Genomic DNA, 56,471 nt, shown 5'->3' with positions numbered 1-56,471 from the left:
GCAGCGGTTGAACACCGACATGTCGCCATCAGGCAGCAATGTGTAGCGGGCTTCGGACTGCGCGCAGTTGCGCTGGAAGTACATCGGCAATCGGGCCAACTCATACCAAGTGCCCTGATAACGCTTGAGGTTGACGTTGTTCGCAGTCTTGGGTTGCAGATCATCGCCAGAATGGCTGGCGCAGCCCGCCAAAAACAGGCTGGCGCAAAGGAACAAAACAAAACGGATCATTCTTCTTCTCCCGCAGGCTTTCGCCCCGGTTTACTTCAGGCCTTGCCCGGAAAACATCAGAACCTTGTCACCGGCATATTGCACGCTGATAAAGCTGTTTTTATCGCCCCAGGTGCAGCTGGACATGCCCAGTGCGCCGGAACAGTCAGTCGGCTGACCCAGCAGTGATTCCACTTCAGCCTTAGGCATGCCAGCGGAAAGCTTCGCGTAATTTTCTTGGTTGACCTTGCTGCAAGCGGCCAACAGCACGCAAAAGGTCAGCAAGGCGAGACGACGTAACGACATGGAAAAACTCCTGGAGGGACTAAGCAGAATGGGGGTCTGCCACAAGCTTAGAAGGGAAAAGGGGTTTCTGGTTCCCGACGAACGAAAACAAAAAAGCCCCGAAAACGCTGAAACGTTTCGGGGCTTCTTTAAGGGTGAACCGGCGCCCAAAAACGCCGATCACTTATCGCCGCAACTTACTGCTTGTGGTAAGCCGTCACACGCTCAACTTCTTCTTTCGAACCCAGGAATACCGCCACACGCTGGTGCAGGCCTTCAGGCTGAATGTCGAGGATACGCTGGTGGCCGTCGGTGGACGCGCCGCCTGCCTGCTCAACCAGGAAGGACATCGGGTTGGCTTCGTACATCAGGCGCAGTTTGCCTGGCTTGGACGGCTCGCGGCTGTCGCGTGGGTACATGAACAAGCCACCACGGGTCAGGATGCGGTGCACGTCGGCCACCATCGCGGCGACCCAACGCATGTTAAAGTTTTTCTTCAACGGGCCTTCTTCGCCGGCCATCAACTCGCCCACGTAGCGGGTCACAGGTTCTTCCCAGTGGCGCTGGTTGGACATGTTGATCGCGAATTCCTGGGTGGACGCAGGAATGGTGATGTCTTCGTGGGTCAGTACGAAACTGCCCATTTCTCGGTCCAGGGTGAAGCCTTTGACGCCGTCGCCCAGGGTCAGTACCAGCATGGTCTGCGGGCCGTAGATCGCGTAACCCGCCGCGACCTGTTCGGTGCCTGGCTGCAGGAAGGCCTTTTCGTTCAGGGCCTCGTTCTGGCTCAAGTACTCGTTAGGGCAACGCAGTACCGAGAAGATGGTGCCGACGGGAGCGTTGATGTCGATGTTGGACGAGCCGTCCAGTGGGTCGAACACCAGCAGGTACGCGCCTTTCGGGTACTTGCCCGGGATCTGGTAGGCATTGTCCATTTCTTCGGACGCCATGCCGGCCAGGTGACCGCCCCATTCATTGGCTTCGAGCAGGATCTCGTTGGAGATGACGTCGAGCTTCTTCTGCACTTCGCCCTGCACGTTTTCAGTGCCCATGCTGCCCAGGACACCACCCAGTGCGCCTTTGGACACGGCGTGGCTGATTTCCTTGCAAGCACGCGCCACCACTTCGATAAGGAAGCGCAGATCGGCAGGCGTGTTGTTGCTGCGGGTCTGCTCGATCAAATAGCGACTCAAGGTAACGCGGGACATGTAAGGCTCCGGAGAATGGGGGGCTTGAAAACCCGCGCAGTTTAGCGCGAGTCGGGGCGTATTTCCTCCTATCAGAGGATTTAAACCCAATAGAGTTCATGGACTTTATTTAACGTGCCACCGGCGGCTTGCGCAGCAAACTGTAGGCCATGGCGCCCAGTGCCGCCACGCCGAGCAGTAACACGGCCCAAAGCCCGAGTTTTCTCCAGTTCGTGCCGGCATCGGCAGCCGCTACGATCGGCGGCGACGTCACGGCGACTTCCCCGGCGACTTTCGCTTGTCCCAATGTCTTGAGACGCTCGGCGCTGTAGTCAGGGATCAGGGTCGAAAGCGCAAGGTTCGCCCCCTTGACCGAGGCATTCCCCAGCGCCAGTGTAAACGGCGGCTCACCCCGGGCCAGGAACACCAACTGCGTGGCGCGCACCGCAAAACGCAGCGCAGGCGCTTCAATGCCCAGGCCGCCGCCGCGTTCATCCACTGCCAACTTGAGTTCGGCGACCGTTTGCCCCGGCAGCTGCAATTCATCCTGCACCACGTCCCGGCCATTCTGGGTCAGGCGATACAGCACGCCATTGCTCAGGGGCTGCCACGCCTGTTTGCTGTCCCTACGCCCCGCCAGCGTAACGGGCGCCAGCGTGTTGGCTTGCTTCAATTCGATGCGCAGCCGCTCGATGCTCAGCCCCGCGGGCAACTGCCAGCTGTATTCCCCAGCCTTTAACCGTGTACCCGCCAAGGGTTGCGACCACACCAACGGCATCGGCAGGCTGCTACTGGTCGCGCTCACCAGCTTTGCCGAGGTCAGCAGCGGCGCCGCCTGGCCTTGCCAGACAAGACGCAGGTAACGCGCCGATTGCCCAGGCAAGTTCACGTCATGCTGCTCGACCCGTTCGTCGGCGAATGACAAGCGCGCCACCTGCCCATCGCCCCAGGCTTGCCAGTGCTGCAAGTCATCACTGGCCTCAATGCTGAAACGCTGGAAGCCCTCTTGCTCGCGGCTCCAGTCCAGGCTCAATCGCTGCAACGGTGCCTTGATCGCACTGGCGTCCAATACCCAGCCGCGCAGCACTTGCTTGCCGGGTTTTGGCGCGGTAGACGGTTTTATTTCCACCAAGGTGCCTGTGGTGGTGGCTTTCATCACCACGTCGGGCAGGGCTTGCTGGGTGTCGGCGGCGTACAGCGGGAACCACTTAACGTCGGTGACGTTGCGGCTTTCGGTGCGCTGCGAAGATTGGCGCGACAACGCATAGGCCTGCGGCTCGCCGGCGGCGTTGAACACCCGCACATCGCTGAGATCAGCCTGGCGCGCGCTCAATTGCACGGCCAGTGGCAGTTCCAGGCGATACCAGGGCCCGCTGCCGCTCACGGCCAGCGGCACCTGGGTGGTGAAGTCGGACGGACCTTCCTGTGCAAAGGCTGCCGAACACGCCATCCATACCGCCAACCCACTCAGTTTCAGCTTGCCCATCAAGAAGACGCTCCCTCGGTTTCAGTCACAGGTTCAACGCGTTTTGGCGGCAGCGGCGCAAAGTAGCCCACCACCAGCAACAACCCGCCCACACCGATAAACGACACAATCCGCGCCAGGCCGCCACGGTTGCTCAGTTCGACAAAGAACAGTTTGGCCACCACCACCGCAATCAGCGCCGCGCCGATCAGCCACACTTCGCGACGATGGCGCAGGTGACCGCCGATCATCAGGCCAAGGGCGATCAAGGTCCAGACGATCGATAGGCCGGCCTGCACCAGCATCGACGCCAGCAACGCATCCAATTGAAACGGCACGCCGCCCCAATGATGAGCGGTGCGCATCACCAACGCCGTAAAGAAGGCGAACAGCGAGACACCCGCCACGCCCTGGGCGATCAATTCAATACGCGGCCCACGCTCAGGCGCCGCACTGCGCGACCACAGGTAAATGCCCAGCAGCGCGAACAACAAGCCCAGATCCAACGGGTTGAGCAGCGGAACATAAGGCAACGGCTCGGCCGTGCCGTCGCTGAAGCTGTTCGCCAGCCAGAACCACCCCAACATCAGCACTGCCAGCGGTAGCGCGGCCAGCACACGGTATTCCCTTGGGTACGCCGACACCGGCCATGGCCAACGGCGTGGCGCGGCGGCCAGCACCAGGTACAGGCTTGGCAGAATCGCCCAGCCCAGCCAGCGCCAGGCGTTGTACTCGCTCGACAGCACCAGCAGGCCGTAACGCACCTCCAGCGCCAGCACGCCGATCAGCATCCAGCAGCCCACTACGTGCGCCGCGCTCAGTACCTTGGAAGGAACCACCGCCGCCAAACGCCGCAGCGAGATGAAATGCACCACGAACACCGCTAACCAAGCCAGCCAACCGTACTGCGCCGCCGGGTGGTAATAGTTATGCGCAGACACCAGCAACACCGCACCGGCCGCCGGCATCAACAAAGTGCAGAGCATGCCCAACGACGCCCAGCGCAGTCGCTCGGACAGAAACGCCCAGATCGCCACGCTTACCGCTGCGATGCCCAGCAAAAACGAGCCCTGCAGTGCTTGCGGGATAAACCGCAACACTTCACCGACCAATGCCAGCGTCCACCAGGCCGCGCCCCACACCAGCAGCACGTCGGACAGGCGCTGCAGTTTCAACACGGCAAACACCGGCGCGTGGGGTTTGCGCTGCAAGCGCCAGGCACCGACCAGTGCCGCCAGGCCCAGCACCATCGGCGTCCAGAAACCGCTGTGGGCCAACGGACGCAGACCCTCACGGGTCAACGGGCCAAGCAACTCCGGCACCGCCAATAGGAACGAGCCGCCGCCGATCACTTGCAGCAGCAAGCCGAACACAAAGCTGACGCGTTGTTGCAGGTACAGGCTCAGCCAGATGATCAACAAACCGCTGGCCGCCCACACGCCGCTCGCGCGTTCCCAAGGCAAGACGAACAGCACCGCGAGATTGATCAGTACAAGACCCGCCAGCAGAACCACCGACAAGCCACGCAGCAGCCGCACGTCGCTGCGAACCATGTCATCGCGCGCAGCCAGGAGCATGCCGCCAATCAACGCCAGGCCGATCAGCGAGGCCGTGAGCAAGCCACTCCAACCCGCATTAAATACCGCCGCCCCGTCACCGCCCTGCAAGCGCAGCAGGAACAACGCGCCGCCCAGCAACTGCACGGCGAATGCGCTGAACAGGAAGGTCCGCGAACCAATGCGCAGGCCGACAAACAGCGTCGCCAGGCCGGCGATTGCCCAACTGACGGCCGTGCTTTGAGTATTCAGCAGCAAGGGTGCGAGCAGGTACAAAAAGCTCAAGCCAAGGCCCGCCAGCACGGCCAGGCCTTTGCGCTCCCAATCTGTCGCCTGTTCGGAGGATGCCTTGCGCAACTGATCAAAGCTGAACAGCAACGCCGCGCCCAGCAGCACCGCGCCTAATGGCGCGCCGGCGAGCAAGCTATGTTCGCCGAGGTGCAGTTCACGGAGAAAAGCCAGCGCCGAACCCAATTGCAGTAACACGCCAAATGCTCGCGCCAGTGGCCGCTGTTGACGCAAGCCGAGCCAGAAAATCCCAGCGCCCTCCACCGCCCAGGCCGCAGCCGTCCAGCGCGCATCCAGCCCGAGGGGAATCGCCAGGCTGGCGAAGATCACACCCAGGGCCAGGCAGGTCTCCGCCAAGAGCAAGGCGCGCCCGCCGCTCAGCAGCCGAGCCAACCCCATGTAGATGACGCCCAAGCCCAGCGCGCTGAAGGCGGCGGCGAATTCCACGTGCTGCACCAGCGCGAACTGCAAGCCAAAACCTACCAGCGGCGGACCGAACAACATGCTGCCGTCGACATAATCACCCTTGGCCGCCGACCAGCGCAGCAGCGCGCCACGGCTGTCATCCTCGGGCGCGTCGCTCATCTCCAGCAATTTTCGCCGGGCGAACAATAGGCCGATGGTCAGGTACATCAGGAAAAACAGAATCAGGAACGGTTCGGTGCTCCACAGCAATTGCGGCGTGTAGGAGCGCAGCCCCCAGGCGAAGCCGATACCAAAGGTGCCGACAAAGCCGATCAGGTTGAGCAAACGCCAGGCCTTGAACCAGGCGATGGCGAGGATGCCGGCATTCAGCAGGGCGAAGTAACTGAATAGCGCGACATGGTTACCGGCACCGGTAGACGTGAGGATGGGCGCCGCAAAGCCGCCGAGCGCCGCCGCAGAGGCCAGCCCCAAGGCATCCTGGGTGATTGCCAGGATCGCCGAAAACACCGTGACGGCCACCAGCAAACCCAGCGCCGCACTCGGGTCTATCAACGGATGCAAACGCATCGCAGCAAACACCGTCAGGTACAACACTGCGATCCCGGTGCCTTGCAACATCAAGCCGTAGCTGCTGTTACGCCGCCGCAGCCACCAGCCCAGGCCGAGTAGGCCTAACGCCGCAGCGGCAACCCCGGCGTAACGCACCTCAATCGGCACCACCATGCCTTCGGTGGCGTAACGCAGCAGGAAGGCCAGGCCGAGAAACAGCAGCACCACGCCAACCCGCAGCACGGTATTGCCGCCAAACAGCCAATTGCGTGCGCCACTGATGGCGCGTTCGATCAAGTTGGGGCCACGAGGAATGGCAGGTGCTTGAGGGCGCGGAGTCGGGGCAGGCGTCCAGGCGTCGGCCGGCAGCGGCTGGCTCGGTTTGGCGACCGTGGCGACAGGTGTGATGTCGGCAGGCAGCTCCCAAACAAGCTCTGGGGCTTGGGTAATAGGTGTCGGCTCGGGGATGGGTGTTTCGGCGATGACACTGCTCGTCGGCGCGGGCACTTCCAGTTGCCGCAAGCGTTCGCCCAGCGCTATCAGCGACTTTTGCGTGGTTTCCAACTGACGCGCCTGCTGGTCCGCTTGGGCCGACAGCTTAGCCAGGCGAATTGCCTGGCCGATGCCGAGCCCCAACAGCGCACCGATGCCCGCGTCACTGAACGACTCATCGAGCGTCCAGCCGAGCGCAAGGCCAATCAGCATGAAAATCCATTGCATGGTCGATATCCCTAAGCAAACCGTGGCCTAGTATATCGACGCGGACTCAATGTGGGAGCGGCGGTGCGAAGATTCGACTTGCTCGCGCAAGCGGTGTATCAGCCGACATACTCGTTAACTGATACAGCGTATTCGCGAGCAAGCCCGCACACATTTTGTATTGCAGCGTTTAGTCGAGCGCTTTCCAGATCTCTGTGGCGTACTCGCGGATCGTCCGGTCCGAAGAGAACCAACCCATCCGCGCGGTATTGAGCACCGCCGAACGCCACCACGCCTTGGAATCATGCCAATGCGCTTCGACCCGCGCCTGGGCGTCCCAGTACGAGTCGAAGTCGGCACACACCAGGAAGCGGTCGTAGTCGATCAACCCGTCGATCAGCCCGACATACCGGCCCGGATCATCCGGCGAGAACACCCCGCCGCGAATCGCTTGCAGCACATCGCTGAGGCGATTGGACGCTGCAATGTCCTGCCCGGCGTTGAATTCACCGGCGTGTTTACGCGCTTCCACCTCCTGCGCGCTGAGGCCGAAGATAAACATATGCTCGGCGCCGACGCGCTCGTGCATTTCCACGTTCGCGCCGTCCATGGTGCCGATGGTCAACGCACCGTTGAGACCGAACTTCATGTTGCTGGTGCCCGAGGCTTCAAAGCCGGCGGTGGAAATCTGCTCCGACAAATCCGCTGCCGGGATGATGCTTTCCGCCAGGCTGACGTTGTAGTTGGGCAGGAACACCACCTTGAGCAAACCGCGCACGGTCGGGTCGTTGTTAACGGTTCGCGCGATGTCGTTGGTCAACTTGATGATCAACTTGGCCTGGTGATAACTCGCCGCCGCTTTACCCGCGAAGATCTTCACACGCGGCACCCAGTCGGTGCCCGGTTCGGCACGGATAGCCTGGTAGAGCGCCACCGTGTGCAGCAGGTTCAGCAGTTGGCGCTTGTATTCGTGAATCCGCTTGACCTGCACGTCGAACATCGCCGCCGGGTTGATCGCGATCCCCAGCCGTTCGTGAATGAGGTCCGCCAGTGCGCGCTTACTGTGCAGGCGCTGATCGGCGAAGGCTTTGCGGAAGGTCTGCTTCTCGGCGAAGGTTTCCAGCTCGCCCAGGCGCGTTTCCATGTTGTCGAGAATGTCCGGGCCCAATGCGCCCACGAGCATCGACGTGAGTTTCGGGTTGGCCTGGTACAGCCAGCGGCGGAAGGTGATGCCGTTGGTTTTATTGTTGATGCGCTCCGGGTACAGCTTGTGCAGCTCGGAGAACACCGTGTTGCGCATCAACTGGGTGTGCAAACCCGACACACCGTTGACGCTATGGGAGCCGAGGAATGCCAAGTTGCCCATGCGCACGCGGCGGCCGTTGTCTTCTTCAATCAGCGATACGGCGCGCAATACGTCGAAATCGTGGACGCCCTTGGCGCGCAGCGAGTCGATGTGCTGGGCGTTGATCAGGTAGATGATCTGCATGTGCCGGGGCAGCATGCGTTCCATCAAGCCGACAGGCCAGGTTTCCAATGCCTCGGGCAACAGGGTGTGGTTGGTGTAGGAAAGGGTTTCGACGGTGACGTCCCACGCCGCTTCCCACGGAATGTCGTGCAAGTCGACCAATTGGCGCATCAACTCGGCCACGGCGATGGACGGGTGGGTATCGTTGAGCTGGATCGCGGCGTGTTCGCCCAGGCTCAGCACCGAGCCGTGCATGTTCTTGTGACGACGCAGCAGATCCTGCAGCGAGGCCGAGACGAAGAAGTATTCCTGGCGCAGGCGCAGTTCCTGCCCCGCTTCGGTGCTGTCCGCAGGGTAAAGCACCCGGGAGATGCTTTCAGCGCGGGCCACTTCGGCGACGGCGCCCAGGTGGTCACCGGCGTTGAAACGTTCCAGGTGCAGGTCTTCCACTGCGCGAGCACGCCACAGGCGCAAGGTATTGACACTCGCGCCGCGCCAGCCGACCACCGGGGTGTCGTAGGCAACCGCGCGTACGGTTTCGCTCGGCGTCCACACTTGGATCAGCTTGCCGGAAGCATCCGGCAGGGTTTCGACGCTGCCGCCAAAACCGATCGGGTAAATCACTTCGGCCCGTTCGAATTCCCATGGGTTGCCGAAATCCAGCCAGCGTTCGGTTTGCTCCTGTTGCCAGCCATCGACAATCGCCTGGCGGAACAGGCCGTGCTCATAACGAATGCCATAACCGTGACCCGCAATGCCCAACGTCGACATGCTTTCCATAAAGCACGCGGCCAGGCGGCCTAGACCACCGTTGCCAAGCGCCGCATCGGGCTCCAGCAGGCGGATGCGCTCAAGATCGACGCCCAACTCCGAGAGTGCGTCGCGCGCGATCTCCAGCACGCCAAGGTTGCTCAGGCTGTCGTAGAGCAAGCGACCGATGAGAAATTCCAGGGAAAGGTAATAAACGCGCTTTTGACCTTTGCGGTAAATGCGCCGCGTATGGTCCATCCAGTGGTCGACCATCTGGTCGCGTGCGGCCAGGGCAATGGCTTCGAACCAGTCGTGGTCGAAGGCGTGATCCGGGTCCTTGCCCACCGCGTAGGTGAGTTTGGTCAAGACGGCATCGCGAAATGCGGCTACCTCTGCTTCTCGTGCAAGTGGTTCCTGAGACATCAATTGCGACCTCGGGCGAGATAGAAGGAGTTGCTAGAGCCTAGACGGTCTGACAGAAGGTAGACGCTCTGGTTCGTCAGTTTTTTAACGCATTCACCTATACAGGATTTTAATGCAGGGGCCGTGCCTGCTTTTACCCCTACCCACCTTCGAGCAGAAACCCGGAAAATATTGTTCAAAAAATCACCAATCCCGGTATCATCGCGCGCCCGGACACAGCCCCACCTTTTTGGAACCCTGATGAAGCCTCAACTGATCGCCGCCGCGGAACTCGACCGCCTTGAAACGTGGCAGAAATATTCCGCGCACATGTGCGGTGGTTGCGTGTCCAGCTGCTGCACGCTGCCGGTCGAAGTGAAGATCAAAGACCTGATCCGCATCGGCATCGTCGATGAGTTCGAACTGGGCGACCCGGCGAAGAACATCGCCAAGCGCTTGCAGAAGGAGGGCATCGTCGAGCGTTTCAATTCCAAGTCAGAAATTTTCACCCTGCAGCGCATGAGCAACAACGATTGCCTGTACCTGGATCGTAAGACGCGCTTCTGCACTATTTATGACAAACGCCCGGATACTTGCCGCAATCACCCGAAGATCGGGCCGCGGCCAGGGTATTGCGCGTATAAGCCGAAAGAAGTAGTGCGCGAGACTAAGTTCAAGACCCTCGACAAATTCTGATCTGGATTTTGTGGTGTTCTGACGGGCCTCTTCGCGAGCAAGCCCGCACACACTTGAGCGCGCTCATCCTGAAACAACGCGGTCGAATGTGTGGGGGCTTGCTCGCGAAAGGGTCGGCACAAACACCACACAAACTGCAGACATAAAAAAACGCCCCCGGCCTTTCGACCGGGGGCGTTTTTCATTCAGCCTGAGTTGACTCAGTTCTTGGCTTTCTTGGCAGCGCGGGTACGCTCGCCTTCGTCCAGGATCTTCTTACGCAGGCGGATCGACTTAGGCGTAACTTCGCACAGCTCGTCGTCCTGGATGAATTCCAGGGCCTGTTCCAGGGTGAAGCGAACAGGTGGAACCAGAGCGATGGTTTCGTCTTTACCCGAAGCACGCATGTTGTCGAGCTTCTTGCCTTTGGTTGGGTTGACGCCCATGTCGTTGTCACGGCTGTTCAGACCAACGATCTGGCCGTTGTAGATCTCTTGACCGTGTTCAACGAACAGCTTGCCACGCGCCTGGAGGGTTTCCAGGGAGTAGGTCAGTGCCTTGCCGGTTTCAACCGAGACCAGAACACCGTTCTGACGGCCAGACATATCGCCGGACTTCATGGTGTCGTAGCGATCGAAGATCGAGGTCAGGATGCCAGCACCGTTGGTCAGGGTCAGGAACTGGTTACGGAAACCGATCAGACCACGCGCAGGGATGTTGTATTCCAGACGTACACGGCCTTTGCCATCCGGCACCATGTTGGTCAGGTCGCCCTTACGCAGACCCATCTCTTCCATCACCTTGCCCTGGGATTCTTCCGGGGTGTCGATGGTGACGTTTTCGAACGGTTCCTGCTTCACGCCGTCAACCTGACGGATGATCACTTCAGGACGACCAACGCCCATTTCGAAGCCTTCGCGACGCATGGTTTCGATCAGTACCGAGAGGTGCAGCTCACCACGGCCGGAAACCTTGAACTTGTCAGCCGAGTCGCCTTCTTCAACGCGCAGAGCAACGTTGTACAGCAGCTCTTTGTCCAGACGTTCCTTGATGTTACGGGAAGTCACGAACTTGCCTTCTTTACCGCAGAAAGGCGAGTCGTTTACCTGGAAGGTCATGGAAACGGTTGGCTCGTCAACGGTCAGAGGCTTCATCGCCTCGACGTTGTCCGGCTGGCACAGGGTGTCGGAGATGAACAGCGAGTCCATACCGCTCACGCAAACGATGTCGCCGGCGAAAGCTTCTTCAACGTCGATACGGTGAAGACCGTGGTGACCCATCAGCTTCAGGATGCGGCCGTTACGCTTCTTGCCGTCGGCGCCGATAGCGACAACCGGGGTGTTCGGCTTGACGCTACCACGAGCGATACGGCCAACGCCGATAACACCCAGGAAGCTGTTGTAGTCCAGTGCCGAGATTTGCATCTGGAACGGACCGTCACGGTCAACCTTCGGTGGTGGAACGTGGTCAACAATCGCCTGGTACAGCGGGGTCATGTCTTCCGCCATGGCGGTGTGTTCCAGACCGGCAATACCGTTCAGGGCCGAGGCGTAGATAACCTGGAAGTCCAGTTGCTCTTCGGTAGCACCCAGGTTGTCGAACAGGTCGAAAATCTGGTCCAGAACCCAGTCCGGACGTGCGCCTGGACGGTCAACCTTGTTGATGCACACGATCGGACGCAGGCCGGCTTCGAAAGCCTTCTTGGTCACGAAACGGGTTTGCGGCATAGGGCCGTCTTGAGCGTCAACCAGCAGCAGAACGGAGTCAACCATCGACATTACGCGTTCTACTTCGCCGCCGAAGTCGGCGTGGCCCGGGGTATCCACGATGTTGATGTGGTAGCCGTTCCAGTTGATAGCGGTGTTTTTAGCCAGGATGGTAATACCGCGCTCTTTTTCCTGGTCGTTGGAGTCCATCACGCGCTCGTCGTTGAGCTCGTTGCGCTCCAGGGTGCCGGATTGACGCAAGAGTTTGTCTACCAGGGTGGTTTTACCATGGTCAACGTGAGCAATGATGGCGATGTTACGTAGATTTTCGATCACTTGTGTATCTCGATCAGAGGATTCGGTGTGCTGACAGGTCGTGGCAGCGATTTACAGTAGAGTCAGGCCTTGCCGTTACAGCTTGACGGCAGAGTCGGGGGGCCGGTGACGCAGGCCACAGGCAAACAGCCCCGGGCTCTTAGCTCGGTCGATAAACGCGCACATTGGCATACCCCTCACTGAGCAAATGGTGGGCATGCAGGCGACTCATCACGCCTTTGTCGCAATACAACAGGTACTGACGGCTGTTATCCAGTTCCTTGAAACGCGCGTTCAATGCATAAAACGGCAGCGTTTGTACGTCGATGCCGGCGATTTCCAGCGGCTCATCCTCGGCGGCATCCGGGTGACGGATGTCGACGACGATCTGGCCAGCCAGGGCTTCGCTGACTTCTTCGATCTTCACGTCCTGGCCCAGTTCGTCGATTACGCGATCGATCGGGACCATTTTGGCGCTCTCAAGCGCACGCTCAAGAATCGCCATGTCGAACTGTTGTTCTTCGTACTCCACGCGGTTGCGCTTGGCGTGGGTCTTGGGGTTCACCGAGATGACCCCGCAATATTCCGGCATATGCTTGGCGAAATCAGCGGTACCGATTTCTTCGGCTAGGTCGATGATGTCCTGCTTGTGACTGGCGATCAGCGGGCGTAGCACCAGCTTTTCGGTCACGCAATCGATCAGCGACAGGTTCGGCAGCGTCTGGCTGGACACTTGGGAGATCGCCTCACCGGTCACCAGCGCGTCGATCTGCAACTGATCGGCGATTCGCGACGCAGCGCGCAACATCATACGCTTCAAAACTACGCCCATATGACTGTTATCGACTTTACCGAGAATTTCGCCCAACACTTCCTCAAACGGCACGCTTACAAATAGCACGCGTTGGGAGCTGCCGTATTTCTTCCAGATAAAGTGCGCAACTTCCATCACGCCCAATTCGTGTGCACGCCCGCCCAGGTTAAAGAAGCAGAAGTGGCTCATCAGGCCGCGGCGCATGATCTGGTAAGCCGCCACCGTGGAATCGAAACCGCCGGACATCAATACCAGGGTCTGTTCCAGGGCGCCCAGCGGGTAGCCACCGATGCTGTTGTGCTGGCTGTGGATCACAAACAACCGTTGGTCGCGAATTTCCATGCGCACTTCAATTTGCGGCGCTTTGAGGGAAATTCCAGCGGCGCCGCACTCGCGACGCAGCTTGCTGCCAACGTATTTTTCGACGTCCATGGAGCTGAAGGTGTGCTTGCCGGCACGCTTACAACGCACCGAAAAAATCTTGCCTTCAAGCTCGCTGCCGAAGTGCTGTTTGCACTTCTCGGTGATGTCGTCGAAGTCGCCCAGCGGGTACTCGTCCACCTGCAGGAAATGCGCGATGCCCGGCATGCAGCTCAGGCGCTCGGTCATGTCTTTCAAGGCTTTGGGCTCGGTAATACGGGTTTCCAGCTCGAGGTTGTCCCACACACCATTCACCACCACAGCCGGGTCCAGATCGCGGAGCACGGCACGGATGTTCTTGGCCAATTGACGGATGAAACGCATCCGTACCGGTCGGCTTTTGATGGTGATTTCGGGGAAGACTTTAACGATTAATTTCATGGAAACAGCGCGCGCCGGGCCTGCTGAAAAAGGGGGGCGCGGATTATAGCGGAAATCGCTCACGGTTTAACCAGTTAATATGCAAAGCACAGACAGCGCACTAAATAGGTGCGCCAACCCTCCGCTGCGCCACATTGCAGTGCGCAGATTTTACGCTTTTGTCGCAATGCACCTTTATAGGGGCGTTTTTAGATCAAAAAACCCATGTTGGCGCACTGGCATGCAATTTGCTCTCTTGTGAGGCAGGTTGCCATGGCGGAGTATCCGCGCCGGCATCACCCACATTCTAAGGGCTACTCCACTATCCAGCCCGAAGCCACCCGGAGGACACTATGTCGAAGTCGGTTCAACTCATCAAAGATCATGACGTTAAATGGATTGATCTGCGCTTCACGGACACCAAAGGCACTCAGCACCACGTGACCATGCCGGCTCGCGACGCGCTGGATGATGCTTTCTTTGAAGAAGGCAAAATGTTCGACGGCTCCTCCATCGCTGGCTGGAAAGGCATCGAAGCCTCCGACATGATCCTGATGCCGGACGACAGCACTGCCGTGCTGGACCCGTTCACCGAAGAGCCAACCCTGATCCTGGTTTGCGACGTGATCGAGCCTTCGACCATGCAAGGCTACGACCGCGACCCACGTGCGATCGCCAAGCGTGCCGAGGAATACCTGAAGTCCACCGGTATCGGCGACACCGTATTCGTAGGCCCGGAGCCAGAATTCTTCATCTTCGACCAGGTCAAGTTCAAGTCCGACATCTCCGGTTCGATGTTCAAGATCTACTCCGAACAAGGTTCGTGGATGTCCGACCAGGACGTCGAAGGCGGCAACCATGGCCACCGTCCAGGTATCAAAGGTGGCTACTTCCCGGTTCCGCCATTCGACCATGACCACGAAATCCGTACCTCCATGTGCAACGCCATGGAAGACATGGGCCTGGTCATCGAAGTGCACCACCACGAAGTGGCCACTGCCGGTCAGAACGAAATCGGTGTGAAGTTCAACACCCTGGTGGCCAAGGCTGACGAAGTTCAAACCCTGAAGTACTGCGTACACAACACTGCCGTGGCTTACGGCCGTACCGCGACCTTCATGCCTAAGCCGCTGTACGGCGATAACGGTTCGGGTATGCACGTTCACTTGTCCATCGCCAAAGAGGGCAAGAACACTTTCGCTGGCGAAGGTTATGCCGGCCTGTCCGACACCGCCCTGTACTTCATCGGCGGCATCATCAAGCACGGTAAGGCCCTGAATGGCTTCACCAACCCATCGACCAACTCCTACAAGCGTCTGGTCCCAGGTTTCGAAGCACCGGTAATGCTGGCTTACTCGGCACGTAACCGTTCCGCCTCGATCCGTATTCCTTACGTCTCCAGCCCTCGTGCTCGCCGTATCGAAGCGCGCTTCCCGGATCCAGCAGCTAACCCATACCTGGCCTTCGCTGCCTTGGTAATGGCTGGCCTGGACGGCATCCAGAACAAGATCCACCCAGGCGACGCCGCCGACAAAAACTTGTACGACCTGCCGCCTGAAGAGGCCAAAGAGATCCCACAAGTGTGTGGCAGCCTGAAAGAAGCCCTGGAAGAGCTGGACAAGGGCCGCGCGTTCCTGACCAAAGGCGGCGTGTTCAGCGACGACTTCATCGACGCTTACATCGGCCTGAAAAGCGAAGAAGAAATCAAGGTTCGCACCTTCGTACACCCACTGGAATACGAGCTGTACTACAGCTGCTGATCCGGTAGCGCTGCTTAAGGTGGCGTGATGAAAAAAGACCTCCTTCGCGGAGGTCTTTTTTTTGCCCGCAATAGGTGAAAAATGTGGAAGCGGGCTTGCCCGCGATAGCGTACTGCCCGCCACCTGATGTATGACTGACCCACCGCCATCGCGGGCAAGCCCGCTCCCGCAGGAGATCACCTTTGAAATACCGACTTTTGTTCGCTCTGCTATTCGTCAGTGCCGGTGCGAACGCCGCGCCGCCTACCCTTGATCCGCTGCTCAACAGCATCGCCGAGCGACTGGAGATTGCCGACCAAGTGGCGTTAAGCAAATGGGACAGCAAAAAGCCCGTAGAAGACAAAAAGCGCGAGCAAGAGGTAATCGCCAGCGTGGTCGCCCAGGCACCGAGCTACAAGCTGGACCCTGGCGCCGCCGAGCAGTTTTTCTCGGCGCAGATCGAAGCGAACAAACTGGTGCAGTACACCCACCTGTCCGATTGGCAGTTCCAAGGCAAGGCGCCTGACGATCCACGCCCGGACTTGGTCAAGCAGATTCGCCCGCAGCTGGATGAACTGCAAAAACACCTGCTGCAGCAACTAGCCGATTTCACTCCCCAGCGCACTGACCCGCAGTGCCCGCAATGGCTGGCCCAGGCGGTACACGAGCCGCTGAACGACCCTCTGCGCCAACTGGCAATGATCCGTGCCACCGCCGAGCTGTGCATCTTCAAAGGCTAAAGCCTGCAAACCCAATCAAAAAGGTGCGGCGGGCTTGCTCGCTACCACATTTTTGATTGGGCGCATTCAAGAACTATATCGGGCGCCTCCTGAACAACCTTCACAAGTCCGCACTATATTGGTGCGATACGCTGCACCCTTCCCACCTGTTCAGCCCATTTTGGTTCGAAACTACCCGAGCAAGCTGGCAGAACGCCACAGTTTCGCGCCTTAACCCGCCATTTCAGGGCTTGCACGCTTCTTTTCGGAGCCTTGGTTTGGTTTTTGCATTTTCCTTGTATCAGCGTGTGCCTCAAGCCCGCGCCTTGCTCCAAAAGAGGTCCTGATGACCATCAGTGATGCACTGCACCGTTTGTTACTCGACAACCTGACCACCGCGACCATCCTGCTCAATGGCGACTTGCGTCTTGAGTACATGAACCCGGCGGCGGAAATGCTCCTGGCCATCAGCGGCCAGCGCAGCCATGGGCAGTTCATCAGCGAGCTGTTCACCGAGTCGGCCGAAGCCTTGAGCTCGCTGCGCCAGGCGGTGGAGCAGGCACATCCATTCACCAAGCGTGAAGCGATGCTCACCGCCCTCACCGGCCAGACGCTGACTGTCGACTACGCGGTGACCCCGATCCTGAGCAACGGCGCCACCCTGCTGTTGCTTGAAGTGCATCCTCGCGATCGCCTGCTGCGCATTACCAAGGAAGAAGCGCAGCTGTCCAAACAGGAAACCAGCAAGATGCTGGTGCGCGGCCTGGCCCATGAGATCAAGAACCCCCTCGGCGGCATTCGCGGTGCAGCGCAACTGCTGGCCCGCGAGCTGCCGGAGGAACACCTCAAGGACTACACCAACGTCATCATCGAAGAAGCCGACCGCCTGCGTAACCTGGTGGACCGCATGCTCGGCTCCAACAAGCTGCCGTCCCTTGCGATGACCAACGTGCACGAAGTACTTGAGCGCGTCTGTCATCTGGTCGAGGCCGAAAGCCAGGGCTGCATCACCTTGGTGCGCGATTACGACCCGAGCATTCCCGACGTATTGATCGACCGCGAGCAGATGATCCAGGCGGTGCTCAATATCGTGCGCAACGCCATGCAGGCCATCAGCAGCCATAACGAGCTGCGCCTGGGCCGCATCAGCCTGCGCACCCGCGCCCTGCGCCAGTTCACCATCGGCCATGTGCGCCATCGCCTGGTGACCAAGGTCGAGATCATCGACAACGGCCCGGGCATTCCTGCGGAACTGCAGGAAACCATTTTCTTTCCCATGGTCAGCGGCCGCCCGGACGGTACCGGGTTGGGCCTGGCCATTACCCAGAACATCATCAGCCAGCACCAGGGTCTGATCGAATGTGAGAGCCATCCTGGCCACACCACGTTCTCGATCTTTCTGCCTCTGGAAAAAGGAGCCCCATCGACATGAGCCGTAGTGAAACTGTCTGGATCGTCGATGACGACCGTTCTATCCGCTGGGTCCTCGAGAAAGCCTTGCAACAGGAAGGCATGACCACCCAGAGCTTCGACAGCGCCGACGGAGTGATGAGCCGCCTGGCTCGCCAGCAGCCCGACGTGATCATTTCTGACATCCGCATGCCCGGCGCCAGTGGCTTGGACCTGTTGGCGCGGATTCGCGAGCAGCACCCGCGTTTGCCGGTGATCATCATGACCGCGCACTCGGACCTGGACAGCGCTGTGGCGTCCTATCAAGGCGGTGCCTTTGAATACCTGCCCAAGCCGTTCGACGTGGACGAGGCAGTCGCGCTGGTCAAACGCGCCAACCAACACGCCCAGGAACAGCAGAACCAGGAAGCCCCACCGGCCTTGACCCGCACCCCGGAAATCATCGGCGAAGCGCCGGCGATGCAGGAAGTGTTTCGCGCCATCGGGCGTTTGAGCCACTCCAACATCACCGTGCTGATCAATGGCGAATCGGGGACCGGTAAAGAGCTGGTAGCCCACGCCCTGCACCGTCACAGCCCACGGGCGGCTTCGCCATTTATTGCGTTGAACATGGCGGCTATCCCGAAGGACTTGATGGAGTCCGAGTTGTTCGGCCATGAAAAAGGCGCGTTTACCGGCGCCGCCAACCTGCGTCGCGGACGTTTTGAACAGGCGGACGGCGGCACGCTGTTCCTCGATGAAATCGGTGATATGCCGGCCGACACCCAGACCCGCCTGCTGCGCGTGCTGGCGGACGGCGAGTTCTACCGGGTTGGCGGGCACACGCCGGTCAAGGTCGACGTGCGTATCATCGCGGCGACCCACCAGAACCTGGAAACCCTGGTGCATGCGGGCAAATTCCGTGAGGACTTGTTCCACCGCCTCAATGTGATCCGCATCCACATTCCGCGGATGTCGGACCGTCGCGAAGACATCCCGACGCTCGCCCGCCACTTCCTTGCCCGCGCCGCGCAAGAGCTGGCGGTTGAGCCGAAGCTGCTCAAAAGCGAGACCGAGGAATACCTGAAGAACCTGCCGTGGCCGGGCAACGTGCGCCAGCTGGAGAACACCTGCCGCTGGATCACGGTGATGGCGTCCGGGCGCGAAGTGCATGTCAGCGACCTGCCACCGGAGCTGCTCAGCCTGCCGCAGGACTCTGCGCCGGTGACCAACTGGGAACAGGCGCTGCGCCAATGGGCGGATCAGGCCCTGGCTCGCGGCCAGTCCAGCCTGCTGGACAGCGCCGTACCGGCGTTTGAGCGGATCATGATCGAGACGGCCCTCAAGCACACCGCCGGCCGCCGGCGTGATGCCGCCGTGTTGCTGGGCTGGGGCCGTAATACGCTGACTCGCAAGATCAAGGAGTTGGGGATGAAGGTGGATGGTGGGGATGACGATGAGGGTGATGAGGGCTGACACCCTCTAAAATCCACTGAAGATCCAGTGTGGGAGCAAGCCCGCTCCCATAGTTGGATCTGCGCAGGGTGTCGGGAACGTGCACCGCTTCAATGCACCCTGAACCGGCATCGGGCACGAATCCAAAACCCGAACCTGCGGCCTCGCTGAGAAAAATCTGAAAACCAAAAAGCGCAAAGCCCCGTATTCCGGGGCTTTGCGCTTTTTGAAGAGATTTTTTGGCACACCTTGGCCACTCTGGCACGCGCCCTGCAATAACCCTTGTACTACCCAGTTTCGGGGACCTTGGTACAGGCAGGCCGAGAATCCCCTCTTTAACACCGAAGCCCTCAAGGCTTCACCCCGTTTTGGGAGCCCTGGTACAGGCAGGCCGGGAACTCCCTTCTTTACACCCGGGGCTTATGTGGCGCAGCGCCCATAGCTCCAGCCCGTTTTGGGGACCTTGGTACAGGCAGGCCGGGGATTCCCTCTTTTATTGCTCTTGGAGATGGATCTCCAGCCGCCAGCGACCATCGGCCTTCTCACCTTTCCACTCCCCACGCAAAGGCCGAGCCGCCACCAGGTTCAGCAGCAGGCCGCCGTCGGTCTTGCGCACGCGCCAATTCACGCCCCTTTCATTGATCTTGAGTTGCCCACTGGCAGCCTTGCCTTGCGCGTCGAACAGCAGCGCCACCGTACCGTCGATAGGCTCGCCGTGCAGCTTGGGTTCGCGGTTGAACCACACCACCACGCCGTCTTTTGCGGCCTCAACCTGTTGCAGTTCGACCGGGTCCGGCGTGGTCAGTCGGCCAATCATCAAGCCGGTCAGCAAGCCGACAATCGCCAAAGAGCCCATGACCCGCGGCATAAGCTTCGGCCTTGGGTCCTCTTCGGGGGTAGAATGCAGCGCATCTTTGCCTTCGGAGCCGTGCATGTTTCACGTCATCCTTTTTCAACCAGAAATTCCGCCGAATACCGGCAACGTTATCAGGCTGTGCGCCAACAGTGGCTGCCACCTGCATTTGATCGAGCCCCTGGGCTTCGACATGGACGACAAGCGCCTGCGCCGCGCCGGGCTGGACTATCACGAGTACGCCACCCTCAAGCGCCATGCCGACCTGGCGAGTTGCCTGGAAAGCCTGGGGCACCCACGGCTGTTCGCGTTCACCACCAAGGGTTCGCGACCGTTCCACGATGCCAGCTTTGCCGAAGGCGACGCGTTCCTGTTCGGCCCGGAAAGCCGGGGTCTGCCACCGGAGGTGCTGGACGCACTGCCGGACGGTCATCGCCTGCGTTTGCCGATGCGCGAGGGGTGCCGCAGTTTGAATTTATCAAACACCGTCGCCGTTGCCGTCTACGAAGGCTGGCGCCAGCTGGGCTTCAAGTAGCACACATAACAAATGTGGGAGCGGGCTTGCCCGCGATGCAGGCACCTCGGTGTGTCAGTCACACCGCGGTGATGCTATCGCAGGCAAGCCCGCTCCCACATTTAGTTCTGTGTCGGGTTCGAAATTACTGAACCGTCGACGCACCTTCCTGTTGCATGCGCTGCAGCTCTTGCGCGTACAGGGCATCGAAGTTCACCGGTGCCAGCATCAGCGCCGGGAACGAGCCCCGAGTGACCAGGCTGTCCAGGGTCTCACGGGCATACGGGAACAGGATGTTAGGGCAGAACGCACCCAGGGTGTGGCTCATGGACGCTTCGTCCAGGCCCTGGATCAGGAAGATACCGGCCTGTTGCACTTCAGCGATGAAGGCAACTTCTTCGCCGTTCTTGACGGTAACCGACAGAGTCAGCACGACTTCATGGAAGTCGCCTTCCAGTGCTTTTTGACGGGTGTTCAGGTCCAGCGCAACGCTTGGGGTCCATTCCTGGCGGAAGATCGCCGGGCTTTTCGGCGCTTCGAACGACAGGTCACGCACGTAGATCCGCTGCAGCGAGAACTGTGGGCCTTGGGCTTCTGCTGCTTCGGTGTTCTGTTGATCAGTCATCGCAGATCCTTCTCTATCTTGGGGTCTTTAAGGGTTTAGAAGTCAGACGAGCAGCAGCGCATCGAGTTTACCGGCGCGCTCCAGGGCGAACAGGTCATCGCAGCCACCGATGTGCTTGGCGCCGATCCAGATCTGCGGCACGGACGTGCGCCCCGCCTTCTGGGCCATTTCGGCACGCACCTGGGGTTTGCCGTCGACCTTGATCTCTTCGAAGGCAACGCCCTTTTTCTCCAGCAAGGCCTTGGCCCGCATGCAGTAAGGGCACCAATCGCTGGAATACACGACAACCTGGCTCATATCACTTCACCAGCGGCAGGTTATCGGCCTTCCAGCTGCCAATACCACCGGACAGTTTGGCGGCGGTGAAACCGGACTTGAGCATCTCGCGGGCGTGGGTACCGGAGTGCTGGCCTTGGGCGTCGACCAGGATGATGGTCTTGGCCTTGTGTTTTTCCAGCTCGGCCAGGCGCGCGATCAGCTTGTCCTGAGGAATGTTCAGGGCGCCGACGATATGGCCAGCGGCGAAATCCTTGGCCGGGCGGATATCCACGACAACGGCCTCATCCTTGTTGACCAGCGCGGTCAGCTCCGCCGTGCTCAGGCTGCGGCCACCGCGGCTCAATTCGTGAGCGATCAGCAGCGCCAGCAGGATGACGAAGGCACCCACAAGCAGGTAATGGGCAGTGGCAAATGCAATCAGGTGATCAACCATCAAGGAGGTTCCAGAGCGTTAAAATGGCGGTAAGTATACACAGCCGTCAGGGGGGGCCAACCCCCGTAAAGCGGTGACGTGTTCGGAACTTCGCTTTAAACTGCCACTCCCTTTTCAATTGTCTTCCTTTATTAACGCCGCGAGAGGATCTATGACTACTACGCCCAAACCTTTGGTCCTGATAATTCTCGATGGCTTCGGACACAGTGAAAGCCACCACGACAACGCGGTGTACGCGGCCAAGAAGCCGGTACTCGATCGTTTGACTGCCACCGTGCCGAACGGCCTGATCTCCGGCTCGGGCATGGACGTGGGCCTGCCGGACGGCCAGATGGGCAACTCGGAAGTCGGCCATATGAATCTCGGCGCCGGACGAGTGGTCTATCAAGACTTCACACGTGTGACCAAAGCGATCCGCGATGGCGAGTTCTTCGAGAACCCGACCATCTGCGCGGCGGTCGATAAAGCAGTGGCTGCCGGTAAAGCCGTGCATTTCATGGGTTTGTTGTCGGAGGGTGGCGTCCACAGCCACCAGGACCACTTGGTGGCCATGGCCGAACTGGCGTTCAAGCGCGGCGCCGACAAGATTTACCTGCACGCCTTCCTCGACGGCCGTGATACCCCGCCGAAAAGCGCGCAATCGTCCATCGAACTGCTCGACACGACTTTCGCGGCCTTGGGCAAAGGCCGTATCGCCAGCCTGGTCGGCCGTTACTTCGCCATGGACCGCGACAACCGCTGGGACCGCGTAGCCCAGGCCTACAACCTGATCGTCGACGGCCAGGCCGAATTCCACGCCGCCACCGCACAGGAAGGCCTCGAAGCTGCCTACGCCCGTGGCGAGAGCGATGAATTCGTCAAAGCCACCACCATCGGTGAGCCGGTGACAGTCGAAGACGGCGACGCCGTGGTGTTCATGAACTTCCGCGCCGACCGCGCCCGCGAACTGAGCCGCGTGTTTGTCGAAGACGGTTTCAAGGAGTTCGAGCGCGCGCGTCAGCCAAACGTGCAGTACGTGGGCCTGACCCAATACGCCGCCAGCATCCCGGCTCCCGCCGCTTTTGCAGCAGGCACGTTGGATAACGTGCTGGGCGACTACCTGGCAAAAAACGGCAAGACCCAACTGCGCATCGCCGAAACCGAAAAATACGCCCACGTGACCTTTTTCTTCTCCGGTGGCCGTGAAGAGCCGTTCCCGGGCGAAGAGCGCATCCTGATCCCGTCGCCAAAAGTCGCCACTTACGACCTGCAGCCGGAAATGAGCGCGCCGCAAGTCACCGACAAGATCGTCGACGCCATCGAACACCAGCGTTACGACGTGATCGTGGTCAACTACGCCAACGGCGACATGGTCGGCCACAGCGGCAACCTGGAAGCCGCCACCAAAGCCGTGGAATGCCTGGACCTGTGCGTCGGCCGCATCGTCGATGCCCTGGAAAAAGTCGGCGGCGAAGCGCTGATCACTGCCGACCACGGCAACTGCGAGCAAATGTCCGACGAATCTACCGGCCAGGCCCACACCGCCCACACGACTGAACCGGTACCGTTCATCTATGTCGGCAAGCGCGATTTTAAAGTGCGTGGAGGCGGCGTACTGGCGGATGTAGCACCGACGATGTTGATGTTGATGGGGCTGGAGAAACCGGCGGAGATGACGGGGACTTCGATTCTGGTTTAATTCCAACCTCACCACAAAACCAGTGTGGGAGCGGGCTTGCCCGCTCCCACACTGGTTTTGTGCTGTTTGGAAGATATCTTTTCGCCATACCAGTGCCACTCGGCACCTATCTTGCCTTCCAGCCCGAATTGGGCGTTTTTTTTGCCGCGCTTGGCGGGCATACTAGGCCGTCCATTTCCCTGGTGTCGCCCGCCTCTATGCTTCGCGCCTTGATTACCCTTGCTCTTATCTGCCTGCTCCAACCGGCGTTTGCCGATGAGCGCGCACAAACCCAACAACAGTTGGACGCTACGCGTCAGGACATTACCGAGCTGAAGAAACTGCTCGGCAAGCTCCAGGAAGAAAAATCCGGGGTGCAGAAAGACCTGCGCGGCACGGAAACCGAGATGGGCAAGCTGGAGAAGCAGGTCCAGGAGCTACAAAAAGAATTAAAGAAGAGCGAGTCGGAACTGGAGCGACTCGACGCTGAGAAAAAAAAACTCCAGAGCGCACGCGTTGAACAGCAACGCCTGATCGCGATCCAGGCCCGCGCCGCCTACCAGAACGGCCGCCAGGAATACCTCAAGCTGCTGCTCAACCAGCAAAACCCGGAGAAGTTCGCGCGCACCCTCACCTACTACGATTACCTGAGCAAGGCCCGCATGGAGCAATTGAAAAGCTTCAACGAGACCCTGCGTCAGTTGGTCAATGTCGAACAGGAAATCGCCAACCAGCAATCGCAGCTGCAGGACCAGAAAAGCGCGCTCGACACCCAGCGCAACGAGCTGGACAAGGTCCGCAAGGAGCGCCAGCTGGCCCTGGCCAAGCTCAATGACGACGTAAAGGCCCGCGACGCCAAGCTGCAGGCCCGCGAGCAGGACCAGGCCGACTTGGCCAAGGTCCTCAAGACTATCGAGGAAACCCTGGCTCGCCAGGCACGTGAGGCCGAAGAAGCGCGGCAGAAAGCGCTGATCGCCCAGCAGGAATCCGAAAAAAAGCGCCAGCGTGAGGCCGAACTGGCGGCCACCTCGGACGCCCCGGCACCCCGTAAACCGGCGCATGCAGCCTCTGGGCCGCTGGTTTCCAGCGCCGGCGAGTCGTTCGGCGGCCCTTTTGCTTCAGCGCGCGGCAAACTTCCATGGCCGGTTGATGGTCGATTACTGGCACGCTTCGGTGAAACCCGTGGCGATGACACCCGCGCCAAGTGGGACGGAGTGATGATCAGCGCCTCTGCCGGCAGCCAGGTCCACGCTGTTCACGGTGGGCGCGTGGTATTTGCCGATTGGCTGCGCGGCGCCGGTTTATTGGTAATTCTCGACCACGGTAATGGCTATTTGAGCCTTTACGGCCACAATCAGACTTTACTCAAGTCGGCAGGTGATGTTGTAAAAGCCGGTGAATCCATCTCCACTGTGGGTAACAGTGGCGGCCAGGAAACCCCGGCGCTGTACTTCGCTATTCGTCAGCAGGGTCGCCCGAGCGATCCTGCACAATGGTGCAGAACCCAAGGATAAGGGTCGCATCTACATTAGGAGTTCGTTCGACATGCTGCATTTGTCCCGCCTCACTTCGCTGGCCCTGACGATCGTCCTAGTGATCGGCGCGCCCCTGGCTTTCGCCGACCAGGCCGCCCCGGCTGCGCCTGCCACCACAGCCGCCACCACCAAGGCGCCATTGCCGCTGGACGAACTGCGCACCTTTGCCGAGGTCATGGACCGGATCAAGGCAGCCTATGTCGAACCCGTAGACGACAAGACCCTGCTGGAGAATGCCATCAAGGGCATGCTCAGCAACCTCGACCCACACTCCGCCTACCTGGGCCCGGAAGATTTCGCTGAGCTGCAGGAAAGCACCAGCGGCGAATTCGGCGGCCTGGGCATTGAAGTCGGCGCCGAAGACGGCAACATCAAGGTGGTCTCGCCGATCGATGACACGCCGGCATCCAAGGCGGGTATCCAGGCCGGCGACTTTATCGTCAAGATCAACGGCCAGCCGACCCGTGGCCAGACCATGACCGAAGCCGTCGACAAGATGCGCGGCAAGATCGGCCAGAAAATCACCCTGACCCTGGTGCGCGACGGCGGCAACCCGTTCGATGTAACGCTGACCCGCGCGACCATTGTGGTCAAGAGCGTGAAGAGCCAACTGCTGGAGTCGGGCTACGGCTACATCCGTATCACCCAGTTCCAGGTCAAGACCGGTGACGAAGTGGCCAAGGCCCTGGCCAAGCTGCGCAAGGACAACGGCAAGAAACTCAGCGGCATCGTGCTCGACCTGCGCAACAACCCAGGCGGCGTGCTGCAATCGGCGGTGGAAGTGGTTGATCACTTCATCACCAAGGGCCTGATCGTCTACACCAAGGGCCGTATTGCCAACTCCGAACTGCGCTTCTCGGCCACCGGCAACGACCTCAGCGAAAACGTGCCACTGGCCGTGCTGATCAACGGCGGCAGCGCCTCGGCGTCGGAAATCGTCGCCGGCGCCCTGCAAGACCATAAACGCGGCGTACTGATGGGCACCACCAGCTTCGGCAAAGGCTCGGTACAAACCGTGCTGCCGCTGAACAACGAGCGTGCGCTGAAGATCACCACAGCGCTGTACTACACGCCGAACGGTCGCTCGATCCAGGCTCAGGGCATCGTGCCGGACATTGAGGTGCGCAAGGCCAAGATCACCAACGAGATCGACAGCGAGTACTACAAAGAAGCGGACCTGCAAGGTCACTTGGGCAATGGCAACGGCGGCGCTGACCAACCCACCGGCAGCCGCGCCAAAGCCAAGCCGATGCCACAGGACGACGACTACCAGTTGGCCCAGGCGCTGAGCCTGCTCAAAGGCCTGAGCATCACGCGCAGCCGTTGATATGCGTTTTGCCCTGATCATCGCTGTGCTGTGCAGCCTGGCAGGCGTCGCCCATGCGACGCCTACCGGCGAGCCGCACAAAGCCTACCTGACCCTGATCATCGACGACCTCGGGCAGAACCTGCCCCGGGATCGTCGCGTGCTGGCCCTGCCTGGGCCGGTCACCACGGCGATCATGCCCGACACACCCCACGCCGCCGAATTTGCCCGCGAAGCCCACAAAGCCGGCAAGATCGTGATCCTGCATATGCCCATGGACCCGGCCACCGGCCCGTTCGCCTGGCACCCGGAACTGTCCATCGAGGAGCTCGGCAAGCGCCTGGACGCCGCCTTTCAGGCAGTGCCCTACACTGCCGGCATCAACAACCACATGGGCAGTCGCATGACCGCCCAGCCCGAGGCCATGGCCTGGTTGATGGGCGAACTGCAACGGCGCAACAAATTCTTTGTCGACAGCCGCACCAGCGCCAAGACAGTCGCTGCCGCCGAGGCGCAGAAGATTGGCCTGGCCAGCGTCTCGCGGGACGTATTCCTGGACGACGAACGCACCGAGGCGGCGATCACCACGCAGTTGCAGACCGCGATCAAACTGGCGCACAAACAGGGTTCGGCGGTGATGATCGGCCACCCCTACCCGCAAACCCTGGCGGTGCTGGAGCGCGAGCTACCCAAGCTCAAGGCGCAGGGCGTGGAGTGGATCGATATCAAATTGATGATCAGCGTGCGCAGCAACCAGGCGATGGCCGGGCACGGCAAGGACGGCACCTACCGCCCGGCCTCTAGATAAGTACTGCCCCCACCTATTCCCATTCCTGAATAGTGAGCTTTCGGTTCACTCTTACAGGACGTTTTATGAACATCATCCGCATCGCTCTTTCCGGGCTGTTGCTCGGCAGCCTGGCGGGCCAACTCGCGGCTGCCCCCCGGGACTTCGGCGAAGGCCTGGCCAACGCCAGCCCCGCACACAGGCTGAGCAACGCCAACCATCAACACGACCACTGGAACGGCATCGGTCGAATCAGGAACCAGGCCCAGACATTGTGCACCGCGAGCCTGCTCGACACCCGGGACGACGCCGGCCGGTCGGGGCCCGCCTATGTGGTGACCAGCAGCCACTGCCTGCACCGCCTCAACGGTTCGGTGCAAAAAGACTTGCCGATCAAGGGCAGCGTCAGCTTCAACTACTTCGATGACACCTTGGAAACGCTCAAGACCTACTCCCTCAAGACCCTCAAGTGGGGCAGCAGCCAGGGCGTCGACCTGGCCATTATCGAGTTGCAAGCCTCGCTGGCAGACTTGATCAAGGCCGGCATCACGCCCTTGAAGCTGGCTGAAGAAATACCTGCCGATGGCAACGACATCCTCGCCTTGGCAGCCCCTGAGTGGGACACCCTGCATGTATCCGCCTGCAGCCATCAAGCCTCACGCGAGTTGGTGGAACAGCCGTTCGTGTGGCGCGTCACCATGAAGAACCAGTGCCAAGGCGTCGGTCTCGGCGGTTTTGGCGGGCCTTTGCTGGACAGAGCCACCAACACGCTTTTCGGCGTTCTCAGCACCAGCACCACCGGCCAGCCCGAAGAGCGCAAATGCCAGCGCGACGCGCCCTGCGAGGTCAACAGCGGCATACCTGTCTGGCATGCCGAGACCAACTACGGCAGCCCGGTCACGTTCCTCAACCAATGTTTTGTGCGAGGCGTGCTGCAAGCCGACAGCGAGGACTGCAACCTCTACCCCACCACGACCATCACGTTTGCCAGCCCGGAACCTATCCAGCAATATTTCACCCGCAAGGGAAACGGGAAAGGCAAAGACATCGTGCCGCGCTGGAACCTGAAGTTCACAACCAACACGCCGTTTTACCGCTATAAAATCACTCGACGTGCCATCGACTGCGAAAGCCCGGTGCACTACAGCGCGCCGATCAAGGCCGCCAACGCCTTTGTGAACGACGCCATCGGCCCGCAAACGGGGATGCACATGCTGTGTATTGTGGGCGTCGACTCCGCTGAGCAACGGGTCACGGACGGCATGATGAGAAACGCCCTGACCCTGGCGGTCGAGCTTGCCGAACCCGGACCGGCACGTACGCCGAACCTGACGATCACCCTGGATAAGCAAGGCTCGGCGGCCTACACGGTGATCTGGAACCTGGCCTCTCCCTTCATGCATCGCTACACCTACAAGTTCGGGCCGGCCGCCACCACCGACTGCCTGCGGCCAGTCGGCTACCTGCCCATTCCACCAGCGCCCACACCACCGGAAGATGACGACGACGACATCATCGATATCGTGCACCCCCTCAATGACTACCCCGACATGCCGCTGGAGAAATATCTACGCCTGATCACCGTCAGAGAAACGCCTTACAAAATCTGTACGTATGCCTATGACCAGGCCGACCAACCTTCCACGTTACGGGTCGATTTGCTCAAGCCGCGTTGACGTCTAGAGATAGCGCGCCATGATTTCGTCAATCACACCGTCGTTACGCAACTGGTCGAGCGCCGCCTGCAACTTCGCCACCTGGTCATCCGGCACCTCCTTGTTGAGGGCCAGGTAGAGCTGGGCGCTATTGAAGCGCAACACGGTCTTGAGCCCGGTAATACCGACCTGACGCGCCAGGTAGCGCCCGGCCGGATCGCCGGTGGCCCACAGATCGATCTGGCCATCCAGCAGCTTTTGCGCGTTGTCCTGGTCGCGCAGCACGACGACGGGATTCAGGCCCTGCTTCTCCAGGGTCAGGGCAATGGCATCGCCCTTGTAGGCACCGATCCTGTAGCGGCGCGCGTGTTCCAGGTCCTCCAGCTGGATCTTGCTGTCGGCCTTGGCCAGCAGCACCCAATCGTCCGGGCCGATGGGGCCGACCCATTTGAACAGCGCCTCACGGTCCGGCAGGCGCGCCATCACGAACACGCCGTAGCCTGGTTTTTCCAGGGCGAGCTTGTAGATGCGCTCCCAGGGAAAGCGCAGGGTGAGATTGTAGGAAATGCCCGCACGCTTGAAGGTTTCGCGCACGATGTCCACGGCGATGCCTTCGATGTTCTCGTCCTTGGCGAAGTTCTTGCCGTTTTTCGCCATGTTGTAGGGCGGGAAGTTTTCCGTCAGCAATACCAGGGAGGCGTCGGACGGTTCTTCGGCGTGAGCCGGAGTGGTCAACAGGAGGGACGTACTGGCAAGGGCGAGCAACAGGTGCTTGAACATGAAAGTTACCGGAATCCATGGCAAGCGCAGAGAGTGCCTCTGGCCTGCCATGGTGTCCAGCAGCGTTTAGCGAACGACGATACCGCGTGCCGCCATATACGCTTTGGCCTCGGGAACGGTGTATTCGCCAAAGTGGAAAATACTCGCCGCCAACACCGCACTGGCGTGGCCTTCGAGCACACCGTCGGCCAGGTGCTGCAGGTTGCCGACGCCGCCGGAAGCGATCACCGGGATGCCCAGCGCATCGCTGATGGCACGGGTCACGCCCAGGTCGAAGCCGTTTTTCATGCCGTCCTGATCCATGCTGGTCAGCAGGATTTCACCGGCGCCCAGGCCTTCCATCTTCATCGCCCACTCCACCGCGTCCAGGCCGGTTGGCTTGCGCCCACCGTGGGTGAAGATCTCCCAGCGCGGGGTTTCGCCCGGACCCGAGACTTTCTTCGCGTCGATGGCGACCACGATGCATTGCGAGCCGAAGTGCTGCGCGGCCTCGCCCACGAACTCCGGGTTGAACACCGCCGCCGTGTTGATCGAGACTTTGTCCGCGCCGGCATTGAGCAGGTTGCGGATGTCTTGCACAGTACGCACGCCACCGCCCACGGTCAGCGGGATGAAGACCTGGCTGGCCATGCGCTCGACGGTATGCAACGTGGTGTCGCGGCCGTCGACGCTGGCGGTGATGTCGAGGAACGTAATTTCGTCGGCACCTTGCTCATCGTAGCGACGGGCAATTTCCACCGGGTCACCGGCGTCGCGGATGTTCTCGAACTTGACGCCCTTGACCACGCGACCGTTGTCGACGTCCAGGCAAGGGATGATGCGTTTGGCCAGCGCCATGGTCAGTCCTCAGCCGTTGTAGGCATCGCAGTAAGCCTGGGCTTCGGCGACGTCCAGGGTCCCTTCGTAGATCGCGCGGCCGGTAATGGCGCCGATGATGCCGGGCGCCTTGGCGTCCAGCAGCGACTTGATGTCGCCCAGGTTGTGGATACCGCCGGAAGCGATCACCGGGATCTTCGTGGCGGCCGCCAGCGCAGCGGTGAACGGCACGTTGCAGCCCTGCATCATGCCGTCTTTGGCGATGTCGGTATAAACGATGGCGGAGACGCCGTCGGCTTCAAATTGCTTGGCCAGGTCGATCACTTGCACGGTACTGATTTCAGCCCAGCCGTCGGTGGCAACGAAACCGTCCTTGGCGTCCAGGCCCACGATCACCTTGCCGGGGAAGGCGCGGCAGGCTTCGGCGACGAAGGCCGGGTCTTTCACCGCCTTGGTGCCGATGATCACGTAGCTCACGCCGGCCTTGACGTAGTGCTCGATGGTTTCCAGAGAGCGGATACCGCCGCCGATCTGGATCGGCAGGTTCGGGTAACGCTTGGCAATGGCGGTGACCACTTCACCGTTCACCGGCTGGCCTTCGAAAGCGCCGTTCAAGTCCACCAGATGCAGGCGACGGCAGCCCCCTTCGACCCATTTGGCGGCCATGCTCACCGGGTCGTCGGAGAATACGGTGGAGTCTTCCATGCGGCCTTGGCGCAGACGTACGCAGGCACCGTCCTTGAGATCGATAGCGGGGATAATCAGCATCTGGCAAACCTTATTCGATATTCAGCAATGCTTGGGAAATCAGGGTTTCTCAAGCGACCACAGGTCGCTTTCGATGCTTTCGAACCTTTCTTTGAGGAGCGTCTGCGTGTCGAAAATCGCCCTGTTGTAATAATGCGGAGCCACTTCAGTGGTGAACAGTTCGAGGATCTCGGCGACCTCGAACGAGCCCAGCTTGAGCTCGAAGCGATCTTCCATGAAACGCTTGATCTTGAGGGTAGCCTCACTCTCCTGTTCAGGCGTGAGGTTCAAGACCGGCTGCTTCGGCTTCCTGGCCATTACCAGCGCCCGTCCCAGGCGGCGAAGTTCTGCAGCAATTGCAGGCCATGGGTATGGCTCTTCTCCGGGTGGAACTGCACGGCAAACCGCGAGCCTTCGGCCAGCGCAGCGGCGAAATCGACGCCGTAGTGCCCGCCACCCACCACCTGGCCCGGCTTACCGGCGGCGATGTAGTAGCTGTGCACGAAGTAGAAGCGTGCCATGTCCGGAATGTCGTGCCACAGCGGGTGATCCACCGCCTGGCTGACTTCGTTCCAGCCCATGTGCGGGACTTTCAGGTGAGCGCCGTCTTCATGCAGGTCTTTGCCGAAGAACTTCACTTGCCCAGGGAACAGGCCGATGCAGTCGACACCGTCGTTCTCTTCGCTGCGCTCGAGCAAGGCTTGCATGCCCACGCAGATGCCGAGGAACGGACGGTCCTGGCTGACTTCGCGCACCAGGCTGTCAAAGCCCAGGCGGCGGATCTCGGCCATGCAATCGCGAATCGCGCCAACACCTGGGAACACCACGCGATCGGCTTCGCGAATCACGTTGGCATCGCTGGTGATCAGCACCTTGCCGGCACCGACGTGCTCGAGGGCCTTGGCCACCGAGTGCAGGTTACCCATGCCGTAATCGATAACCGCGACCGTCTGCATTACAGGACGCCCTTGGTCGAAGGCATTTGCCCGGCCATGCGGTCATCCAGCTCGACGGCCATGCGCAGCGCGCGGCCGAAAGCCTTGAACACGGTTTCGATCTGGTGGTGGGTGTTGGTGCCGCGCAGGTTGTCGATGTGCAGGCTGACAAGTGCGTGGTTGACGAAACCCTGGAAAAACTCCTGGAACAGGTCGACGTCGAAGCCGCCCACGGTGGCGCGGGTGTAGGGCACGTGCATCTGCAGGCCTGGGCGGCCGGAGAAGTCGATGACTACGCGCGACAGCGCTTCGTCCAGCGGGACATAGGCATGGCCGTAGCGACGGATGCCTTTCTTGTCGCCGATGGCCTTGGCAAATGCCTGGCCCAACGTGATACCGACGTCTTCCACCGTGTGGTGGTCGTCGATATGCAGGTCGCCCTTGCTGACGATATCCAGGTCGATCAGCCCGTGACGGGCGATCTGGTCCAGCATGTGCTCAAGAAAAGGGACACCGATATCAAATCGGGCCTTTCCGGTGCCATCCAGGTTGATCGAGGCTTTGATCTGGGTTTCCAGAGTGTCGCGCTCGACAGACGCCTTACGTTCGGCCATCACCAGCTCCGCAAAATCATTGGGCGAAAAAGGCGGCCATTATAGGGGCGCGGGCGCTAAACAGAAACATCGGAGGGGATAAGACTGACGAGTTGAAGCGAGAGATGTCGGGGATAGACATGTGCATACATGTGAGCGCCAGTCGTGCAGTGAGCGGGCTGCCCCGCTCACTGCACGCTTGGTGTTAGCGGAACAGTACCGCCGTCTTCTGCAGGGTCACCCACACACCCCACGCCAACGGAATACCCACCACCAGCCAGGCAGCAATGGCCAAAGGCACAGTGCCGGACGCCGCTTTCCACTCCAGGGAAGTGGTCGCATCCGCGCCTTTGTCATGGCCCAGCGCCTGTTCGGCGGCCAATTCGGCATCGGTCATGAAATACTTGTCGGCCACCGGACGAACCAGCAGGTTGCAGATGAAACCCAGCACCAGCAGGCCGGCCAGGATGTACAAGGTGATGTCGTAGGCCGCAGCGCGTTCAACGCCAATGCTCAGCTGATACTCACGCAGGTAGTTCACCAACACCGGGCCCAATACGCCCGCAGCGGCCCAGGCGGTCAGCAGGCGACCGTGGATCGCGCCGACCATTTGCGTACCGAACAGGTCAGCCAAGTAGGCCGGAACGGTCGCAAAACCACCGCCGTACATCGACAGGATGATGCAGAACGCCGCCACAAACAGCGCCACGTTACCCAAATGCCCCAGGTTCGGGATCAACGCGTACAGGGCAAAGCCCAGGGCGAAGAACACGAAGTAGGTGTTTTTACGCCCCAGGTAGTCGGAGAACGACGCCCAGAAGAATCGGCCACCGATGTTGAACAGGCTCAACAGCCCCGTGAAACCTGCTGCGATGGCGGCAATGGACGCCAATTGACCGGCATCCAGCTGACCAAACGGTACATCCACACCCAGCAGCTTGCCGCCGAACACTTCCTGCAGCAGTGGCGAAGCCATGCCGAGGATGCCGATACCGGCGGATACGTTCAGGCACAGCACCAGCCAAACCAGGCGGAATTGCGGGGTTTTCCACGCCACGTTCACGTGCACGTGGCGGTGGGTGATCATCGCGTTGCTGGCTTTTTTCGCCGGTGCGGTCCAGCCCTCAGGTTTCCAGCCGGTGGGTGGAACGCGGTAGGACAAGGCGCCGCCGATCATGAACACGAAATAGATCGCAGCCATCACCAGGAAGCACTGCCATACACCCACACTGTCTGGCGTTGCGAAGTGACCCATCAATGCGGCTGCCAACGGGGCGCCAACCATCGCACCACCGCCGAAGCCCATGATCGCCATACCGGTGGCCATGCCACGCTTGTCCGGGAACCACTTGATCAGGGTCGATACCGGCGAGATATAGCCCAGGCCCAGGCCGATACCGCCGATGACCCCGGAGCCGATCCACATCAGCCAGATCTGGTGGGTATAGATACCCAACGCCGAGATCAGCAGGCCGCCACACCAGCACAACGCCGACACAACACCGGCCTTACGTGGCCCGGCATGTTCCAGCCAGCCGCCCCAGATGGCTGCCGAGCAGCCCAGGAAGATGAAGAACAAGGTGTAGATCCAGCCCAGCATGGAGATGGGCCAGTCGCATTGGGACGAGAAGACTTGGGCGATGAAGCTCATGTCCGGCGCACAAGCAACCGGCTTGGTGATACCCAGCGCCTTGGACAATGGCAACCAGAACACCGAGAAGCCGTAGGCCATGCCGATGCAAAGGTGGATAGCCAGGGCGGCCGGCGGAACCAGCCAGCGGTTGAAGCCGGGCTTGGCGATAATGCGTTCCTTGGACAGGAACGCAGGCTGTGCGGCAGTTGAAGCGGCCGCAGTGCTAATGCTCATTGGTGTTTCCCCCAGTTGTTAGTATGTGTCCGTCAGGCGCTCTCTCCCTCGGCCTTGCACGCAAAGCGTGGCCGTTTTGTTGAGTGAAGCTCCATTTTAGGCGCGACCTTAAGTCGCAGAAGGCGGACGAACGTGCAGAGATTAGCACCTGTCGATGACAGAAAAACCAAACTGATATCACCTTTTTCAAGAAATCTGTTTGTTTGACGCCAAAAACCCGTTCCCTCGCCCCTGGATACAATGTAACGATCGGAGCACTGCCGCAGGCCGTCGGGCGTTATACTCTGCGGCTAAATTTTGAAATCGACATACAAGGACTCGCCCATGAAAGCGTTCGGCAAAATCCTGGGTCTGGTACTTCTCGGGCTGTTGCTGATCATTGTGGCTCTAGGCTTTGCCCTGACCCATCTCTTCGATCCCAACGACTATAAAGACGAGATTCGCCAGATTGCCCGCGACAAGGCCCACATCGAGCTGACGCTCAATGGCGACATCGGCTGGAGCCTGTTCCCCTGGCTTGGCCTGGAACTGCACGAAGCCAGCGTGGCAACCCTGACCGCACCGACCCAGCCCTTCGCCGACCTGCAGATGCTCGGCCTGTCGGTACGCGTGCTGCCGCTGCTGCGCCGCGAAGTGCAGATGAGTGACGTACGTGTCGAAGGCCTGAACCTGCGCCTCAACCGCAACAAGGAAGGGCACGGCAACTGGGAAGACATCGGCAAGAACGTGACAGAGGCGAGCGTCGGCAGCCCTGGTTCGGTTGAACAACCGGCCGAACCCGAATCGGACAAGCCGGCAAAACCCATCCGCCTGGACATCGACAGCCTGACGGTCAACAACGCCCGCATCGAATATAACGATGAGCAGACCGGCAAGCAGTTCAGCGCCGAAAGCATCCAATTGAGCGCTGGCGCCGTGCATGAAGGCGCCAGCATCCCGGTGAAACTCACCGCCTTCTTCGGCAGCAATCAGCCGGTGATGCGCGTCAAGACCGAACTCAACGGCAACCTGCGCATCCAGCGTGCGCTCAAGCGCTACCAGCTTGAAGACATGAAGATCACCGGCGAAGCCACGGGCGAGCCACTGCAAGGCAAGACCGTGACCTTCTCGACCCAGGGCCAACTGTTGGTGGACCAGGCGGCGAATATCGCCGAATGGACCAACATTAAGCTCTCGGCCAACCAATTGCGCGCCTTGGGCGAGCTGAAGGTCAACGACCTGGACAAGACCCCGCAGCTCAGCGGCGCCCTGTCCATCGCCCAATTCGACTTGGCCAAGTTCCTCGACAGCGTCGGCCACCCGCTGCCGCCAATGGCCGAGGGCAGCCTGAGCAAAGTCGAACTGGTCAGCCGCCTCAAGGGCACGCCAAGCAGCATCGCCCTGGAAGACCTCAACCTGAAACTCGACGGCAGCACCTTCACCGGTCGCGTGGCCGTGGACGATTTTGCCAAGCAGTCCCTGCGCGTGCAGCTCAAGGGCGACACGTTCAATGCCGACAACTATCTGCCGGCCAAGTCCGAATCCGCCAAGGGCGCAGCCGCTGCCCGCCAGGCCGAAGTGCAGAACAGCGAAGCCGGTGCCATGGCTGCTGGCGGCACCACACCGCTGCCCGACGCGCCGACCAAAGGCGCCTGGAGCACCGACAAACTGTTGCCATTGACCCGCCTGCGCACGCTGGATGTGGACGCCGACCTGGCGTTTGGCCAACTGACCCTGAGCAAGTTGCCGATCCAGAATGCCGTGCTAAAAGCGTCCGGCATCAATGGCCAACTCAAGCTCGACACCCTGAGCGGCGGCCTCTACAACGGCACCTTCCAGGCCAACGGCAACCTCGATGTGCGCCAGGATACCCCGGTGCTCGCGCTGCAAAGCCGGATCAAGCAGGTACCGGTCGAACGCATCCTGCAAGCCCAGGGGCAAACTCCGCCGGTGAAGGGCCAGATCACCCTCGACAGCAACCTCACTGGCCGTGGCAATAGCCAGAAAGCGCTGATCGACAGCCTCAACGGCACCGCCAGTTTCGTGATCAACAACGGCGTGCTGCTCAACGCCAACCTTGAACAGCAACTGTGCACCGGCATCGCCTTGCTCAACCGCAAAACCTTGAGCAGCACACCGCAAGGCAAAGACACGCCGTTCCAGGAACTGAAGGGTAACCTGACCTTCCGTAACGGTGTCGCCAGCAACCCGGACCTGAAAGTGCGCATACCGGGCCTGACGGTCAACGGTAATGGCGATGTCGACCTGCGCGTCCTGGGCATGGACTACCGCATCGGCATCATTGTCGAAGGTGACCAGCGTGAAACGCCGGACCCGGCCTGCCAGGTGGGCTCCAACTTCCAGGGCATCGAAGTGCCGCTGCGCTGCCGTGGCCCGCTGGAATTGGGCGCCAAGGCGTGCCGCCTGGATAAGGATGGCCTTGGCCAAGTCGCGATCAAGGCGGCGGGCAACCGCCTCAACGAAAAGCTTGAAGAGAAGCTCGACAAGGTCAACCCGAAGCTCAAAGACGCACTGAAAGGCCTGTTCAATCGATGAGAAACGAGCAATTTTCAGAGGCGGTGCTCAACTGGTACGACCGTCACGGTCGCCACGACCTGCCCTGGCAACAGGGCATCACGCCTTATCGGGTGTGGGTCTCGGAAATCATGCTGCAGCAGACCCAGGTGAGTACCGTGCTCAATTACTTCGACCGCTTCATGGCGTCGCTGCCGACGGTCGAGGCCCTGGCGGCAGCCCCGGAAGATGAAGTGCTGCACTTATGGACCGGGCTGGGGTACTACACGCGGGCCCGCAACCTGCAAAAGACGGCGAAGATTGTCGTGGCCGAATACGGCGGCGAGTTTCCCAAGGATGTCGAGAAGCTCACCGAGTTGCCCGGCATAGGCTTGTCCACCGCCGGTGCGATCGCCAGCCTGAGCATGGGCCTGCGTGCGCCGATCCTCGACGGCAACGTCAAGCGCGTACTGGCACGCTTCACGGCGCAGGAAGGCTATCCCGGCGAACCCAAGGTGGCAAAGCAGCTGTGGGCCACCGCAGAACGCTTCACGCCGCATGATCGCGTCAACGCCTACACCCAGGCGATGATGGACATGGGCGCCACCCTCTGCACCCGCAGCAAACCCAGCTGCCTATTGTGCCCACTGGAAAAAACCTGCGAAGCCCACATGCTCGGCCTGGAGACGCGCTACCCGATCCCCAAGCCGCGCAAGACCATCCCGCAAAAACGCACGCTGATGCCACTGCTGGCGAATGCCGAGGGCGCGATCCTGCTTTACCGTCGCCCCTCGACGGGCCTGTGGGGCGGCCTGTGGAGCTTGCCGGAGCTGGATGACCTGCAAGACCTGGAACACTTGGCCAACCAGCACGCGCTGGCACTGGGCAAGCAACAGGAACTGCCGAGCCTGACTCACACCTTCAGCCACTTTCAGTTGGCTATCGAACCCTGGCTGGTCCAGGTCGAGGAATCCGCCAACCACGTGGCCGAGGCCGACTGGCTCTGGTATAACCTCGCCACCCCGCCGCGCCTGGGCCTTGCCGCCCCGGTGAAAAAACTGCTGAAGCGCGCGGCCGACGTATTGAATGCAGGAGTTTCGTCATGACCCGCACCATCATGTGCCGCAAGTACAAAGAAGAATTGCCAGGCCTCGAACGCCCTCCGTACCCAGGTGCCAAGGGCCAGGACATTTTCGAGCACGTCTGCGCCAAAGCCTGGGGCGACTGGCTGAAACACCAGACTCTGCTGATCAACGAAAAACGCCTGAACATGATGAACGCCGAAGACCGTAAATACCTGGCAGGCGAGATGGACAAGTTCTTTTCCGGCGAGGATTACGCCAAGGCCGACGGCTACGTGCCACCTGCTCAATAATTGATCAAAAACCGGGGTCGGCACGTAAGCGACGGTAATAATTAAATATTTTTTGAAAACTTGCTTGACGACCCCCTGAAAAACCCGTTTAATGCGCCCCGTTGCCCAGATAGCTCAGTCGGTAGAGCAGGGGATTGAAAATCCCCGTGTCGGCGGTTCGATTCCGTCTCTGGGCACCACCTTTCGTTTTCAGGTGATGTCAAGCACACCTGAAAGCACACAAGAAACCCGCCTAGTGCGGGTTTTTTGTTGCCTGGGATTTGACTTAACCCAGTGGCGATTTTGATCTCGCGCTTCGCTCACTTCAGCAAAAACACCATCAGCGGATTATCGTTCAACCGCCCTTCAAAGCTTGGAGCGACGTCCGCCAGGGATGTCCCTTGCAGCAACGCCACTTCCTTGCGCGCCACAATCACCCACGCCGGCCGTGGCAACGCACCTAATCGGTCAAGCTCATGAGCCCCCACAAACACCGGCCGCTCATCGTGATCCAGGTTCATCATGTAGCGCACTGCCCAGGTATCCCGGCCGAGGTTGATAAACACCAACGGCCCCGGCTGCGTGACGCGCAGCGCTTCCACCTGGCCGACAAACTGCCGGGTGTCAAACTGCAGGTCCTTGGCCGGCTCTACCACCATCACCAACAACAACCATTGCGCCGACAATGCAATCAGGCTGAGCCAAACCAACCGCCCCACCCGCCGCCAGGCAATCAACGCCGCCACTTGGAACACCATCAGCACACCGATCAGCAGCGGCAACGAAACATCTGGCCAGTAACCATGCTTGTGCCACCCATGCCGACAGACAAACACTGCAACGACGCACAACGCCGGTAGCGCCACGACAAGCCCTTCGTAGCAGCGGCGCACGCCAGCGAGCCAACCTTGCGCATGGAGCAGCCCATAGGCCGCGACAGCCGCAAACATCGGCACCAGGGGCAGGATGTAGTAAGCGCGCTTGAAGTGCGGCACCGACAGCCCGAGCAAGATCATCAAGCCGCACGCACCGAGCCGCACCACCAATTGCATATCGCCCTCAAACCGCTCGGCCCAGCGATGACGCAGCGCAATCATGGTGGCCAGCGCCAACGGCACCACCGGGAAGTAGCGATACAAGCTCAGTTGGAAGTAAAAATAGAACGGCTCACCGGCTTCATCGAGGCGTCCGCCCACCTGCATCTTGAACACTTCATCGGCAAATGCGTCACCACCGCTGAGGCGCGCCAGTTTCACCAGCAGCCACCAACAGGCTGCTAACAACACCAGGCCGACGAGGCCATGAATGAGCACTTGCTTCACGCGCTCGCCAGGCTTGCCCAGCGCCCAATACACGCACACCACGCCACAGACTTCGATCAACCCCAGCGGTCCGCGTATGGCAAAGCCCAGGATGAACAACGCAAACACCGCCAGCCGCCTCCAGCGCCCACCACTGTGCAGCAGGTAAAAACTGCCTATACAGAGCAACGCTACCATCTGGTCCAGGCAGACCGAGCGGGATTTTTCGAGCAGTTGGGTGGTGAGCAACGCCAGCAGCACGGCGAGCAGCGCCCACTGGCGATTCGCCGGGACGAGCAAGCGATAGATCAAGGCAACCACCCCGGCGGACGCCAGGGCGGTGGGCAGCACATTCGCCAGATGGTTGGGCGCACCAAACAGTCGTGCGAACACAACGCTGAAAAAGGTCGCGGTGCCGGGGTAATCCGCGTAGGGCTGGCCATAGGTAGTCGGGAAAAGGCTCGCGCCATGGCGAAACATTTCTTGTAGGAACAGCGCCCAGCGTCCGTCAAACCCTTGGGGTTGCTGATCCCAGATACCCAGAGTGAACAGCAACAGGGCAAACAGGAAAATGCCCAGGGATTCCAGGCGAAAACGGTTGCGGTGATCCATCGGTTGACCTGTCAGGTAAGAGGCGCCGACTTATGGTGCCGGCTGCCCTGCTGAATAACGCCTGAACAGACCTGAACATTCCCGCGCTTACCGACCTGCGGGCCACACCCACTTAGGGATCAACCGAACGTAAATCAACTCGCCCACCAGTTCTATCAGGGTTTGCAGGATCACCACCGTCGCCGCCAACCCACGCACATCCTCGGGCAAGGCCAGCGCCAGAGGCAATACCACCAGCGAGTTGCGCGTCGACGCGCTGAATGTCACCGCCCTGGCCGCCGTCGCCGGGAGTGCAAACAACCGCGAGGCCAACACGCCCATCAGCGGCGCCAGCACCAGAAAACCCACATACACCGGGATCACCGGCAGCAACAGGTTGATATCCCGTACCACCGATGTGATTTGCGAGCCGATCACCACAAACAACACCACCGCCATCGCCGGCACCGGCAACCACGCCCAGCCACTGTTCCAAACACTGACGACCGGCGATCGCTGTGCCAGGGAAGTCGTAACCACCGCCAGAATCATCGGCACCACGATCAACAAGAGGAACGCCTCGATAAACGGCCTTGCCTCCACCACTACCTCGGATTGGGCGCCTAGCATCACACTCAGATAGATCGGTAACAGCGCCAATTGCAGCAGCAACAGCACCGGCGTAGCCGCCAGCATCAACCGCGAATCGCCCTTGCCGATATGGGTAAACACCACCACGTAGTCGATGCACGGGGTCAGCAACACCAGCAACGCCCCGACCAGCAATGCCGGACGCCCAACCAGGCTCTGGGTCAATGCCCACACCAGCAGGGGCACCAGGATAAAGTTGGCGAGCAGTAGTGCCGACAGGAAACGCTTGTTACTCAAGCTCTGGCGCAGATCCAAAAAAGGAATTTGGAGGAACATTGCGTACATCAGCATCGCAATGGTGGGCGTGACCAGCGCGCCGAGGCCGTGGGCAAATGAGGGTGCGAGCAAGCCAAAAGCGGCCGCCAGAAGAACGGCTACGAAGTAGACCGGGATCTGGTTGTGTTCGAGGGTGTCGCGGGTCATGAGGCGGCTCTATCGGATCGCAAGAGCGCAAGGTTATGCATCTACCGACTTAAGGTCGAGCGATACAACCAGTTTGGTTATCAGGGGTACTCCTGACGGGCATGTAGCACTGTCAGTATCTCGATCCAATCCTCTATTCGATACACCACCAGATAGTTCGGGTGCACGACAACTTCTCGAGTACCAGGGATTCGACCCATGCGGTAGAGATACGGATGATCTGGAAGAGCCGTTGTCGCTAGCTCGATGGACTCGTTGAAATCACTGGCTGCCGCAGCATTGCGCTCAAGAATGTATTCTAAAATTGCTCTCAGCTCGGCGCGTGCTTCCGGCCGCCACTCAACCCTCATCTTGCGCTTTTCGCTTCGATTCAATCAGAGCGCGCATCTCTGCCATAACCTGATCATGCGGAATGTTTGGACGGGGATCATCAATTGAAGCCTGCACCTTGGCACGAAACCAACGGTCATAGCTGGCGGCCTGCTCTTCAGTTTCAAACGCTGAAACGATGGGAGAAAGTGGAATGCTCATAGAGACCTCCTTAAAGGATGCCTGCCAGTCTAATCGGTCCATGATGTGCTGTCGTTCCTCTCGGATGTATGGCTTTATCAAGGGATGTCGGAGCTTAGTGAGCCTGCCATAGGGAACACAAGTAATGGCAAACTGAACAACTGTTACTAAAAAAATAAGAAACTGACAGAGGCCGTGAAACGATGAATTTGACCGACGTCTGCTCGCAAATACCTGCGGCCTCACGTATGCACGATCACCGTATTCCTTTCAAGGAGCTTGCCATCGACGGCTACGTCTTGGGCGGCTTCACCTGGCGCCACCTGCGCACCGACCTCGAACGCCCCCTCGTCATCATCAACGCCGCCACCTCCGTACGCTGTCGCCACTACGCCCGCTTCGCCGACTACCTGTTCGCCAACGGCCTTGACGTCATCACCTACCGCTACCGTGGCATCGGCGAATCCCGCAGCGGCTCACTGCGTGGCTTCAAAGCCTCGTGGTCGGGTTGGGGCGTGCTGGATTTCGAGGCGATGCTGCAGCGAGCGACTACTGGGTTACTTCGACGGCAGTGAACGCACTCATCTGCGGATCGCGCCTGCTGATATTGGCGAAAAGGCAGTCGGACATTTCGCATTTTTTCGCAGCGAGCATCAGCAGAGGCTGTGGCCGATTGCATTGGTATGGCTGCAAAACGGCCAATTAGCTGCGGATACCCTTGGGATTTCCCCCAACCTGCGCTTCAATACTCCCCCCAGATCCAGACCCCTAGGACGCTAAGCCCATGGCCTCGCCAGACAAGCAGCAAAAACGTGCCCAACGGGCAAAGGCCAAGGCCAAGCAAAACCGTACCCAGCGCGCCGTCGCGGCCAAGCTGGATGCGTTCGCCGGTGATGACAGCCGCATTGACCTTGAGTCAGTGGATTTGACCGAGCTGTTCGTAGAAATGCGCACGGCAGGCGAAACCAGCCAGCAAACCCTCTGCGCCGTGTTCCTGGCCCACCCGTTGCTGGCGCTGGTGCTTGAGCAAGAAGGCGAAGAAGAAGCCACCGACTTTATCCTGGCGGCGCTGATCGAGTATCGGCAGTGGACCACGGACACTGATGATGAGGCAGCGGCACTGGCGTGGATCGAGTCGCCGGAGTTCCAGGCGGATTACGTGGCGGCGTCCCAGGCGCTGGTCAGCTCGCAAGAATGACGCACAACTAAATGTGGGAGCGGCGGTGCACTCCCACATTATTTACCGCATTCCGTCAGTTCAGTACGGCAGCACCCGCGCTCTGCGCCTTGCGCCGGCTGGATACAAACAGCCCTGCCGCCACGACCAGCAAGCTCAGCACCCCAGTCGCGATAATCTCGACCCGATGCGCTTCCTGGAACAGCATGATGGTCAGCGTGCCCACGATGAACACCATCACCGCGTAGGTCAGGCCCGGGAACAGCCACATCTTGAAGACAATTTTCTCGCCCGCCGCCATACGTTTCTGACGCATGCGCAGTTGCGACACCGCGATCACCAGATAGACCAGCAATGCAATGGCACCCGAGCTGGCGAGCAGGAATTCGAACACTGCCGCCGGGGCCACGTAGTTGGCGAACACTGCCAGGAAGGCTGCGCCAGTAGACAGCAGCACAGCCCAGTAAGGCGTGCCACTCTTGTTGGTGCGCTTGGCCACGGCCGGTGCATCACCGCGACGGCCCAGGGAGAACAGCATGCGTGAGGCGGTGTAAAGCGCCGAGTTCAGGCAGCTGGTCACGGCTACCAGTACCACCAGGTCGACAATCAGCTTGGCATTCGGGATGCCCATGCGTTCCAGTACGGTCTGATACGAACCCACCGCCGCCAGGGTCGGATCGTTCCATGGCACCAGGGACACCACGATGAAGATCGACAGCAGGTAGAACAAACCGATCCGCCAGATCACCGAGTTGGTGGCCTTGGTGATTTGCTGGCCTGGGTTCTTCGATTCAGCCGCCGCGATGGTGACAATCTCGGTGCCCATGAAGGAGAACATGGTGGTCAGGATCGCCGCCATTACCGCGCCCATGCCGTTCGGCATGAAGCCTTGGGTGTCGAACAAGTGCGAAACGCCGCTGACCTGGCTGGTCGGCAGGAAACCGAAAATCGCCGCCAGGCCGAGGATCACGAAGCCAACAATCGCCACGACCTTGATCAGCGCAAACCAGAACTCGAACTCGCCGTAGTTCTTCACGCTGAACAGGTTGGTCACGGTCAGCAGCAAGGTGATGATCAGCGTAAAGGCCCAGATGGCCACATCCGGGAACCAGGCATGCAGGATGGTCGCGGCGGCGTTGGCCTCCAGCGGAATCACCAGCACCCAGAACCACCAATAGAGCCAGCCGATGGTAAAACCGGCCCAGTGGCCGATCGCCCGGTCGGCATAGGTGGAGAACGAACCCGTATCTGGCGAGGCGACGGCCATTTCGGCCAGCATGCGCATCACCAACACCACCAGCGTACCCGCAGCGGCGTAAGCCAACAGTACGGCCGGGCCGGCGGCAGCAATCGCGTGGCCGGAGCCAACAAACAAACCGGCGCCGATAACGCCGGCAATCGACAGCATGGTGACGTGACGCGGTTTGAGCCCCTGTTCGAGGTCATTGGAGCTTTGCGTACTACTCATTGACACACCTTTACGAGGAATTGCGAAAACGGTCCGCCCGGCCTGTGATCTTTATCGTGAAAAGAAACCAACAGGGCGTTCTTTATTTTTTACGCAAGATTTGCGCCAAAATGTTACAGCGTCGCGATTGACGCGGGCTGTAGGAGAATTGAGCAGTCCTCGCAAGTCATTGAGAACAATGGCATTCCGCTATAGCGTTACCGTGCGACTCACTTTCAATACGAAAAAACGCACCATAAACACACACAAAAAGTACGTGACGCCCCACAAAAGGGCTGATAAGCACCGTTTGCCCGGTTAACCCTTCCAACCCCCGGCCAAAGCTGGCACCATCGCGCCCTTTTTTACGCGAAGCCTGCGGCTTTTCGGGTTCAAACGGTTGTTCGGTTGTTGATGGCGCGACACCCTGCTGTGCCGATGCGACACCCTGCCGCACACCACCTGTTTACCGCCGGCCGCGCTGTTGGCTGCCATCAAGACGCTATGCTAGCTTGGCGCCTCGCCAGGAAGGCGGACCAACAGCGAAGATCGCAACGAACACAACGAGGACCGCACATGGCCGAGGCCACGCCCGCGCTTGAAATCCGCAACTTGCATAAACGCTATGGTGAGCTGGAGGTACTTAAAGGTATTTCGCTGACCGCTCGCGACGGCGATGTGATCTCGATCCTGGGTTCCTCCGGTTCCGGCAAGTCCACCTTCCTGCGCTGCATCAACCTGCTGGAAAACCCGAACCAGGGCCAGATCCTGGTGGCCGGCGAAGAACTCAAGCTCAAGGCCGCGAAAAACGGCGAGCTGATGGCCGCCGACGGCAAGCAGATCAACCGCCTGCGCAGCGAAATCGGTTTTGTGTTTCAAAACTTTAACCTGTGGCCGCACATGAGCATCCTCGACAACATCATCGAGGCCCCTCGCCGAGTGCTCGGCCAAAGTAAAGCCGAAGCCATTGAAGTGGCTGAAGCCCTGCTGGCAAAGGTCGGGATTGCCGACAAGCGCCACGCCTACCCCGCGCAATTGTCCGGCGGCCAGCAACAGCGAGCGGCCATCGCGCGCACCCTGGCGATGCAACCCAAGGTCATCCTGTTCGACGAGCCCACTTCGGCGCTTGACCCGGAAATGGTTCAGGAAGTACTTAATGTGATCCGCGCGCTGGCCGAAGAAGGTCGCACCATGCTGCTGGTCACCCATGAAATGGGCTTCGCCCGCCAAGTGTCCAGTGAAGTGGTGTTCCTCCATCAGGGCCTGGTCGAAGAGCAAGGATCGCCACAGCAGGTGTTTGAAAACCCGCTTTCGGCGCGCTGCAAACAATTCATGTCCAGCAACCGCTAACGGAGCAACATGCATGCAGAACTATAAAAAAATCCTCCTGGCCGCGGCCGTCTCGATGGCATTCAGCGCCACGGCCATGGCAGAAACCTTGAAAATGGGGATCGAAGCGGCCTATCCGCCGTTCAACAACAAAGACGCCAGCGGCAACGTCGTCGGCTTCGACAAAGACATCGGTGACGCCCTGTGCGCCAAGATGAAAGTCGAGAAGTGCGAAGTGTATGTGTCCGACTGGGACGGCATCATCCCGGCCCTGAACGCCAAGAAGTTCGACTTCCTGGTCTCCTCGCTGTCCATCACCGATGAACGCAAGCAGGCCGTCGACTTCACCGACCCGTACTACTCCAACAAACTGCAGTTCATCGCCCCTAAAGCCACCGCCGACTTCAAGACCGACGCCGCTTACCTGAAAGGAAAAGTCATCGGTGCACAACGCGCGACGTTGGCCGGTATGTACCTGGAAGACAAGCTGCCGGATACCGAAACCAAGCTCTACGACACCCAGGAAAACGCCTACCTCGACCTGACGTCCGGCCGCCTGGATGGCATCCTGGCCGACAAGTACGTGCAATACGAATGGCTCAAGAGCAAAGACGGTTCCGCCTACGAGTTCAAAGGCGACCCGGTGGTAGAAAGCGACAAGATCGGTATCGCCGTACGTAAAGGCGACCCACTGCGCGAGCGCCTGAACAAAGCCCTGGCGGAGATCAAGGCAGACGGCACCTACAAGAAGATCAACGACAAGTACTTCCCTTTCAGCATCGAATGATGCTGAACGGTATGCCCGACGCGCTCACGTGAGCGCGTCGGCTTTTTGCAATGCCTGCCGCGATATGAAAACACCATGAATTTCGATCTCTACGGATTCGGCCCGGCGCTCGCCGCTGGCGCGCTGATGACCGTCAAACTCGCGCTCACGGCCCTGTGCCTGGGGCTGGTGCTCGGCCTTGCCGGCGCCTTGGCCAAAACTTCGCCGTACAAGCCGCTGCAATGGCTTGGCGGTGCTTACTCGACAATCGTTCGCGGTGTGCCGGAACTGCTGTGGGTGCTGCTGATTTACTTCGGCACGATCAACGCCATGCGCTCACTGGGTGAGTTGCTCGACATTCCCGACCTGTCCCTCAGCGCCTTTGCCGCTGGCGTGATCGCGCTGGGCATGTGTTTCGGCGCCTACGCCACGGAAGTGCTGCGTGGGGCGATCATCTCCATTCCCAAAGGCCACCGCGAAGCGGGTGTGGCGCTGGGCCTGTCGAAGTTTCGTATCTTTACCCGGTTGATCATGCCGCAGATGTGGCGCATCGCCCTGCCGGGGCTGGGCAATCTGTTCCTGATCCTGATGAAAGATACCGCGCTGGTTACGGTCATCGGCCTCGAAGAAATCATGCGCCATGCGCAAATCGCCGTAACCGTCACTAAACAGCCTTTCACCTTCTATATGGTCGCCGCGTTCATCTATCTGGCCCTGACGTCTCTGTCGATGGTAGCTATGCACTTCCTGGAAAAACGCGCCGCCCGCGGCTTCGTGAGGACGACGTAATGGAATGGGAAGTCATCATCAAGTGGCTGCCGAAGTTTATCCAGGGCGCCATCCTGACCCTGGAACTGGTGAGCATCGCTGTGATCCTCGGCCTGATCCTGGCCATCCCGCTGGGTATCGCGCGCTCGTCCAGGCACCTGTCTGTGCGTGCCCTGCCCTATGCCTACATCTTTTTCTTTCGCGGCACGCCGCTGCTGGTGCAGTTGTTCCTGGTCTACTACGGCCTGGCCCAATTCGACGCCATCCGTTCAAGCTTTATGTGGACGTACCTGCGCGACCCGTTCTGGTGTGCCACCGCCACCATGACGCTGCACACCGCAGCGTATATCGCCGAGATTCTGCGGGGCGCCATCCAGGCCATTCCGCCTGGGGAAATCGAAGCAGCCCGTGCGTTGGGCATGTCCAAGCCCAAGACGCTGTTCTACATCATCCTGCCCCGGGCCGCGCGCATCGGGCTGCCGGCCTACAGCAACGAAGTCATCCTGATGCTCAAGGCCAGCTCGCTGGCGAGCACCGTGACCCTGCTGGAGCTGACCGGCATGGCCAGGACGATCATCGCGCGCAACTACCTCACCGTGGAGATGTTCTTCACCGCCGGCGTGTTCTACCTGCTGATCTCCTTCCTGCTGGTGCGCGGCTTCAAACTGCTGGAACGCTGGCTGCGCGTCGATGAATGCCAGGGACGTTGAAGCACGCTTTGAGGCGCTGGATGCGTTTCTGATCAAGCACCAAGGGCTGTGGCGACCACGGCCCTTTATTCATCGGCAATTGCCTTGGGAAACCGAGCATCCGGAACTGGCCCGGTGGCTGCGTCAACGCTCGTTGTCCGACGCAGAAACCAGCCATAACCACCCCCACACACTGCCGGCGCCCGCACCGTTTCCCACGCTGGCCTGCGAAGCCTTGCGTCTCAGTGCTGTGGATAAGTTACCGACGCGGCTCCTGCAACCCGCTGCGCACCGCCTGAATGTCGACGTACCCGGGCGCAAATGGCAGCAAATCGAAGCGTTCGGCGCCGCGCTGCAGTTTGCGCAAACACCCCGGCATTGGCTGGATTGGTGCGCCGGCAAGGGCCACCTCGGCCGCCGCCTGTTGCACACAGGCCAACAGCTGACCTGCCTGGAGTACGACCCGGCGCTGATCGCCGCAGGCCAGGCCTTGAGCGATCACCATGGCCTGCCCGTTATCCATCGCCTGCAAGACGTGATGGCCGATGTTGCGCTCAGCCGTGAACACACGCCCGTCGCCCTGCACGCCTGTGGCGACCTGCACGTGCGCCTGCTAAAACTGGCCAGCGCGGTCGGGTGCCAACAGCTCGCGCTGGCGCCCTGCTGCTATAACCGCATCACCGCCGACACCTACCAGGCACTGTCCACCGCAGGCCGCGCCTCAACCTTGCACCTGTCGATCGATGACCTTGGCCTGCCCCTGAGCGAAACCGTTACCGCCGGCAAGCGGGTGCGCTTGCAGCGCGACACGTCCATGGCGCGGCGCCTGGGTTTCGATCAACTGCAACGCAAGCTGCGTGGCTGCGACGAATACCTGCCCGCGCCTTCGCTGCCCACGCGCTGGCTGGACAAGCCTTTCGCCGACTACTGCCGGGAACTGGCACGTCTTAAGGGGTTATCCACAGGTGAACAAGAGTGGGCAGTATTAGAGGCGTACGGCTGGAGCCGTTTGGCCGAGGTCAGAAACCTGGAATTGGTGCGTGGCCTATTTCGGCGCCCGCTGGAGTTATGGCTGGTACTGGATCGGGCATTGTTTCTAAGCGAAGCCGGCTACAAGATCGAAGTAGGCAGCTTCTGCGAAACCGCATTGACGCCGCGCAACTTGATGGTGCTTGCCGAGCGCGATTAGGGGGCAGAATTGTCGCACCACAGCCTGTGGATAACTCTGTTGATAGATTCTTTACAGAGCCTGTAGCCCTCTGCGCTACAGGTCGAAAAACAAGCTGATCATTTTTTGTTCACCCAATAAAACATCCGCAAAACAGGCAGTTGCGGCGGGATGAGAACCGCTCCAAAAAATGGCTGTTACGTGACATCCTCAACCAACCGATTGTGCATAAGCATCTGGCGTTAAGCGCATAAACCGCGACTTATAGCGATTTTTTGCGCGCAATCAATAACCGGCAAAGCGCGTCGATATCGTCTCCGGCCAAGGTCAATGCCTGGCTGTCCAAGGGGTCGACGCCAAACGCCAGCGCTTCATTGATTGCCCTGTCGCGGTGCACCTCCAGCGGCGGCTTTGCACCCAGGCGCTGCTTGAACGCCTCAAGCATGTCCAGGGTGAAGGCATCGTCCTCATCCAGTTGGTTAAGCACATAACGAACCTGCGGTGGGCCCTCGCGCGCAAGATGCGGGGCCAGCAGCCTATCGAGTTGGTCCAGGGTGGCCAAGGACGCGGCGTCAGCTTTGGCAATCACCAACACCACATCGGCCACGCTCAAGGCTTGATCAAAGTAGACATTATTACCGGCGGGGGTATCGATGATCACCGTTTGCCGCTCGCTCAGGCGCAACCCCGACAACTGCTGCGCCAGCCAACCCGGTTCGCGCTTGAGCCAACCCTGAAGGTTTTCCTGCTGCTGGGTATCGATATCGCCAAAGGGGATGACCCGGCACCCGGCGAAGCCCGGTTGCAGGATCTGAACCCAGGGCGTATTCAACAAACTGGCGCGACCGATGCCAGGCAAGCTCGCGCTGACGCCGAAGTGATGACGCAAGGCGTTCTGCGGGTCCAGATCCAAAGCCACCACCGACTCACCCAACCGCTGCATGCCGCTGCTCAAGGCCGTGACCAGCGTGCTGCGGCCCACGCCTCCATTGGCCGAGACCAACGCGACGACAGTGGGCCGTGCCACGGCAACCTTTTCCTGTTGAGGTGGTTCATTGGCCCTCGGGCCTGAAGAAGGAAAGGGGGCGCCATCGTCGACCGGAACACTGCCGAAGAAATGCAACCGCGCGTTCAGCCCGCGCACATCTCGCGTGACATGTTTGCCGAGCAACACAAAAATCTTGTCAGTAAGGCTCATGACCAAACTCCCACACGACGCTGCCTAAAGACGTGAAGGGCCGGCAAGAAGAAGGCTTACCGCAGGTCTTTTTATATAGGGCGCTCTGTTGCCGCATTCTCTGACAGCGAAAACAAAGTGTCATTATTTTGATGAAGTTAACGCTAAATTTTTAGACCGACGGCAATTAGTCAAATTAATGACCCCCACCAGCATCCGATCCAACGTCTCTGAACCTATGAGCGAACCGGGCACCCGAGTCCCCGGTTCTGGCCCACCAATCGACTTAACGGCGAATGCGGTACTCGGTGAACGCGTAATCACCCTGGCAATCACTGGAAGGATCCGCCGCCACACTGACGTAATGCACGGTATCCGGGTCGACCAGTTTATACGTGTAGATATCCGGCGAAGGCACGCCATCCGTGCGCAATTCATTCTTGCCGTTGGCCGCGGCCCACGTGCCCTGCTCGGTCTGAATCACCTGAGTCTGCTGCGCATCACGGAAGAAGGTAATAGTGAAACGGCCGTCCGGCTGGAGGTTATTGGTCCACGACAGGAACTGGCACTTGCTGGTCTGCGTGCGCAAGCCCTTCCAGGTGCCGACCAACGCCGGATCGTTGCCAGGCTTATGGGTGGAACACGCGCTGAGGGCTGTGACGAGAAGGATCAGGGACAGTGAAAAAATCCGTTTCATGTAAAGGCTTCCTTGGGTCGAAACGAGTGCGGAAATTGCCTTGATCAAGACCGGGTAGACCGCTGGATGACAAAGGATGAATCCTACCTCGTTGCGAGGAAAAAGGGTTCGCTGCGAGAAAACCTTGGCTTCTGCAAAAATAGTAAGAATTCAGGGGTTTACAGAAGCTTGGCAATCGCTATAATCGTCGCCCTAACACGCCGGTATAGCTCAGTTGGTAGAGCAACTGACTTGTAATCAGTAGGTCCCGGGTTCGACTCCTGGTGCCGGCACCACATTAGGCTCCATTGCATTCCATCGAATGCTCTGGAAGCCCCGAAAACCCGCCCTTTGGCGGGTTTTTTCGTTCCAGGACCCTCTGTCGGGATCCAACAAAATCCCCCTTCCCCGAGGGTATGTTAGGGGTACTGCGATTTCCCGGTCAGGAGCGCGTACCCCTATGCCACGTCTAGCGATCCCCCTCAGCGACCTGCAATGCCGCACGGCCAAAACCCGCGAACGCGCCTACAAACTGTTCGACGGCGGCGGCATGTACCTTTTCGTCAAACCCAATGGCGTGAAGACCTGGCGCTTGAAGTACACCAAGCCCAGCGGCAAGGAAGGCACGCTCATCATCGGCAATTACCCCATCGTTACCCTTTCCGTCGCACGACGTAAGCGAGACGAAGCCAAGGCGTTGCTGCTCGACAACCTCGACCCAATGGAAGAAAAGAAGAAGGCCAAGATCGTAGCCCAACGGGCGGCACTGCTTTTCGAAACCGTTGCTCTGGAGTGGCACGCCGACATGTCCCGTCGCTGGACCGAAGGCCACGCAAAAACCGTGATGAGCCGACTGCGTACCCACGTCTTCCCGCTGATCGGCCAACGACCCATCGCTGAACTCGACACCCATGACCTGCTAGAGATCACCCAGCGCATCAAGGAACGCGGCACCATGGATGTGGCGTTAAGGGTACAGAACTACTTATCCACCATCATGCGCGGGGCCAAAAGGGCTCGGCAGATCACCATGAATCCTGCACTGGATCTGGCAGGCTCGATTCACGCGCCGCGCACAATCCATCGCCCGGCCCTCTCCCTCAACCGCCTACCCGAACTGCTGCACCGGATCGACAACTACAACGGCCGCGAGTTGACGCGCCTCGCCGTCCTGTTGACGTTGCATGTATTTGTCCGCTCCAGCGAACTACGCTTCGCTAGATGGAGTGAGTTCGACCTTCAACGCGCCATGTGGGAAATCCCAGATACGCGCGCACCGATTGAAGGGGTACGCAACTCCACACGCGGGACCAAAATGAACGGCGACATTCAAATGGTTCCGCTCTCGCCGCAGGTCATCGAAATACTGGAGCGCCTGCGCAGCCTCAGTCGCTTTTCAGAGTTAGTGCTACCGGGCGACCACAAGTACTGGAAGCCCATGTCCGAGAATACGGTGAACACCATGCTCCGCAACGTCGGCTATGACACCAGCAAGGACGTGTGCGGCCACGGCTTCAGGACCATGGCCTGTAGCGCTCTGCTGGAGTCCGGGTTATGGACCGACGCAGCCATCGAAAGACAAATGAGCCACAAGGAACGCAACCGTGTGCGTGCCGCGTATATCCACAAGGCCGAATTCCTCGAACAGCGCAGGCTGATCATGGCGTGGTGGAGTAACTACATCGACGCCAACCGCCATAATTCGCTCACCCAGTCGGCGACAACATCACAGCCCTACAAAATAGCCGTGGCGCATCCAAACGTGGGTAAACCTGTGAGATCACCGTTGTCCGCCCTTCCACGCGGGTCCATCCAAGCGGGGCTGCAAAGCCGCCCTGTTTGGATGGACCTCATTTAAAAAATCTAAAGTCCACGCAAATTGTCTGTGGAAAACCATAGATTTCCACCGGTGGATAATTTCATCCACAGCCGCAGAATTCCCGAAAATTCGAGCCTTGACCCAAATTATCCACAAGCGTAGAAAAGATCGGGCAAAGCGCTGTCTTTGACAGCAACCCAGGTAGCCAGAACCTTTAAGGCTACGCCACACCGTGGTGGTTCTCCCAAAGTGCGATTAGCGTCCGGCGGCTCGCACGGTCACAGCGATGTGATGGATGCCTACTTTTACCAGCGTGCCCACTGCGGCAACTCATTCCCTTTCCTAGCTGCCCTGCAGCAACCTATCCGCTTGGCCATTTCATTGCGCCAACCTGCGCCCGTCTCTTTCTCCCGGAAAGAGACGGGCGCTCCTACCACTGCTGCAGCCCAACTCGTACAAGGCCTTGCGGCATTCCCCCTCGTGACAATCGGCGTGACAAACACCGAAGTCACCAGCAACAGCGATACCGATGATGGTGCCGTAGCCCAGGAATGGATTGCACCTGACTGACAGTCAGGCATGCCCCGGTCATCGCTTCACTGCCTTCACCCGACTCAGGATCTCGCGGCGCTGGTCTCGTCAGCCAGTGCAGTCTCCACCCGCCCACCGCTATCGGTGTTCAGGAGGCCAGATCATGAGACGCCCAAGCTCCCGGTCGTAAGGAGCCGTCAGTCCCGCGTTAGTGGACAACCCTCACAGGCCGCAGGGGCCTTGATCCCTGATAACACTCAACATTCGTGGCGGGATGACGTGGGGAAGGTTTTAAAAGTTTTGGCTTTGAGCGGAGTTCGATCATGGCACTAGTAGGTAAACGTGACGGGCGCAACCATGGCTATGGTCGGCAACTGAGCTATGCCGGGCCGCAAGCGCTAAAAGATCTGTTTGGCGGCGGGCACTATGGGACCGTTAAAGCGCACAGTGATCGCTGGCAGGCGTTTGTGCGTTGGTGTCGATCGGAGGATGGACCAGGATTTAACGATGCGCGGCAGATTAATTGGCAGACCTTGCTGGACTACGCCGGACATCTGCGCCAACAAGTTGAACGAGGTGAGCTGGCCATCGCGACTGCGCAAAACCGGTTGTCCAGTGTGAATCGGACCCTGGCCGCGCTTCGCGGTGATCAGTATGTGAAGGTCGTGAGTCCGAGCAAGGCGTTGGGAATGCGGCGCTCCAGTGTTCGTCGCTCGGTGCCGCAAGGCCAAGACCGCGAATACGTGAAGCGGGTCGTAGACGTGCTCTGCGGACATCAACAGTCGCGCGCCGCGGCTATCGCGCAGTTGGCGCGAGCCACCGGTATGCGCTTACGCGAGGCGATTTTGGCCGACCTTCCGCGTCTAAAGCGTGAGGCCGAACACTACGGCAAGATCAACATCCAGGACGGCACCAAAGGCGGCCGCTCAGGTGCCTCGGCACCTCGCTGGATTACCATGGATGATCGTATTCGTGACGCTCTTAGGTTTGCCGAACAGTTCTCGCCAACCGGCAGCCGCAACCTGCTTGCACCAAACGAAAGCTACCTCGACTTCTTGGAGGGAGTCGTCCGTCCCGCACGGGACATCCTCCATACGCACCGACTAAAAGGCTTCCATGAATTGCGGGCAGCCTATGCGTGCGAACGCTATCAGCAGATTACCCATCATCCTGCGCCGATCAACGGCGGCAGGTGCAACCGGATAGACCGGCGGCTCGATCAAGAAGCCCGAAGGCAAGTTAGCTACGAGCTGGGGCACGGCCGTATCGACGTGGTCGCGGCGTACATCGGGGGACGACCATGAGCAAGCCATTCGATATGGAGTTGTTCCTGGCTGGTGTTTTGAAAGGGTCATATACCACGCGCCAACGCCATCTGCGTCAGGCGAAGGCGATCCAATCAGCAATTGCGGGGCGCTGGCGACGGGACAACCCTCGGGCTTGGCAGAGAAAACACCTTGATTGGTTTCTCAATCACCACTTGAACCGGCGTAGTGAGTCGACACGCTATTACTACTTGCTGACGGTGCAACTGCTCACTCATCGATTAGAAAAATCATGGGTCTTCAACCGTTAAGTGGGGGGAGAAAACGGCCAAGCTCCGCCGGTCGGTCCAGGGACTTTTGACCTGTCTCCGTCATCCAGCACTGAAATTGACATAAGCCAGACCGTAGACGCGTCTAGGAAATCAGTGGTAATTCAGAGTAGCATGGCTCATGGCCAGCAAATCACAGTCGCCTTAAGGATATAGGTGTATGACGACAAAGGGAATTTTGCCTAACTCATGTTGTAAAGCCGATCGTAGCTATCGCGCCCCTCTGTCTTCGAATCTAGAAAAAGCAAAAGTGCTGCCCGGAAAGCATTGCAGTCTAGAATGATGCCGAAGTTTTATTAATTTCAAAACATGGATTGGCTATGGAACTAAGTCCTAATAAGGTTTGGGAACGCAAGGAGTGGGAGGGCCATGTTAACGACCTTCTGCGGATCAAGCATGGACAAGAAAATTACGTCCCAATTCCTGACAGGCATAACGGTGACGCGGGTATTGAAGGGTATTCGTTCTGTGGAAATGCCTACCAATCCTTTTGCCCTGAGGAGCTATGTAGTACTGCAGAGCTGTATGAGAAGCAACGCGATAAGATGACGACTGATATTAATAAGTTCATCGAAAATAAAGACGGCAATCTCGCAAAATTCTTTAGCTCTACACTAATAAGGAGGTGGATTCTTGTAGTTCCCAACCTTAACTCTAAGTATTTGGTGGCGCATGCAGCCGTGAAAACTGTAGAGGTTGTAGAAGCAAAGCTACCTTATGTTGATAATTCTGACTTTCGAATTTTAGTGTGGGACAGAGGAACTTTTAAACTCGAAGAATCCGAACTTTTAGAGCAGGGCGTGCGGGTTTTGAGGCTAGAAAGAAAGTCCATCACGGACATTGATATGTCTGAATTTCAAACAGACAAGTCAGAGTTTGTAAGGAATATCGATACCAAGCTTCTAAAGCTAAAAAAAGCTCCACAGGCTCATATTGAAAAAACGAGAGAAATCATGCTAAAACAAGCAATTCACTCTCAGAATATGCTAACAGACTTGAAGCAGGACTACCCTGAATATCACTCTCAAATTATGGGAGGAGTAATTGCTCGAGAAGAACAGTTGTATATTGAGCATTTCGAATCCGTACAAAAAAGTCCAGCGCAGCAAGTCGAGGTTTTGAAAGGGAACCTCGAGAAAAAGAGCAAACTGCATGAAGATAATTTGGAATGTATTGCAGCTGGTACGGTCGCGGATTGGATAATGCGATGCAATTTGGACTTCGAACAATGAACATATTAGATATTGTACCTAAGAAAGCGGTCTTTCGCCAAACAGGAACCCCTGTAGAGCCAGAGCTACGGCCTGTTTGGCGAATATCTTTGATTGCGTTAATTTTGTCATTGCTTAGTTCTGGGAACAAAGCCAATGCCAAAAAGATCCAAGTCTTATGTTCCTTGATTTCTTCCTCAGACAAAAGGCAACAATATTTTTCGCCCACTAAAGATTTACTTGATAACTTTAATGTGAGATTCGACCCGCTGGTGGATAGAGCTATCGACCTAGGGATAGGGGAAAAAGTTTTCGAACTGGACTCGTCTAAAAGCATTAAACTCACCAAGAAAGGGTTGGAATTTGCAAAAAAAATTGAATTCGATAAAGAAGTTTTTATTAACGAGAAAGGATTTATTCTGAAGTTCAAAAAGTCTTTTTTTACAGATGAAGTTATTGATCGTCTTATCGCGGGGGTGCGTTTGTGAGCAAGTTGAAGCTGAGAAGACTAAGGATAGTTTCGCAAACGAACGAAGG

The 56,471-nt window shown here is 59.3% G+C and carries 52 protein-coding genes, 2 tRNA genes and 2 pseudogenes (2 of these 56 running past the window's edge); 29 read left to right on the top strand and 27 right to left on the bottom strand.

Annotated features, from left to right (window positions below):
* The 6 genes from AACY52_RS09525 to AACY52_RS09500 form a co-directional block, all read right to left on the bottom strand.
* Positions 1 to 231, bottom strand: the 5' end (the start) of a protein-coding gene (locus AACY52_RS09525; RefSeq protein WP_339427297.1) for a lipocalin family protein. 339 nt of this gene lie to the left of the window's left edge; the window shows 231 of its 570 coding nt (coding positions 1–231); the start codon lies at positions 229 to 231; its stop codon lies beyond the left edge, outside the window.
* Positions 232 to 261: 30 nt separating this feature from the next.
* Positions 262 to 516, bottom strand: a complete 255-nt coding sequence (locus AACY52_RS09520) for a lipoprotein (protein ID WP_049710452.1) — start codon at positions 514 to 516, stop codon at positions 262 to 264.
* Between the two features lie 176 nt (positions 517 to 692).
* Positions 693 to 1,703 carry a class 1 fructose-bisphosphatase gene (locus tag AACY52_RS09515; protein WP_057008551.1) on the bottom strand — a complete coding sequence of 337 codons (1,011 nt, stop codon included), beginning with the start codon at positions 1,701 to 1,703 and terminating at the stop codon, positions 693 to 695.
* Positions 1,704 to 1,812: 109 nt separating this feature from the next.
* Complete coding sequence (locus AACY52_RS09510; protein WP_339415506.1) at positions 1,813 to 3,168, bottom strand: DUF3999 domain-containing protein; 1,356 nt, start codon at positions 3,166 to 3,168, stop codon at positions 1,813 to 1,815.
* A complete protein-coding gene (locus AACY52_RS09505; protein WP_339497324.1) occupies positions 3,168 to 6,686 on the bottom strand; it encodes a DUF2339 domain-containing protein in 3,519 nt (1,172 codons plus the stop codon). The genes AACY52_RS09510 and AACY52_RS09505 overlap by 1 nt, the downstream gene beginning before the upstream one ends.
* A gap of 169 nt (positions 6,687 to 6,855) precedes the next feature.
* Positions 6,856 to 9,306, bottom strand: a complete 2,451-nt coding sequence (locus AACY52_RS09500) for a glycogen/starch/alpha-glucan phosphorylase (protein WP_339457309.1) — start codon at positions 9,304 to 9,306, stop codon at positions 6,856 to 6,858.
* Between the two features lie 240 nt (positions 9,307 to 9,546).
* Between AACY52_RS09500 and AACY52_RS09495 the strand changes: the two genes are divergently transcribed.
* On the top strand, positions 9,547 to 9,981 hold the full coding sequence (locus tag AACY52_RS09495) for a YkgJ family cysteine cluster protein (RefSeq protein WP_049710458.1): 435 nt from the start codon (positions 9,547 to 9,549) through the stop codon (positions 9,979 to 9,981).
* Between the two features lie 200 nt (positions 9,982 to 10,181).
* Here the strand turns inward: AACY52_RS09495 and typA are convergent, their stop codons facing one another.
* Positions 10,182 to 12,002, bottom strand: a complete 1,821-nt coding sequence (gene typA, locus AACY52_RS09490) for a translational GTPase TypA (RefSeq protein ID WP_339469174.1) — start codon at positions 12,000 to 12,002, stop codon at positions 10,182 to 10,184.
* Between the two features lie 139 nt (positions 12,003 to 12,141).
* A complete protein-coding gene (gene thiI, locus AACY52_RS09485; RefSeq protein WP_339560441.1) occupies positions 12,142 to 13,596 on the bottom strand; it encodes a tRNA uracil 4-sulfurtransferase ThiI in 1,455 nt (484 codons plus the stop codon).
* Between the two features lie 332 nt (positions 13,597 to 13,928).
* On the opposite strand from thiI, the gene glnA reads away from it, so the two are divergent.
* The 4 genes from glnA (at position 13,929) to ntrC (ending at position 18,898) form a co-directional block, all read left to right on the top strand.
* Positions 13,929 to 15,335: a type I glutamate--ammonia ligase gene (gene glnA / locus AACY52_RS09480; RefSeq protein ID WP_339415502.1), complete on the top strand. Its 1,407-nt coding sequence runs from the start codon at positions 13,929 to 13,931 to the stop codon at positions 15,333 to 15,335.
* Positions 15,336 to 15,517: 182 nt separating this feature from the next.
* On the top strand, positions 15,518 to 16,054 hold the full coding sequence (locus AACY52_RS09475) for a chorismate mutase (protein WP_339427301.1): 537 nt from the start codon (positions 15,518 to 15,520) through the stop codon (positions 16,052 to 16,054).
* A gap of 325 nt (positions 16,055 to 16,379) precedes the next feature.
* Positions 16,380 to 17,465, top strand: coding sequence for a nitrogen regulation protein NR(II) (glnL, locus tag AACY52_RS09470; protein WP_339427302.1), 1,086 nt, complete (start codon positions 16,380 to 16,382; stop codon positions 17,463 to 17,465).
* The gene (gene ntrC / locus AACY52_RS09465; RefSeq protein ID WP_339415499.1) at positions 17,462 to 18,898 is read left to right on the top strand and encodes a nitrogen regulation protein NR(I); all 1,437 of its coding nucleotides are present in this window, start codon (positions 17,462 to 17,464) and stop codon (positions 18,896 to 18,898) included. Before glnL ends, ntrC begins: the two co-directional genes overlap by 4 nt.
* A 472-nt stretch (positions 18,899 to 19,370) precedes the next feature.
* Here the strand turns inward: ntrC and AACY52_RS09460 are convergent, their stop codons facing one another.
* Entirely contained in the window at positions 19,371 to 19,811 is a 441-nt protein-coding gene (locus AACY52_RS09460) for a hypothetical protein (protein WP_339415498.1), read from the bottom strand.
* Here AACY52_RS09460 and AACY52_RS09455 point away from each other — a divergent pair.
* Positions 19,810 to 20,265: a tRNA (cytidine(34)-2'-O)-methyltransferase gene (locus tag AACY52_RS09455; protein WP_065875774.1), complete on the top strand. Its 456-nt coding sequence runs from the start codon at positions 19,810 to 19,812 to the stop codon at positions 20,263 to 20,265. The genes AACY52_RS09460 and AACY52_RS09455 overlap by 2 nt on opposite strands.
* A 124-nt stretch (positions 20,266 to 20,389) precedes the next feature.
* Here AACY52_RS09455 and secB read toward each other — a convergent pair whose 3' ends face one another.
* The 3 genes from secB to AACY52_RS09440 are packed head-to-tail and all read right to left on the bottom strand — an operon-like array spanning position 20,390 to position 21,581.
* Complete coding sequence (gene secB, locus AACY52_RS09450) at positions 20,390 to 20,869, bottom strand: protein-export chaperone SecB (protein WP_024072893.1); 480 nt, start codon at positions 20,867 to 20,869, stop codon at positions 20,390 to 20,392.
* 42 nt (positions 20,870 to 20,911) lie between these two features.
* Positions 20,912 to 21,166, bottom strand: a complete 255-nt coding sequence (grxC, locus tag AACY52_RS09445) for a glutaredoxin 3 (protein WP_010213876.1) — start codon at positions 21,164 to 21,166, stop codon at positions 20,912 to 20,914.
* Between the two features lies 1 nt (position 21,167).
* Positions 21,168 to 21,581, bottom strand: a complete 414-nt coding sequence (locus tag AACY52_RS09440) for a rhodanese-like domain-containing protein (protein WP_049710466.1) — start codon at positions 21,579 to 21,581, stop codon at positions 21,168 to 21,170.
* Between the two features lie 151 nt (positions 21,582 to 21,732).
* Here AACY52_RS09440 and gpmI point away from each other — a divergent pair, with 151 nt between their 5' ends.
* Positions 21,733 to 23,259 (top strand): 2,3-bisphosphoglycerate-independent phosphoglycerate mutase, encoded by a 1,527-nt coding sequence (gene gpmI, locus AACY52_RS09435; RefSeq protein WP_339415495.1) that lies wholly within the window; start codon positions 21,733 to 21,735, stop codon positions 23,257 to 23,259.
* A gap of 8 nt (positions 23,260 to 23,267) precedes the next feature.
* On the opposite strand, the gene AACY52_RS09430 is transcribed toward gpmI, so the two are convergent.
* Entirely contained in the window at positions 23,268 to 23,420 is a 153-nt protein-coding gene (locus AACY52_RS09430; RefSeq protein WP_339438081.1) for a hypothetical protein, read from the bottom strand.
* Between the two features lie 36 nt (positions 23,421 to 23,456).
* Here AACY52_RS09430 and AACY52_RS09425 point away from each other — a divergent pair, with 36 nt between their 5' ends.
* The 4 genes from AACY52_RS09425 to AACY52_RS09410 all read left to right on the top strand — a co-directional run bounded on the left by AACY52_RS09425 (position 23,457) and on the right by AACY52_RS09410 (position 28,542).
* A complete protein-coding gene (locus tag AACY52_RS09425) occupies positions 23,457 to 24,752 on the top strand; it encodes a murein hydrolase activator EnvC (protein ID WP_339427304.1) in 1,296 nt (431 codons plus the stop codon).
* A gap of 31 nt (positions 24,753 to 24,783) precedes the next feature.
* Positions 24,784 to 26,100, top strand: coding sequence for a S41 family peptidase (locus AACY52_RS09420; RefSeq protein ID WP_339427305.1), 1,317 nt, complete (start codon positions 24,784 to 24,786; stop codon positions 26,098 to 26,100).
* A gap of 1 nt (position 26,101) precedes the next feature.
* Positions 26,102 to 26,887 carry a divergent polysaccharide deacetylase family protein gene (locus AACY52_RS09415; RefSeq protein ID WP_339438082.1) on the top strand — a complete coding sequence of 262 codons (786 nt, stop codon included), beginning with the start codon at positions 26,102 to 26,104 and terminating at the stop codon, positions 26,885 to 26,887.
* Positions 26,888 to 26,952: 65 nt separating this feature from the next.
* Complete coding sequence (locus tag AACY52_RS09410; protein WP_339438083.1) at positions 26,953 to 28,542, top strand: serine protease; 1,590 nt, start codon at positions 26,953 to 26,955, stop codon at positions 28,540 to 28,542.
* A gap of 3 nt (positions 28,543 to 28,545) precedes the next feature.
* On the opposite strand, the gene AACY52_RS09405 is transcribed toward AACY52_RS09410, so the two are convergent.
* The 7 genes from AACY52_RS09405 to AACY52_RS09375 all read right to left on the bottom strand — a co-directional run bounded on the left by AACY52_RS09405 (position 28,546) and on the right by AACY52_RS09375 (position 34,259).
* Positions 28,546 to 29,301: an ABC transporter substrate-binding protein gene (locus AACY52_RS09405; protein ID WP_339435762.1), complete on the bottom strand. Its 756-nt coding sequence runs from the start codon at positions 29,299 to 29,301 to the stop codon at positions 28,546 to 28,548.
* A gap of 66 nt (positions 29,302 to 29,367) precedes the next feature.
* Positions 29,368 to 30,138 (bottom strand): imidazole glycerol phosphate synthase subunit HisF, encoded by a 771-nt coding sequence (gene hisF / locus AACY52_RS09400; RefSeq protein ID WP_003187786.1) that lies wholly within the window; start codon positions 30,136 to 30,138, stop codon positions 29,368 to 29,370.
* A 9-nt stretch (positions 30,139 to 30,147) separates the two neighbouring features.
* Complete coding sequence (gene hisA, locus AACY52_RS09395) at positions 30,148 to 30,885, bottom strand: 1-(5-phosphoribosyl)-5-[(5-phosphoribosylamino)methylideneamino]imidazole-4-carboxamide isomerase (protein WP_003187784.1); 738 nt, start codon at positions 30,883 to 30,885, stop codon at positions 30,148 to 30,150.
* Between the two features lie 39 nt (positions 30,886 to 30,924).
* Positions 30,925 to 31,182, bottom strand: a complete 258-nt coding sequence (locus AACY52_RS09390) for a DUF2164 domain-containing protein (protein ID WP_012721747.1) — start codon at positions 31,180 to 31,182, stop codon at positions 30,925 to 30,927.
* Complete coding sequence (hisH, locus tag AACY52_RS09385) at positions 31,182 to 31,820, bottom strand: imidazole glycerol phosphate synthase subunit HisH (protein WP_339438085.1); 639 nt, start codon at positions 31,818 to 31,820, stop codon at positions 31,182 to 31,184. The genes AACY52_RS09390 and hisH overlap by 1 nt, the downstream gene beginning before the upstream one ends.
* A complete protein-coding gene (hisB, locus tag AACY52_RS09380; protein WP_003218037.1) occupies positions 31,820 to 32,413 on the bottom strand; it encodes an imidazoleglycerol-phosphate dehydratase HisB in 594 nt (197 codons plus the stop codon). Before hisB ends, hisH begins: the two co-directional genes overlap by 1 nt.
* A gap of 184 nt (positions 32,414 to 32,597) precedes the next feature.
* Positions 32,598 to 34,259: an OFA family MFS transporter gene (locus AACY52_RS09375; RefSeq protein WP_339427307.1), complete on the bottom strand. Its 1,662-nt coding sequence runs from the start codon at positions 34,257 to 34,259 to the stop codon at positions 32,598 to 32,600.
* 324 nt (positions 34,260 to 34,583) lie between these two features.
* On the opposite strand from AACY52_RS09375, the gene AACY52_RS09370 reads away from it, so the two are divergent.
* From AACY52_RS09370 to AACY52_RS09355, 4 genes are all read left to right on the top strand, one after another.
* A complete protein-coding gene (locus tag AACY52_RS09370; protein WP_339415483.1) occupies positions 34,584 to 36,794 on the top strand; it encodes an AsmA family protein in 2,211 nt (736 codons plus the stop codon).
* Positions 36,791 to 37,858, top strand: coding sequence for an A/G-specific adenine glycosylase (gene mutY / locus AACY52_RS09365; RefSeq protein WP_339560440.1), 1,068 nt, complete (start codon positions 36,791 to 36,793; stop codon positions 37,856 to 37,858). Before AACY52_RS09370 ends, mutY begins: the two co-directional genes overlap by 4 nt.
* Positions 37,855 to 38,127, top strand: a complete 273-nt coding sequence (locus AACY52_RS09360) for an oxidative damage protection protein (RefSeq protein WP_339415481.1) — start codon at positions 37,855 to 37,857, stop codon at positions 38,125 to 38,127. Before mutY ends, AACY52_RS09360 begins: the two co-directional genes overlap by 4 nt.
* Positions 38,128 to 38,230: 103 nt before the next feature.
* Positions 38,231 to 38,306: transfer RNA gene (locus tag AACY52_RS09355), tRNA-Phe, on the top strand.
* A gap of 120 nt (positions 38,307 to 38,426) precedes the next feature.
* On the opposite strand, the gene AACY52_RS09350 is transcribed toward AACY52_RS09355, so the two are convergent.
* From AACY52_RS09350 to AACY52_RS09335, 4 genes are all read right to left on the bottom strand, one after another.
* Positions 38,427 to 40,019, bottom strand: a complete 1,593-nt coding sequence (locus AACY52_RS09350) for a hypothetical protein (RefSeq protein ID WP_339560439.1) — start codon at positions 40,017 to 40,019, stop codon at positions 38,427 to 38,429.
* Positions 40,020 to 40,106: 87 nt separating this feature from the next.
* A complete protein-coding gene (locus tag AACY52_RS09345) occupies positions 40,107 to 41,072 on the bottom strand; it encodes an arsenic resistance protein (RefSeq protein ID WP_339415479.1) in 966 nt (321 codons plus the stop codon).
* Between the two features lie 80 nt (positions 41,073 to 41,152).
* Entirely contained in the window at positions 41,153 to 41,422 is a 270-nt protein-coding gene (locus tag AACY52_RS09340; protein WP_339415478.1) for a type II toxin-antitoxin system RelE/ParE family toxin, read from the bottom strand.
* A complete protein-coding gene (locus AACY52_RS09335; RefSeq protein ID WP_339415477.1) occupies positions 41,412 to 41,603 on the bottom strand; it encodes an antitoxin in 192 nt (63 codons plus the stop codon). The genes AACY52_RS09340 and AACY52_RS09335 overlap by 11 nt, the downstream gene beginning before the upstream one ends.
* A 182-nt stretch (positions 41,604 to 41,785) precedes the next feature.
* On the opposite strand from AACY52_RS09335, the pseudogene AACY52_RS09330 reads away from it, so the two are divergent.
* Together AACY52_RS09330 and AACY52_RS09325 are read left to right on the top strand one after the other, a co-directional pair.
* Positions 41,786 to 42,362: pseudogene (locus AACY52_RS09330) on the top strand (hypothetical protein).
* 4 nt (positions 42,363 to 42,366) lie between these two features.
* Positions 42,367 to 42,780: a hypothetical protein gene (locus AACY52_RS09325; protein WP_339427310.1), complete on the top strand. Its 414-nt coding sequence runs from the start codon at positions 42,367 to 42,369 to the stop codon at positions 42,778 to 42,780.
* A gap of 55 nt (positions 42,781 to 42,835) precedes the next feature.
* On the opposite strand, the gene gabP is transcribed toward AACY52_RS09325, so the two are convergent.
* Positions 42,836 to 44,227 (bottom strand): GABA permease, encoded by a 1,392-nt coding sequence (gene gabP / locus AACY52_RS09320; protein ID WP_339415475.1) that lies wholly within the window; start codon positions 44,225 to 44,227, stop codon positions 42,836 to 42,838.
* A 555-nt stretch (positions 44,228 to 44,782) separates the two neighbouring features.
* Between gabP and AACY52_RS09315 the strand changes: the two genes are divergently transcribed.
* From AACY52_RS09315 to AACY52_RS09295, 5 genes are all read left to right on the top strand, one after another.
* Positions 44,783 to 45,556, top strand: a complete 774-nt coding sequence (locus tag AACY52_RS09315) for an ABC transporter ATP-binding protein (RefSeq protein ID WP_339415474.1) — start codon at positions 44,783 to 44,785, stop codon at positions 45,554 to 45,556.
* A 13-nt stretch (positions 45,557 to 45,569) separates the two neighbouring features.
* Positions 45,570 to 46,322, top strand: coding sequence for an ABC transporter substrate-binding protein (locus AACY52_RS09310; RefSeq protein WP_339415473.1), 753 nt, complete (start codon positions 45,570 to 45,572; stop codon positions 46,320 to 46,322).
* Between the two features lie 75 nt (positions 46,323 to 46,397).
* The gene (locus tag AACY52_RS09305) at positions 46,398 to 47,090 is read left to right on the top strand and encodes an ABC transporter permease (RefSeq protein ID WP_339415472.1); all 693 of its coding nucleotides are present in this window, start codon (positions 46,398 to 46,400) and stop codon (positions 47,088 to 47,090) included.
* Positions 47,090 to 47,779 (top strand): ABC transporter permease, encoded by a 690-nt coding sequence (locus AACY52_RS09300; RefSeq protein ID WP_339415471.1) that lies wholly within the window; start codon positions 47,090 to 47,092, stop codon positions 47,777 to 47,779. Before AACY52_RS09305 ends, AACY52_RS09300 begins: the two co-directional genes overlap by 1 nt.
* Positions 47,760 to 48,947, top strand: coding sequence for a methyltransferase (locus AACY52_RS09295; protein WP_339560438.1), 1,188 nt, complete (start codon positions 47,760 to 47,762; stop codon positions 48,945 to 48,947). Before AACY52_RS09300 ends, AACY52_RS09295 begins: the two co-directional genes overlap by 20 nt.
* A 241-nt stretch (positions 48,948 to 49,188) precedes the next feature.
* Here AACY52_RS09295 and bcsQ read toward each other — a convergent pair whose 3' ends face one another.
* The gene (bcsQ, locus tag AACY52_RS09290; RefSeq protein WP_339438088.1) at positions 49,189 to 50,124 is read right to left on the bottom strand and encodes a cellulose biosynthesis protein BcsQ; all 936 of its coding nucleotides are present in this window, start codon (positions 50,122 to 50,124) and stop codon (positions 49,189 to 49,191) included.
* 265 nt (positions 50,125 to 50,389) lie between these two features.
* Entirely contained in the window at positions 50,390 to 50,800 is a 411-nt protein-coding gene (locus tag AACY52_RS09285; RefSeq protein ID WP_339415468.1) for a hypothetical protein, read from the bottom strand.
* Positions 50,801 to 50,999: 199 nt separating this feature from the next.
* On the opposite strand from AACY52_RS09285, the gene AACY52_RS09280 reads away from it, so the two are divergent.
* From AACY52_RS09280 to AACY52_RS09250, 7 genes and pseudogenes are all read left to right on the top strand, one after another.
* Positions 51,000 to 51,075 (top strand) — tRNA-Thr (locus AACY52_RS09280).
* A gap of 164 nt (positions 51,076 to 51,239) precedes the next feature.
* Positions 51,240 to 52,549, top strand: a pseudogene (locus tag AACY52_RS09275) (tyrosine-type recombinase/integrase).
* A gap of 903 nt (positions 52,550 to 53,452) precedes the next feature.
* Positions 53,453 to 54,433: an integrase domain-containing protein gene (locus tag AACY52_RS09270; protein WP_339433582.1), complete on the top strand. Its 981-nt coding sequence runs from the start codon at positions 53,453 to 53,455 to the stop codon at positions 54,431 to 54,433.
* Positions 54,430 to 54,705, top strand: a complete 276-nt coding sequence (locus AACY52_RS09265; RefSeq protein WP_339433583.1) for a hypothetical protein — start codon at positions 54,430 to 54,432, stop codon at positions 54,703 to 54,705. Before AACY52_RS09270 ends, AACY52_RS09265 begins: the two co-directional genes overlap by 4 nt.
* Before the next feature lie 338 nt (positions 54,706 to 55,043).
* The gene (locus tag AACY52_RS09260; protein ID WP_339560437.1) at positions 55,044 to 55,955 is read left to right on the top strand and encodes a hypothetical protein; all 912 of its coding nucleotides are present in this window, start codon (positions 55,044 to 55,046) and stop codon (positions 55,953 to 55,955) included.
* Positions 55,952 to 56,422: a hypothetical protein gene (locus AACY52_RS09255; protein ID WP_073471546.1), complete on the top strand. Its 471-nt coding sequence runs from the start codon at positions 55,952 to 55,954 to the stop codon at positions 56,420 to 56,422. The genes AACY52_RS09260 and AACY52_RS09255 overlap by 4 nt, the downstream gene beginning before the upstream one ends.
* A protein-coding gene (locus tag AACY52_RS09250; RefSeq protein ID WP_339560436.1) for a hypothetical protein crosses the window boundary here: on the top strand, positions 56,419 to 56,471 show its start. Its footprint extends 2,002 nt past the window's final position; 53 of the gene's 2,055 nt are visible here — the first part of the coding sequence; the start codon lies at positions 56,419 to 56,421; its stop codon lies off the right edge, out of view. The genes AACY52_RS09255 and AACY52_RS09250 overlap by 4 nt, the downstream gene beginning before the upstream one ends.

Source organism: Pseudomonas sp. EA_65y_Pfl1_P113 (assembly GCF_963970525.1).
Taxonomy (GTDB): Bacteria; Pseudomonadota; Gammaproteobacteria; order Pseudomonadales; family Pseudomonadaceae; genus Aquipseudomonas; species Aquipseudomonas tritici.
Note: the sequence above shows the minus strand (reverse complement) of the source record. Positions and strands in the feature narration are given on the sequence as shown.

Excerpts from the sequence above, each read along its gene's own strand:
- AACY52_RS09300 (WP_339415471.1), top strand. The coding sequence starts at position 47,090 with ATGGAATGGGAAGTCATCATCAAGTGGCTGCCGAAGTTTATCCAGGGC.
- AACY52_RS09295 (WP_339560438.1), top strand. The coding sequence starts at position 47,760 with ATGAATGCCAGGGACGTTGAAGCACGCTTTGAGGCGCTGGATGCGTTT.
- AACY52_RS09420 (WP_339427305.1), top strand. The coding sequence starts at position 24,784 with ATGCTGCATTTGTCCCGCCTCACTTCGCTGGCCCTGACGATCGTCCTA.
- AACY52_RS09440 (WP_049710466.1), bottom strand. The coding sequence starts at position 21,581 with ATGGTTGATCACCTGATTGCATTTGCCACTGCCCATTACCTGCTTGTG.
- hisF (WP_003187786.1), bottom strand. The coding sequence starts at position 30,138 with ATGGCGCTGGCCAAACGCATCATCCCTTGCCTGGACGTCGACAACGGT.
- AACY52_RS09255 (WP_073471546.1), top strand. The coding sequence starts at position 55,952 with ATGAACATATTAGATATTGTACCTAAGAAAGCGGTCTTTCGCCAAACA.
- bcsQ (WP_339438088.1), bottom strand. The coding sequence starts at position 50,124 with ATGAGCCTTACTGACAAGATTTTTGTGTTGCTCGGCAAACATGTCACG.
- AACY52_RS09455 (WP_065875774.1), top strand. The coding sequence starts at position 19,810 with ATGTTTCACGTCATCCTTTTTCAACCAGAAATTCCGCCGAATACCGGC.
- AACY52_RS09515 (WP_057008551.1), bottom strand. The coding sequence starts at position 1,703 with ATGTCCCGCGTTACCTTGAGTCGCTATTTGATCGAGCAGACCCGCAGC.
- AACY52_RS09405 (WP_339435762.1), bottom strand. The coding sequence starts at position 29,301 with ATGTTCAAGCACCTGTTGCTCGCCCTTGCCAGTACGTCCCTCCTGTTG.
- AACY52_RS09495 (WP_049710458.1), top strand. The coding sequence starts at position 9,547 with ATGAAGCCTCAACTGATCGCCGCCGCGGAACTCGACCGCCTTGAAACG.
- glnL (WP_339427302.1), top strand. The coding sequence starts at position 16,380 with ATGACCATCAGTGATGCACTGCACCGTTTGTTACTCGACAACCTGACC.
- AACY52_RS09500 (WP_339457309.1), bottom strand. The coding sequence starts at position 9,306 with ATGTCTCAGGAACCACTTGCACGAGAAGCAGAGGTAGCCGCATTTCGC.
- AACY52_RS09425 (WP_339427304.1), top strand. The coding sequence starts at position 23,457 with ATGCTTCGCGCCTTGATTACCCTTGCTCTTATCTGCCTGCTCCAACCG.
- gabP (WP_339415475.1), bottom strand. The coding sequence starts at position 44,227 with ATGAGTAGTACGCAAAGCTCCAATGACCTCGAACAGGGGCTCAAACCG.
- glnA (WP_339415502.1), top strand. The coding sequence starts at position 13,929 with ATGTCGAAGTCGGTTCAACTCATCAAAGATCATGACGTTAAATGGATT.
- thiI (WP_339560441.1), bottom strand. The coding sequence starts at position 13,596 with ATGAAATTAATCGTTAAAGTCTTCCCCGAAATCACCATCAAAAGCCGA.
- AACY52_RS09350 (WP_339560439.1), bottom strand. The coding sequence starts at position 40,019 with ATGGATCACCGCAACCGTTTTCGCCTGGAATCCCTGGGCATTTTCCTG.
- hisH (WP_339438085.1), bottom strand. The coding sequence starts at position 31,820 with ATGCAGACGGTCGCGGTTATCGATTACGGCATGGGTAACCTGCACTCG.
- hisB (WP_003218037.1), bottom strand. The coding sequence starts at position 32,413 with ATGGCCGAACGTAAGGCGTCTGTCGAGCGCGACACTCTGGAAACCCAG.
- AACY52_RS09265 (WP_339433583.1), top strand. The coding sequence starts at position 54,430 with ATGAGCAAGCCATTCGATATGGAGTTGTTCCTGGCTGGTGTTTTGAAA.
- hisA (WP_003187784.1), bottom strand. The coding sequence starts at position 30,885 with ATGCTGATTATCCCCGCTATCGATCTCAAGGACGGTGCCTGCGTACGT.
- AACY52_RS09305 (WP_339415472.1), top strand. The coding sequence starts at position 46,398 with ATGAATTTCGATCTCTACGGATTCGGCCCGGCGCTCGCCGCTGGCGCG.
- mutY (WP_339560440.1), top strand. The coding sequence starts at position 36,791 with ATGAGAAACGAGCAATTTTCAGAGGCGGTGCTCAACTGGTACGACCGT.
- grxC (WP_010213876.1), bottom strand. The coding sequence starts at position 21,166 with ATGAGCCAGGTTGTCGTGTATTCCAGCGATTGGTGCCCTTACTGCATG.
- AACY52_RS09310 (WP_339415473.1), top strand. The coding sequence starts at position 45,570 with ATGCAGAACTATAAAAAAATCCTCCTGGCCGCGGCCGTCTCGATGGCA.
- AACY52_RS09415 (WP_339438082.1), top strand. The coding sequence starts at position 26,102 with ATGCGTTTTGCCCTGATCATCGCTGTGCTGTGCAGCCTGGCAGGCGTC.
- AACY52_RS09285 (WP_339415468.1), bottom strand. The coding sequence starts at position 50,800 with ATGAAACGGATTTTTTCACTGTCCCTGATCCTTCTCGTCACAGCCCTC.
- AACY52_RS09315 (WP_339415474.1), top strand. The coding sequence starts at position 44,783 with ATGGCCGAGGCCACGCCCGCGCTTGAAATCCGCAACTTGCATAAACGC.
- AACY52_RS09410 (WP_339438083.1), top strand. The coding sequence starts at position 26,953 with ATGAACATCATCCGCATCGCTCTTTCCGGGCTGTTGCTCGGCAGCCTG.
- AACY52_RS09325 (WP_339427310.1), top strand. The coding sequence starts at position 42,367 with ATGGCCTCGCCAGACAAGCAGCAAAAACGTGCCCAACGGGCAAAGGCC.
- AACY52_RS09520 (WP_049710452.1), bottom strand. The coding sequence starts at position 516 with ATGTCGTTACGTCGTCTCGCCTTGCTGACCTTTTGCGTGCTGTTGGCC.
- AACY52_RS09430 (WP_339438081.1), bottom strand. The coding sequence starts at position 23,420 with ATGCCCGCCAAGCGCGGCAAAAAAAACGCCCAATTCGGGCTGGAAGGC.
- ntrC (WP_339415499.1), top strand. The coding sequence starts at position 17,462 with ATGAGCCGTAGTGAAACTGTCTGGATCGTCGATGACGACCGTTCTATC.
- secB (WP_024072893.1), bottom strand. The coding sequence starts at position 20,869 with ATGACTGATCAACAGAACACCGAAGCAGCAGAAGCCCAAGGCCCACAG.
- AACY52_RS09260 (WP_339560437.1), top strand. The coding sequence starts at position 55,044 with ATGGAACTAAGTCCTAATAAGGTTTGGGAACGCAAGGAGTGGGAGGGC.
- AACY52_RS09390 (WP_012721747.1), bottom strand. The coding sequence starts at position 31,182 with ATGGCCAGGAAGCCGAAGCAGCCGGTCTTGAACCTCACGCCTGAACAG.
- gpmI (WP_339415495.1), top strand. The coding sequence starts at position 21,733 with ATGACTACTACGCCCAAACCTTTGGTCCTGATAATTCTCGATGGCTTC.
- AACY52_RS09370 (WP_339415483.1), top strand. The coding sequence starts at position 34,584 with ATGAAAGCGTTCGGCAAAATCCTGGGTCTGGTACTTCTCGGGCTGTTG.
- AACY52_RS09510 (WP_339415506.1), bottom strand. The coding sequence starts at position 3,168 with ATGGGCAAGCTGAAACTGAGTGGGTTGGCGGTATGGATGGCGTGTTCG.
- AACY52_RS09505 (WP_339497324.1), bottom strand. The coding sequence starts at position 6,686 with ATGCAATGGATTTTCATGCTGATTGGCCTTGCGCTCGGCTGGACGCTC.
- AACY52_RS09460 (WP_339415498.1), bottom strand. The coding sequence starts at position 19,811 with ATGCACGGCTCCGAAGGCAAAGATGCGCTGCATTCTACCCCCGAAGAG.
- AACY52_RS09340 (WP_339415478.1), bottom strand. The coding sequence starts at position 41,422 with ATGAGGGTTGAGTGGCGGCCGGAAGCACGCGCCGAGCTGAGAGCAATT.
- AACY52_RS09375 (WP_339427307.1), bottom strand. The coding sequence starts at position 34,259 with ATGAGCATTAGCACTGCGGCCGCTTCAACTGCCGCACAGCCTGCGTTC.
- AACY52_RS09360 (WP_339415481.1), top strand. The coding sequence starts at position 37,855 with ATGACCCGCACCATCATGTGCCGCAAGTACAAAGAAGAATTGCCAGGC.
- AACY52_RS09345 (WP_339415479.1), bottom strand. The coding sequence starts at position 41,072 with ATGACCCGCGACACCCTCGAACACAACCAGATCCCGGTCTACTTCGTA.
- AACY52_RS09270 (WP_339433582.1), top strand. The coding sequence starts at position 53,453 with ATGGCACTAGTAGGTAAACGTGACGGGCGCAACCATGGCTATGGTCGG.
- AACY52_RS09335 (WP_339415477.1), bottom strand. The coding sequence starts at position 41,603 with ATGAGCATTCCACTTTCTCCCATCGTTTCAGCGTTTGAAACTGAAGAG.